This window comes from Streptomyces sp. NPDC041191, assembly GCF_055591945.1.
Genome location: NZ_JBVIZC010000013.1, coordinates 56,343 through 111,750, shown reverse-complemented (window position 1 = coordinate 111,750; position 55,408 = coordinate 56,343). Strand labels below are relative to the sequence as shown.

General features: G+C 72.9%; 54 protein-coding genes and 1 riboswitch (2 of these 55 only partly in view). Of the genes, 30 read left to right on the top strand and 24 right to left on the bottom strand.

Going from position 1 to position 55,408, the window contains the following annotated elements:
- Window positions 1-328, bottom strand: the start of a protein-coding gene (bioB, locus tag ACZ6AQ_RS25100; protein WP_468762495.1) for a biotin synthase BioB. The gene continues 1,025 nt to the left of window position 1, outside the view; only the first 328 of its 1,353 coding nucleotides appear in the window; its start codon is at window positions 326-328; the stop codon falls past the left edge of the window.
- A gap of 176 nt (window positions 329-504) precedes the next feature.
- Here bioB and ACZ6AQ_RS25095 point away from each other — a divergent pair, with 176 nt between their 5' ends.
- Together ACZ6AQ_RS25095 and ACZ6AQ_RS25090 are read left to right on the top strand one after the other, a co-directional pair.
- Complete coding sequence (locus ACZ6AQ_RS25095) at window positions 505-1,683, top strand: 8-amino-7-oxononanoate synthase (RefSeq protein WP_468762493.1); 1,179 nt, start codon at window positions 505-507, stop codon at window positions 1,681-1,683.
- A gap of 188 nt (window positions 1,684-1,871) precedes the next feature.
- Entirely contained in the window at window positions 1,872-2,312 is a 441-nt protein-coding gene (locus ACZ6AQ_RS25090) for an ATP-binding protein (RefSeq protein ID WP_388692204.1), read from the top strand.
- Window positions 2,313-2,506: 194 nt separating this feature from the next.
- On the opposite strand, the gene ACZ6AQ_RS25085 is transcribed toward ACZ6AQ_RS25090, so the two are convergent.
- The 3 genes from ACZ6AQ_RS25085 to ACZ6AQ_RS25075 form a co-directional block, all read right to left on the bottom strand.
- Entirely contained in the window at window positions 2,507-2,983 is a 477-nt protein-coding gene (locus ACZ6AQ_RS25085; protein WP_388692202.1) for a C40 family peptidase, read from the bottom strand.
- A gap of 3 nt (window positions 2,984-2,986) precedes the next feature.
- Window positions 2,987-3,108: riboswitch (cyclic di-AMP (ydaO/yuaA leader) on the bottom strand.
- Window positions 3,109-3,509: 401 nt separating this feature from the next.
- Window positions 3,510-3,815 (bottom strand): hypothetical protein, encoded by a 306-nt coding sequence (locus tag ACZ6AQ_RS25080; protein WP_468762491.1) that lies wholly within the window; start codon window positions 3,813-3,815, stop codon window positions 3,510-3,512.
- Window positions 3,816-3,822: 7 nt separating this feature from the next.
- Window positions 3,823-4,446 carry an ATP-dependent Clp protease proteolytic subunit gene (locus ACZ6AQ_RS25075; RefSeq protein WP_468762489.1) on the bottom strand — a complete coding sequence of 208 codons (624 nt, stop codon included), beginning with the start codon at window positions 4,444-4,446 and terminating at the stop codon, window positions 3,823-3,825.
- Window positions 4,447-4,504: 58 nt separating this feature from the next.
- Here ACZ6AQ_RS25075 and ACZ6AQ_RS25070 point away from each other — a divergent pair, with 58 nt between their 5' ends.
- The 8 genes from ACZ6AQ_RS25070 to ACZ6AQ_RS25035 all read left to right on the top strand — a co-directional run bounded on the left by ACZ6AQ_RS25070 (window position 4,505) and on the right by ACZ6AQ_RS25035 (window position 11,316).
- The gene (locus ACZ6AQ_RS25070) at window positions 4,505-4,783 is read left to right on the top strand and encodes a type II toxin-antitoxin system Phd/YefM family antitoxin (RefSeq protein ID WP_468762487.1); all 279 of its coding nucleotides are present in this window, start codon (window positions 4,505-4,507) and stop codon (window positions 4,781-4,783) included.
- A 206-nt stretch (window positions 4,784-4,989) separates the two neighbouring features.
- Complete coding sequence (locus tag ACZ6AQ_RS25065; protein WP_468762486.1) at window positions 4,990-5,307, top strand: urease subunit gamma; 318 nt, start codon at window positions 4,990-4,992, stop codon at window positions 5,305-5,307.
- Window positions 5,307-5,678: an urease subunit beta gene (locus ACZ6AQ_RS25060; RefSeq protein ID WP_468762484.1), complete on the top strand. Its 372-nt coding sequence runs from the start codon at window positions 5,307-5,309 to the stop codon at window positions 5,676-5,678. The genes ACZ6AQ_RS25065 and ACZ6AQ_RS25060 overlap by 1 nt, the downstream gene beginning before the upstream one ends.
- A complete protein-coding gene (locus tag ACZ6AQ_RS25055) occupies window positions 5,671-7,392 on the top strand; it encodes an urease subunit alpha (protein ID WP_468762482.1) in 1,722 nt (573 codons plus the stop codon). Before ACZ6AQ_RS25060 ends, ACZ6AQ_RS25055 begins: the two co-directional genes overlap by 8 nt.
- Entirely contained in the window at window positions 7,392-8,057 is a 666-nt protein-coding gene (locus tag ACZ6AQ_RS25050) for an urease accessory protein UreF (protein WP_468762480.1), read from the top strand. The genes ACZ6AQ_RS25055 and ACZ6AQ_RS25050 overlap by 1 nt, the downstream gene beginning before the upstream one ends.
- Before the next feature lie 87 nt (window positions 8,058-8,144).
- The gene (gene ureG / locus ACZ6AQ_RS25045; protein ID WP_468762478.1) at window positions 8,145-8,822 is read left to right on the top strand and encodes an urease accessory protein UreG; all 678 of its coding nucleotides are present in this window, start codon (window positions 8,145-8,147) and stop codon (window positions 8,820-8,822) included.
- A complete protein-coding gene (locus tag ACZ6AQ_RS25040; RefSeq protein ID WP_468762645.1) occupies window positions 8,819-9,562 on the top strand; it encodes an urease accessory protein UreD in 744 nt (247 codons plus the stop codon). The genes ureG and ACZ6AQ_RS25040 overlap by 4 nt, the downstream gene beginning before the upstream one ends.
- 167 nt (window positions 9,563-9,729) lie before the next feature.
- Window positions 9,730-11,316, top strand: coding sequence for an alpha/beta hydrolase (locus tag ACZ6AQ_RS25035; protein WP_468762476.1), 1,587 nt, complete (start codon window positions 9,730-9,732; stop codon window positions 11,314-11,316).
- A gap of 63 nt (window positions 11,317-11,379) precedes the next feature.
- Here ACZ6AQ_RS25035 and ACZ6AQ_RS25030 read toward each other — a convergent pair whose 3' ends face one another.
- Window positions 11,380-12,414, bottom strand: coding sequence for an NAD-dependent epimerase/dehydratase family protein (locus tag ACZ6AQ_RS25030; RefSeq protein WP_468762474.1), 1,035 nt, complete (start codon window positions 12,412-12,414; stop codon window positions 11,380-11,382).
- 64 nt (window positions 12,415-12,478) lie between these two features.
- Entirely contained in the window at window positions 12,479-13,219 is a 741-nt protein-coding gene (locus tag ACZ6AQ_RS25025) for a lysophospholipid acyltransferase family protein (RefSeq protein ID WP_468762472.1), read from the bottom strand.
- Between the two features lie 112 nt (window positions 13,220-13,331).
- Between ACZ6AQ_RS25025 and ACZ6AQ_RS25020 the strand changes: the two genes are divergently transcribed.
- Window positions 13,332-14,309: a DUF3048 domain-containing protein gene (locus ACZ6AQ_RS25020; protein ID WP_468762470.1), complete on the top strand. Its 978-nt coding sequence runs from the start codon at window positions 13,332-13,334 to the stop codon at window positions 14,307-14,309.
- Window positions 14,310-14,336: 27 nt separating this feature from the next.
- On the opposite strand, the gene ACZ6AQ_RS25015 is transcribed toward ACZ6AQ_RS25020, so the two are convergent.
- The 5 genes from ACZ6AQ_RS25015 to ACZ6AQ_RS24995 form a co-directional block, all read right to left on the bottom strand.
- Window positions 14,337-14,549 (bottom strand): hypothetical protein, encoded by a 213-nt coding sequence (locus ACZ6AQ_RS25015; RefSeq protein ID WP_468762662.1) that lies wholly within the window; start codon window positions 14,547-14,549, stop codon window positions 14,337-14,339.
- 192 nt (window positions 14,550-14,741) lie between these two features.
- Complete coding sequence (locus tag ACZ6AQ_RS25010; RefSeq protein ID WP_468762468.1) at window positions 14,742-15,692, bottom strand: cytochrome c oxidase assembly protein; 951 nt, start codon at window positions 15,690-15,692, stop codon at window positions 14,742-14,744.
- Window positions 15,693-15,794: 102 nt separating this feature from the next.
- Entirely contained in the window at window positions 15,795-16,820 is a 1,026-nt protein-coding gene (locus ACZ6AQ_RS25005; protein ID WP_468762467.1) for a 6-phosphofructokinase, read from the bottom strand.
- 144 nt (window positions 16,821-16,964) lie between these two features.
- Complete coding sequence (locus tag ACZ6AQ_RS25000) at window positions 16,965-17,693, bottom strand: type 1 glutamine amidotransferase (protein WP_388692168.1); 729 nt, start codon at window positions 17,691-17,693, stop codon at window positions 16,965-16,967.
- 19 nt (window positions 17,694-17,712) lie between these two features.
- Window positions 17,713-18,960, bottom strand: a complete 1,248-nt coding sequence (locus tag ACZ6AQ_RS24995) for a Mur ligase family protein (protein WP_388692165.1) — start codon at window positions 18,958-18,960, stop codon at window positions 17,713-17,715.
- A 126-nt stretch (window positions 18,961-19,086) separates the two neighbouring features.
- Between ACZ6AQ_RS24995 and def the strand changes: the two genes are divergently transcribed.
- Entirely contained in the window at window positions 19,087-19,650 is a 564-nt protein-coding gene (def, locus tag ACZ6AQ_RS24990) for a peptide deformylase (protein WP_468762465.1), read from the top strand.
- 60 nt (window positions 19,651-19,710) lie between these two features.
- On the opposite strand, the gene ACZ6AQ_RS24985 is transcribed toward def, so the two are convergent.
- Window positions 19,711-20,358: a TetR/AcrR family transcriptional regulator gene (locus tag ACZ6AQ_RS24985; protein ID WP_388692160.1), complete on the bottom strand. Its 648-nt coding sequence runs from the start codon at window positions 20,356-20,358 to the stop codon at window positions 19,711-19,713.
- Window positions 20,359-20,560: 202 nt separating this feature from the next.
- Here ACZ6AQ_RS24985 and ACZ6AQ_RS24980 point away from each other — a divergent pair, with 202 nt between their 5' ends.
- On the top strand, window positions 20,561-21,775 hold the full coding sequence (locus ACZ6AQ_RS24980; RefSeq protein WP_468762463.1) for an acyl-CoA dehydrogenase family protein: 1,215 nt from the start codon (window positions 20,561-20,563) through the stop codon (window positions 21,773-21,775).
- 126 nt (window positions 21,776-21,901) lie between these two features.
- On the opposite strand, the gene ACZ6AQ_RS24975 is transcribed toward ACZ6AQ_RS24980, so the two are convergent.
- The 5 genes from ACZ6AQ_RS24975 to ACZ6AQ_RS24955 form a co-directional block, all read right to left on the bottom strand.
- A complete protein-coding gene (locus ACZ6AQ_RS24975; protein ID WP_468762461.1) occupies window positions 21,902-23,113 on the bottom strand; it encodes a PucR-like N-terminal domain-containing protein in 1,212 nt (403 codons plus the stop codon).
- Between the two features lie 214 nt (window positions 23,114-23,327).
- A complete protein-coding gene (locus ACZ6AQ_RS24970; protein ID WP_468762460.1) occupies window positions 23,328-24,272 on the bottom strand; it encodes a hypothetical protein in 945 nt (314 codons plus the stop codon).
- Between the two features lie 42 nt (window positions 24,273-24,314).
- Window positions 24,315-25,877 carry a DUF6801 domain-containing protein gene (locus ACZ6AQ_RS24965; RefSeq protein WP_468762458.1) on the bottom strand — a complete coding sequence of 521 codons (1,563 nt, stop codon included), beginning with the start codon at window positions 25,875-25,877 and terminating at the stop codon, window positions 24,315-24,317.
- A gap of 155 nt (window positions 25,878-26,032) precedes the next feature.
- Complete coding sequence (locus ACZ6AQ_RS24960; RefSeq protein WP_468762456.1) at window positions 26,033-26,659, bottom strand: hypothetical protein; 627 nt, start codon at window positions 26,657-26,659, stop codon at window positions 26,033-26,035.
- A 179-nt stretch (window positions 26,660-26,838) separates the two neighbouring features.
- Window positions 26,839-27,471: a hypothetical protein gene (locus ACZ6AQ_RS24955; RefSeq protein ID WP_468762455.1), complete on the bottom strand. Its 633-nt coding sequence runs from the start codon at window positions 27,469-27,471 to the stop codon at window positions 26,839-26,841.
- Between the two features lie 727 nt (window positions 27,472-28,198).
- Here ACZ6AQ_RS24955 and ACZ6AQ_RS24950 point away from each other — a divergent pair.
- The 13 genes from ACZ6AQ_RS24950 to ACZ6AQ_RS24890 are packed head-to-tail and all read left to right on the top strand — an operon-like array spanning window position 28,199 to window position 40,523.
- Window positions 28,199-29,209, top strand: coding sequence for an ABC transporter ATP-binding protein (locus tag ACZ6AQ_RS24950; protein ID WP_468762453.1), 1,011 nt, complete (start codon window positions 28,199-28,201; stop codon window positions 29,207-29,209).
- A complete protein-coding gene (locus ACZ6AQ_RS24945; RefSeq protein ID WP_388692140.1) occupies window positions 29,206-29,970 on the top strand; it encodes an MlaE family ABC transporter permease in 765 nt (254 codons plus the stop codon). Before ACZ6AQ_RS24950 ends, ACZ6AQ_RS24945 begins: the two co-directional genes overlap by 4 nt.
- A 5-nt stretch (window positions 29,971-29,975) precedes the next feature.
- On the top strand, window positions 29,976-30,782 hold the full coding sequence (locus ACZ6AQ_RS24940) for an MlaE family ABC transporter permease (protein ID WP_388692137.1): 807 nt from the start codon (window positions 29,976-29,978) through the stop codon (window positions 30,780-30,782).
- 1 nt (window position 30,783) lies between these two features.
- On the top strand, window positions 30,784-32,040 hold the full coding sequence (locus ACZ6AQ_RS24935) for an MCE family protein (RefSeq protein WP_468762451.1): 1,257 nt from the start codon (window positions 30,784-30,786) through the stop codon (window positions 32,038-32,040).
- The gene (locus tag ACZ6AQ_RS24930; protein WP_468762449.1) at window positions 32,037-33,092 is read left to right on the top strand and encodes an MCE family protein; all 1,056 of its coding nucleotides are present in this window, start codon (window positions 32,037-32,039) and stop codon (window positions 33,090-33,092) included. Before ACZ6AQ_RS24935 ends, ACZ6AQ_RS24930 begins: the two co-directional genes overlap by 4 nt.
- Window positions 33,089-34,135, top strand: coding sequence for an MCE family protein (locus tag ACZ6AQ_RS24925; protein ID WP_468762447.1), 1,047 nt, complete (start codon window positions 33,089-33,091; stop codon window positions 34,133-34,135). The genes ACZ6AQ_RS24930 and ACZ6AQ_RS24925 overlap by 4 nt, the downstream gene beginning before the upstream one ends.
- Window positions 34,135-35,163, top strand: a complete 1,029-nt coding sequence (locus tag ACZ6AQ_RS24920; protein WP_468762445.1) for an MCE family protein — start codon at window positions 34,135-34,137, stop codon at window positions 35,161-35,163. The genes ACZ6AQ_RS24925 and ACZ6AQ_RS24920 overlap by 1 nt, the downstream gene beginning before the upstream one ends.
- On the top strand, window positions 35,160-36,410 hold the full coding sequence (locus ACZ6AQ_RS24915; protein ID WP_468762443.1) for an MCE family protein: 1,251 nt from the start codon (window positions 35,160-35,162) through the stop codon (window positions 36,408-36,410). Before ACZ6AQ_RS24920 ends, ACZ6AQ_RS24915 begins: the two co-directional genes overlap by 4 nt.
- Complete coding sequence (locus ACZ6AQ_RS24910; protein ID WP_388692119.1) at window positions 36,407-37,690, top strand: MCE family protein; 1,284 nt, start codon at window positions 36,407-36,409, stop codon at window positions 37,688-37,690. Before ACZ6AQ_RS24915 ends, ACZ6AQ_RS24910 begins: the two co-directional genes overlap by 4 nt.
- Window positions 37,687-38,202, top strand: coding sequence for a hypothetical protein (locus ACZ6AQ_RS24905; protein WP_468762442.1), 516 nt, complete (start codon window positions 37,687-37,689; stop codon window positions 38,200-38,202). Before ACZ6AQ_RS24910 ends, ACZ6AQ_RS24905 begins: the two co-directional genes overlap by 4 nt.
- Window positions 38,199-39,026: a hypothetical protein gene (locus ACZ6AQ_RS24900; protein ID WP_468762440.1), complete on the top strand. Its 828-nt coding sequence runs from the start codon at window positions 38,199-38,201 to the stop codon at window positions 39,024-39,026. The genes ACZ6AQ_RS24905 and ACZ6AQ_RS24900 overlap by 4 nt, the downstream gene beginning before the upstream one ends.
- Window positions 39,027-39,052: 26 nt before the next feature.
- Window positions 39,053-39,595, top strand: a complete 543-nt coding sequence (locus ACZ6AQ_RS24895; protein ID WP_388692113.1) for a hypothetical protein — start codon at window positions 39,053-39,055, stop codon at window positions 39,593-39,595.
- Window positions 39,596-39,641: 46 nt separating this feature from the next.
- Window positions 39,642-40,523, top strand: a complete 882-nt coding sequence (locus tag ACZ6AQ_RS24890) for a hypothetical protein (protein WP_468762438.1) — start codon at window positions 39,642-39,644, stop codon at window positions 40,521-40,523.
- A 155-nt stretch (window positions 40,524-40,678) separates the two neighbouring features.
- On the opposite strand, the gene ACZ6AQ_RS24885 is transcribed toward ACZ6AQ_RS24890, so the two are convergent.
- Both ACZ6AQ_RS24885 and ACZ6AQ_RS24880 read right to left on the bottom strand, forming a co-directional pair.
- A complete protein-coding gene (locus ACZ6AQ_RS24885) occupies window positions 40,679-41,449 on the bottom strand; it encodes a putative protein N(5)-glutamine methyltransferase (RefSeq protein WP_468762436.1) in 771 nt (256 codons plus the stop codon).
- The gene (locus ACZ6AQ_RS24880; RefSeq protein WP_388692104.1) at window positions 41,442-41,924 is read right to left on the bottom strand and encodes a glutathione peroxidase; all 483 of its coding nucleotides are present in this window, start codon (window positions 41,922-41,924) and stop codon (window positions 41,442-41,444) included. The genes ACZ6AQ_RS24885 and ACZ6AQ_RS24880 overlap by 8 nt, the downstream gene beginning before the upstream one ends.
- A 35-nt stretch (window positions 41,925-41,959) precedes the next feature.
- Between ACZ6AQ_RS24880 and ACZ6AQ_RS24875 the strand changes: the two genes are divergently transcribed.
- A complete protein-coding gene (locus tag ACZ6AQ_RS24875; protein WP_388692101.1) occupies window positions 41,960-42,202 on the top strand; it encodes a DUF6011 domain-containing protein in 243 nt (80 codons plus the stop codon).
- Between the two features lie 13 nt (window positions 42,203-42,215).
- Here ACZ6AQ_RS24875 and ACZ6AQ_RS24870 read toward each other — a convergent pair whose 3' ends face one another.
- Entirely contained in the window at window positions 42,216-43,079 is an 864-nt protein-coding gene (locus ACZ6AQ_RS24870; protein ID WP_468762434.1) for an acyl-CoA thioesterase, read from the bottom strand.
- Window positions 43,080-43,092: 13 nt separating this feature from the next.
- Window positions 43,093-45,606 carry a DEAD/DEAH box helicase gene (locus ACZ6AQ_RS24865; protein WP_468762432.1) on the bottom strand — a complete coding sequence of 838 codons (2,514 nt, stop codon included), beginning with the start codon at window positions 45,604-45,606 and terminating at the stop codon, window positions 43,093-43,095.
- 133 nt (window positions 45,607-45,739) lie between these two features.
- Here ACZ6AQ_RS24865 and ACZ6AQ_RS24860 point away from each other — a divergent pair, with 133 nt between their 5' ends.
- Window positions 45,740-46,531: a metal-dependent hydrolase gene (locus ACZ6AQ_RS24860; RefSeq protein WP_468762430.1), complete on the top strand. Its 792-nt coding sequence runs from the start codon at window positions 45,740-45,742 to the stop codon at window positions 46,529-46,531.
- A 134-nt stretch (window positions 46,532-46,665) separates the two neighbouring features.
- A complete protein-coding gene (locus ACZ6AQ_RS24855) occupies window positions 46,666-48,282 on the top strand; it encodes a peptide-N4-asparagine amidase (protein ID WP_468762428.1) in 1,617 nt (538 codons plus the stop codon).
- 49 nt (window positions 48,283-48,331) lie between these two features.
- On the opposite strand, the gene ACZ6AQ_RS24850 is transcribed toward ACZ6AQ_RS24855, so the two are convergent.
- The 3 genes from ACZ6AQ_RS24850 to ACZ6AQ_RS24840 form a co-directional block, all read right to left on the bottom strand.
- Entirely contained in the window at window positions 48,332-49,723 is a 1,392-nt protein-coding gene (locus ACZ6AQ_RS24850; protein WP_468762426.1) for a Gfo/Idh/MocA family protein, read from the bottom strand.
- Window positions 49,724-49,964: 241 nt separating this feature from the next.
- Window positions 49,965-52,889, bottom strand: a complete 2,925-nt coding sequence (locus ACZ6AQ_RS24845; RefSeq protein WP_468762424.1) for an FAD-binding and (Fe-S)-binding domain-containing protein — start codon at window positions 52,887-52,889, stop codon at window positions 49,965-49,967.
- 35 nt (window positions 52,890-52,924) lie between these two features.
- Window positions 52,925-53,485 (bottom strand): MarR family winged helix-turn-helix transcriptional regulator, encoded by a 561-nt coding sequence (locus tag ACZ6AQ_RS24840; protein WP_468762422.1) that lies wholly within the window; start codon window positions 53,483-53,485, stop codon window positions 52,925-52,927.
- 87 nt (window positions 53,486-53,572) lie between these two features.
- Here ACZ6AQ_RS24840 and ACZ6AQ_RS24835 point away from each other — a divergent pair, with 87 nt between their 5' ends.
- Window positions 53,573-55,408, top strand: the 5' portion of a protein-coding gene (locus ACZ6AQ_RS24835) for an ABC transporter ATP-binding protein (protein WP_468762420.1). It continues 24 nt past the right edge of the window; 1,836 of the gene's 1,860 nt are visible here — the first part of the coding sequence; its start codon is at window positions 53,573-53,575; its stop codon lies beyond the right edge, outside the window.

Sequence of the window (55,408 nt, the reverse complement as noted above, 5' to 3'; positions counted from 1 at the left end):
GGCACACCCGCTTGGCGCCGCCCGCGACGCCCGCCGCGGCGGCCCGGGACGCCTCGTCCGGCTTCAGCCAGGTGTACTTGAGGATCTCGGCCTTGGAGCCGAGCCGCTGCGAACAGTACGAGCAGTCCTCGGGGCACAGACCGGACTTCAGGTTGACCAGGTAGTTGAGCTTCACCCGCCGCCCGAACCACTGACGGCGCACCTTGCCGGCCGCCGCCACCACATCGAGCAGTTCGTCGTCGGAGGTCGCCAGGACGGCGAGCGCTTCTTCACGGGTCGGCGGCTCGCGCCGCAACCCCTTCTCCACCAGCGTGTTCAGCAGGTCCATAACCGCTGATCCTGGCCTACCGCCCGCCTCTGGGCCAAGGAGGAACCGAACAATCGCCCCCGATCGTGGTGTGTGGATGACCACACCACGACCGTGCCGCCCTGCGGCTAGGGTCTGTGCGCTGCCTACAAAAGGCGCCGGCCGGCCGACCGGGGGCGCCGCCGGAGGAACGCCCCATGCCACAGGCCGACGACGCGCGGACCGAGGTCCCGCGCCGCACCGCGTTCGACTGGACCGACACCGAGGCGCGCCGCCGGTCCGAGGCCGGTCTGGTCCGCACGCTGCGCCCCCGGGCCGCCGCGTCGGACCTCCTCGACCTGGCGGGCAACGACTACCTCGGTCTCACCCGCAGGCCCGAGGTCACCGGGGCGGCGGCCGACGCGGCCCGCCGCTGGGGCGCCGGCTCCACCGGCTCCCGGCTCGTCACCGGCACCACCCGGCTGCACACCCGCCTGGAGCGCGAACTGGCCGGCTTCTGCGGCTTCGAGGCGGCCCTCGTCTTCTCCTCCGGCTACACCGCCAACCTCGCCGCGCTCACCGCGCTCACCGGCCGGGACGCCCTGATCGTCTCGGACGCCTCCAACCACGCCTCGATCGTGGACGGCTGCCGTCTGGCGCGCGCCGAGACCGCCGTCGTCCCGCACGCCGACCCCGAGGCCGCGCGCAAGACCCTGGAGGCGCACCCGGGGCGCCGGGCCCTCGTCGTCAGCGACTCCGTCTTCTCCGTGGACGGCGACCGGGCCCCGCTGCCCGCACTCGCCGCCGCCTGCCGCGCGCACGGCGCCGGCCTGGTGGTGGACGACGCCCACGGCTTCGGGGTCCTCGGCGACGGCGGCCGGGGCGCCCTCCACGAGGCCGGGCTCGCGGGGGCGGAGGACGTGGTGGCCACCCTGACCCTCTCCAAGTCCCTGGGCAGCCAGGGCGGCGCCGTCCTCGGCCCGGCCCGGGTGATCGAGCACCTGGTGAACGCGGCCCGCACCTTCATCTTCGACACCGGTCTCGCCCCGGCCGCCACGGGCGCCGCGCTCGCGAGCCTGCGGCTGATCGAGGCCGAACCGGGGCTCGCCGGGCGGGTCCGTACCGTCGCCACCGCCCTGTACGAACTGCTCAGCGGTGCCGGCCTGTCCGTGACGCGGCCCGACGCGGCCGTGGTGTCGGTCCGCGCGCCCTCCCCGGAGGCGGCGCTGCGCTGGGCGGCGGACTGCCGGGAACAGGGGCTGGGGGTCGGCTGCTTCCGGCCCCCGTCCGTGCCCGACGGCGTCTCGCGCCTGCGCCTCACGGCGCGCGCCGACCTGACGGACGCGCAGATCGGGCGCGCGGTGGAGACGGTCCTGCGGACCGCGCCCGCCGTCTGACGCGCCGGGGAAGCGGCTTTCCGGCCGGGGGCGCCCAAGGGCGTTCGGGAAGGCCGGAGTTCACCGCTTCGGGCGACAGATGCGCCCTTGCCCCGGGGGAACGCCTCCCGGCGCGGCACCATCGGTGGGAATCTGGCGCGAAGCGCAATCCGGGGCACCGGCCCCGGCGGGAAAGGGACAGCGTCGTCATGGCAGACCATCAGGAAGCATCCGTCACGCTGCCGAGCGAACCCGCTTCGGTCTCCACGGCCCGGCGGTACGTCACGGAGGTGCTCGCGGGGTGGGGTCTGGACGACGCCGCCGACCGCGCGGACGCGGTCCGGCTGATCGTCTCGGAGCTGGCCACCAACGCCGTCGTGCACACCTTCGGCCAGTCGCCCACCTTCACGGTGGACCTCTGTCTGGAGCGTGAGGAACGGCTCCACATCGGCGTCACGGACAGCCATCCGCGCCTGCCCCGGCGGCTGCCCGCCGCGGTCCAGCAGGACAACGGCCGGGGCCTGGTCATCATCCGCTCCCTGGCCGCGGAGGCCGGGGGGCGCCTCACCGTGACCCCGACGGCGACGGGCGGCAAGACGGTCCGGATCACCCTGCCGTGGACGGTGGCCGCCCCGGTGGCGAGCCTGTGACGGAACGCCCCGCGCGGGCGGGCGCGGACCGGGTCCCGTACGGAGCGGGGCGCGGCGGGGGAGGGGGCGGTGGGAACGGGGGCGGTGGCGCCACCGTTCCTCCGGCGCCGTCTCCCGGGTCCGCCCGGCGCTCGGCGCCCGGGCCCGCGTCCGTCCGGCGCCCGGGCCCGCGTCCGCTCAGCGCCCGGGCGGGGTCACCGGACGCGTCCGTAGAGGACCTTCGACGACCAGATCTTGTCGAGCTTCACCCAGGAGCCGGTCTTGGGCGAGTGCCAGATCCGGCCGTTCCCGGCGTAGATGCCCACGTGGTAGACCCGTCCGCCGGAGTGGAAGAAGACGAGGTCGCCCTTCTGCCGGCCGGAGGCGGAGACGTGCCGGGTCTTGTTGTACTGCTGCTGCGCGGTGCGGGGCAGCGACTTGCCCGCCTTCTTGTAGGCGTAGAGCGTCAGACCGGAGCAGTCGAACCGGGAGGGGCCTGCGGCCCCGTACCGGTAGGGAGCCCCCTTCTTGGAGGCGGCGATGCTCAGCGCCTTGTTCGCGTACGAGGTCGTCGCCTGTGCCTCCGGCGTCGCTCCCGGTGCGAGCAGTGTGCCGCCGACGGCGGCGAGGGTGAGAGCCGAGACGGCTCCGGCCCGGGACAGCAGGGACGGGACGTGCATCTGCGCAGTCATGCGCAACCCTTCGTCAGCCGCCTGTGAAGGATGACCTGTCGGGTTCGGGCAGGCGAAGATGCCCGGCCGCGGTCGCGGCTTCACCCCGAGGGCCGGCTCCGCTGCGGAAACAGCGGGTACGGCCCGTACTGCTCGGGTCCTCCACTCCTGCCGGTCCAATCCTGTCGACCAGACGTCCGGGACGGCGGCAGGACTCGGCGTCCGCCCGGACCGCCCCGCCTCGGATGGCGGGGGCTTGTCGTCGGCAGGGATCTTGCCCCACTTCATGGTCGAAATCCGAGTGGAAGCGACTATTTGTGAGGCTCCTCACGACTGAACCATTCGGGTGGACAGGGCACTTTCGTGGTCCTCGGAGGTTTGGCCCACGGCCCCCGCATCAGGCAACGGAACGTCCGATTCCGCCAGATGTGTACCGTCGGCGCGCAACTCGCCCCCGCCGTGCGCCCGCTTGCCGTCTCCACCGAACGGAGGAGCGGTTCCGCGGTCGCCGTCGGCCGTCCGGCCCTCGACACGACATGCCGGAATGTCAATTCGTCCGTGTCCGGGGAAGCGTGACCCGGCCGGTCCGGCGCTCTCCGTCCAGCGCGCGGAGGGCGCGCGCCAGGGTCTCCGCGTGGACCTCGCTCTCGCCCCGCGTGTGCATGAGCGTCAGGGCCGCGCGCAGCGCCTCGGCCTGCCTCACCAGTGCCTGGGCCGCCCGCAGGGCCCCGTAGGTGTGCGCGCTCCGGGACGGATTGATCCTTCCCAGGAGATCGGCGGCCGCGAGGTAGGCGTCGACCAGGTCGCCCTCGGCCCGCGTCAGGGCCGGCAGCGGCGGCGGTTCGGGGGGCACGGGCTGCTCACCGCGCCGTGGCGCCGGTGGCGGCGCGCCGGGTCGTGATCACGTGGTCCACCAGCCCGTACTCGATCGCGGCCGGTGCGTCCAGGACCGTGAGGCGTTCGAGGTCGGCGTCGATCCGCTCCCTGCTCCGTCCGGTGTGCTCGGTGAGCATCCCGGCCATGAGGGCGCGCCGGCGGAGCAGTTCGCGGGCCTGGATGTCGAGGTCGCTCGGCTGTCCCCGCAGGGGCTCGTCCAGGGAGGGCTGCCGCAGCGTGACCCGGGCGCCGGGGAGCATCGCCCGCTTGCCCGGCGTGCCGGCGGCGAGCAGCACGGCGGCGGTGGAGGCGGCCTGGCCCAGGCAGGTCGTCGCCACGTCGCAGGCGAGCGTCCGGATCGTGTCGTGGATCGCGGTCATGGCGCTGACGGAGCCGCCGGGCGAGTTGATGTAGAGGGCGATGTCCTGGTCGGGCGCCGCGTACTCCAGGTGGAGGAGCTGGGAGATCACGTCGTTGGACGAGATCTCGTCCACCCGGGTGCCGAGGAAGACGATCCGGGACTCCAGCAGCTTCGTGTACGGATCGAGGGTCCGGGTCCCGAAGGCGGTCCGCTCCGTGAACTCCGGCAGGACATGACGAGCGTCCATGACGTGTGCCTCCATCGGTAAAAAATGTACAGGATGTACAGACCGTAAGATGGGGAGCATGACCTACGAGATCCCGGTGACGCAAGCGCGGGCTGAGCTCGCGGACCTCATCAACCGCGTCGTGTACGGCGGCGAACGCGTCGTCGTCACCCGTCACGGCAAGCCCCTCGTGGCCCTGGTCTCCGCCGCCGACCTGGACGTACTCGAAGCGGAGGCGCGGCCGGGCGAGGAGCCGGTGATCCGCTCCGTCTCCGGCTTCCACTCCGTCCAGTCCGCTCCCGGCGAACAGGGGCACTTCGGCCTCGCCGCCCGCCACCGCGAGCCCGGCACTCCCTGAGGGGCGCCGGAGGGAGGCCCCGGGGGCATCGCCGATCGGATGATCATGAGAACGCAAAGCCGGGGTTAACGAGCCGGAAAAACTTCCGCCCTAACGTGCAATGTCTCGCCGCCCGCCACGCCCGAGCAGTTCAACAGAGTGTTGACGGTCGGTAAGGTCCGCAGCTGTCCGGGTCCCGTCCCGGGCGACGACCGCGAGGGGGAAGAGTGCAGCTGAGCCCGCACGAGCAGGAGCGCCTGCTCATCCATGTGGCGGCCGACGTGGCCGAGAAGCGCCGGGCCCGGGGCGTACGGCTCAACCATCCGGAGGCCGTCGCCCTGCTGACCTCCCACATCCTGGAGGGCGCCCGCGACGGCCGGACCGTGGCCGAGCTGATGGCCTCCGGCCGCGAGGTGCTCACCCGGGAGGACGTCATGGAGGGCGTCCCCGAGATGATCCACGACGTCCAGGTCGAGGCCACCTTCCCGGACGGCACCAAGCTCGTCACCGTCCACGACCCCATCGCCCGGACGGGACGCCGCTGATGATTCCCGGAGAGATCCTGTACGCGGAGGACCCCGTCGTCCTCAACGAGGGGCGCCCGGTCACCCGCCTCACCGTGCTCAACGCCGCCGACCGGCCCGTCCAGGTCGGCTCCCACTACCACTTCGCCGAGGTCAACCCCGGCCTGAAGTTCGACCGTGCCGCCGCGCACGGGCTGCGGCTGCACATCGCCGCCGGGACCGCCGTCCGCTTCGAACCGGGCGTCCCCGTCGAGGTCGAACTCGTCCCGATCGCAGGCCGCCGCGTCGTGCCCGGCCTGCGCGGCGAGACCGCGGGGCCCCTCGACCCGGACCCCGGCACCCCCGCGGGCCCCGCCGCCCCCGCCGACGCGGACGGAGACCCCCGTGCCTGAGCTGCACCGCGCCGTCCACGCCGACCTGTTCGGCCCCACCACCGGCGACCGCGTCCGGCTCGCCGACACCGACCTCTTCGTGGAGGTCGAGGAGGACCGCTGCGGCGGCCCCGGCCGCGCGGGCGAGGAAGCCGTCTTCGGCGGCGGCAAGGTCGTCCGCGAGTCCATGGGCCAGTCCCGCACCACCCGCGCCGAGGGCGCCCCGGACACCGTGATCACCGGCGCCGTGGTCATCGACCACTGGGGGGTCGTCAAGGCGGACATCGGCATCCGGGACGGGCGGATCACCGCCCTCGGCAAGGCCGGCAACCCCGACACCATGGACGGCGTCCACCCCGACCTCGTCATCGGCCCCGAGACCGAGATCATCGTCGGCAACGGCCGCCTCGTCACCGCCGGAGCCGTCGACACCCACGTCCACTTCATCTCGCCGACCGTCGTCGAACAGGCCCTCGCCACCGGCGTCACCACCCTGGTGGGCGGCGGCACCGGCCCGGCCGAGGGCACCAAGGCGACCACGATCACGCCCGGCCCCTGGCACATGGCCCGGATGTTCGAGGCGCTGGACACCTTCCCCGTCAACATCGGCCTGCTCGGCAAGGGCAACACCATGTCCCGGGAGGCGATGCGCTCCCAGCTGCGCGGCGGCGCCCTGGGCTTCAAGATCCACGAGGACTGGGGCGCCACCCCCGCCGTCATCGACGCCTGCCTGGACGTGTGCGAGGAGACCGGCGCCCAGCTCGCCATCCACACCGACACCCTCAACGAGGCGGGCTTCGTCGGCGACACCCTCGCCGCCGTCGCCGGCCGCACGATCCACGCGTACCACACCGAGGGAGCCGGCGGCGGGCACGCCCCCGACATCATCACCGTCGTCTCCGAGCCGCACGTCCTGCCCAGCTCCACCAACCCGACCCGGCCGCACACCGTCAACACCGTCGAGGAACACCTCGACATGCTGATGGTCTGCCACCACCTCAACCCGGCCGTCCCCGAGGACCTCGCCTTCGCGGAGTCCCGCATCCGGCCCTCCACCATCGCGGCCGAGGACGTCCTGCACGACCTCGGCGCGATCTCGATCATCTCCTCCGACTCCCAGGCCATGGGCCGCGTCGGCGAGGTGATCATGCGGACCTGGCAGACCGCCCACGTCATGAAGAAGCGGCGCGGCGCCCTGCCCGGCGACGGGCGCGCCGACAACCACCGGGCCCGCCGGTACGTCGCCAAGTACACGATCAACCCGGCCGTCGCCCAGGGCATGGACCACCTCGTCGGCTCCGTCGAGCCCGGGAAGCTCGCGGACCTGGTGCTCTGGGAGCCCGCCTTCTTCGGCGTCAAGCCGCTCGTCGTCGTCAAGGGCGGTCAGATCGCGTACGCGCAGATGGGCGATGCCAACGCCTCCATCCCCACGCCCCAGCCGGTCCTGCCGCGCCCGATGTTCGGCGCGCTCGGCAGGGCGGCGGCGGCCGGATCGTTCAACTTCGTCGCGGAGGCGGCGATCGAGGACGGCCTGCCGCGACGCCTGGGCGTGGACAAGGAGTTCACCGCCATCGGGAACACCCGGCGGGTCACCAAGGCCGACATGCGCGAGAACGACGCGCTGCCCCGGGTCGAGGTCGACGCGGACACCTTCACGGTGACCATCGACGGCGAGGCGGTCGAACCCGCCCCCGCCGCCGAACTGCCCATGGCCCAGCGTTACTTCCTCTTCTGATGGCGACGCGATCGGCTCTCCTGGTGCTCGCCGACGGGCGGTTCCCCGCCGGCGGGCACGCCCACTCCGGCGGCGCCGAGGCCGCCGTCGGGGCCGGCCGGATCAAGGACGCCGACGACCTGGAGGCGTTCTGCCGGGGGCGCCTGCACACCACGGGCCTCACCTCCGCCGGACTCGCCGCCGGAGCCGCCTACGGACTCGACCCGTACGCGCTCGACGCGGCGGCCGACGCCCGCACCCCCTCGCCCGCCCTGCGCGCCGCCGCCCGCAGGCTCGGCCGGCAGATGATGCGGGCCGCCCGCGCCACCTGGCCGGACCCCGGGCTCGACGCGCTCGCGGCCGCCTTCCCGCGCGGCGCCCACCAGCCCGTCGTCCTCGGCGCCGCCGCCCGCGCCGCCGGACTCGACCCGCTGGACGCGGCCCACTGCGCCGCGTACGAGGCGATCGGCGGTCCCGCCACCGCCGTCGTGCGCCTCCTCGGCCTCGACCCCTACCGGGCCACCGCCGTCCTCGCCCGCCTCGCCCCCGAGACGGACCGGGTGGCCGAACGGGCGGCGGCCGCGGCCGGGGAAGGCGTGGACGCCCTGCCCGCCGCCTCCGCGCCCCTGCTCGACCTCACCGCCGAACAGCACGCGGCCCGGCCGGTCCGCCTCTTCGCCTCCTGAGGCCCCGGCGGCCCCCTTCCCCGCGCCCCGACGAACCGAACCGAACCGAACCGACCCGAAGCCCGCCCGCGACTCCCCGGAGCACCCGTGCACCTCGATCACGCCCACGCCCACCACGGCGCCGTCTCCGCCGACGCCCACCGCTCCGACGGCACCCGCCGCGCCCTGCGCGTCGGACTCGGCGGACCGGTCGGCTCCGGCAAGACCGCCACCGTCGCCGCCCTCTGCCGCGCCCTGCGCGACACCCTCTCCCTCGCCGTCGTCACCAACGACATCTACACCCGCGAGGACGCCGAGTTCCTGCTCCGGGAGGCCGTCCTGCCGCCCGAGCGCATCCGGGCCGTGGAGACCGGGGCCTGCCCCCACACCGCCATCCGCGACGACATCTCCGCCAACCTCGAAGCCGTCGAGGAACTGGAGGACGCGGTGGGCCCGCTCGACCTCATCCTCGTCGAGTCCGGCGGCGACAACCTCACCGCCACCTTCTCCAGGGGGCTCGTGGACGCCCAGGTCTTCGTCATCGACGTCGCCGGCGGCGACGACATCCCCCGCAAGGGCGGCCCCGGCGTCACCACCGCCGACCTCCTCGTCGTCAACAAGACCGACCTCGCCCCGTACGTCGGCTCCGACCTGGAGCGGATGGCCCGCGACGCCGAGGAGCAGCGCGGCGACCTGCCCGTCCTCTTCACCTCCCTGCGCGCCGAGAACGGCGTCGGTCCCGTCGCCGACTGGGTCCGGGCACGGCTCGCGGCGTGGACCGCGTGAGCCTGCGCGCCACCGCCCGGATCGCCGCCGAGGCCGGTGGCGGGCTGCCGCTCCTGGTGAGCGACGGCCCCCTCGCCCTGCGCCGCACCCGGGCGCCCGAGCCGTACGCCCGGGTCACCGTCGTCGGGGCGATGAGCGCCCCGCTCGGCGGCGACCGGCTCGCGATCGAGACCGCAGTACGGGCCGGGGCCCGGCTCCTGGTCGACTCGGCCGCCGCCACCCTCGCCCTGCCCGGCCGGGGCGCCGACGCCGCCACGTACGACGTCCGGATCGACGTCGCCGACGGCGGGGTGCTCCGCTGGCTGCCCGAACAGGTGGTCTCCGCCGCCGGCTCGCGCCTGCGGGCGCGCACCACCGTCGAGCTCGCCCCCACCGCCCGGCTCGTCCTGCGCGAGGAGCAGGTCCTCGGACGGCACGGCGAACCGCCCGGCACCCTCACCACCCGCCTCACCGTCCGCCGCGCCGGCCGCCCCCTGCTCGACCAGGAGCTGTCCTTCGGTCCCGGCGCGCCCGGCGGCTGGGACGGCGGCGCGGTCCTCGGCGGCCACCGGGCCACCGGACAACTCCTCGTGGTCGATCCCGCGTTCGAGGAGGAGCCGGTGGAGACCCGGCTGCTGGGGGAGAACGCCGTCGTCACCCCGCTCGCCGGCCCCGCCGCCCTGGTCACCGCCCTCGCCCCGGACGCCCTCGTGCTGCGCCGCCTCCTCGACACCGCCCTGGCCGCACTCGCCCCGTTCTGACCCGCTTGCGGAGGTCACCGCTCAGCGGTACGGCGTTCACCGGTTATTGGTTCGGCAAAGAAACACACGTTCGCCCTTTCACTCCGGTCACGGAGGACGAAAGGATTCCCCGGAAACCAACACCCGGCGTCACCACGGGGGGTGGCGCCCATTCTGGGGGAGGACACGTGAGACGCACGGCAGTGCTCGGCTCGCTCGGCACTCTGATAACCGGCGCGCTCGTCGCGGGCGCGCTCGCGGCTCCGGTGGCGAACGCCGACAGCGACCGGCGCCACCACCGGCCGGACGCCGAGGCGATCGGCGTCGCCGTCGCCGCCGCCAGGGCCGCCGCGACGGGCATCGACTGGCGGGACTGCCCGGCCGACTGGGGCCTGGAGAAGCCGATCCAGTGCGGCTGGGTCACCGTCCCCGTCGACTACGCGAAGCCCCACGGCAAGAAGATCCGGATCGCCGTGGACCGCATCGCCTCCACCGGCACCCCCGCCGAGCGCCAGGGCGCCCTGCTCTACAACCCGGGCGGTCCCGGCGGGTCGGGGCTGCGCTTCCCGCGCCGCGTCACCACCAAGAACGCCCTCTGGGCGAACGCCGCCAAGGCGTACGACTTCGTGGGCTTCGACCCGCGCGGCGTGGGCCACTCGGCCCCCATCTCCTGCGTCGACCCGACCGAGTACGTCAAGGGCCCCAAGGCCGACCCGGTCCCCGACAGCGAGGCCGACAAGCTCGCCCAGCGCAAGCTGGCCGCCGAGTACGCCGAGGGCTGCGCCGAGAAGAGCGGCGACATGCTGCCCTTCATGACGACCCCCGACACCGCCCGCGACCTCGACGTCATCCGTGCCGCCCTCGGCGAGAAGAAGCTCAACTTCGTCGGCGTCTCCTACGGCACCTACCTCGGCGCGGTGTACGGCACCCTCTTCCCCACGCACGTCCGCCGCATGGTCCTCGACAGCGTCGTCAACCCCTCCCGGGACAAGATCTGGTACGAGGTCAACCTCGACCAGGACGTGGCCTTCGAGGGCCGCCTGAAGGACTGGATGACCTGGGTCGCCCGCAACGACTCCGCGTACCACCTCGGCGACACCTACGCCGAGGTCCGCGGCCAGTGGGACACCCTGCGCGCCGCCGCCAAGAAGAACCCCCTCGGCGGCAAGGTCGGACCGGCCGAGCTGATCGGCTTCTTCCAGAACGCCCCCTACTACGACTCCATGTGGGCCCCGGTCGCGGAGGCGTGGAGCGCGTACGCCGCCGGCGACCCGCAGCCGCTGATCGACGCGGCCGCCGCCGACCTCACCGACACGGCCGGCAACATCGCCTCGGAGAACGGCAACGCCGTCTACACCGCCGTCGAGTGCGCCGACGCCCCCTGGCCGACCAGCTGGAAGAAGTGGGACCGGGACAACACCCGCCTCCACCGGAAGTACCCGTTCATGACCTGGGCCAACGCCTGGATGAACCTGCCCTGCGCCACCTGGTCCGCGCCGCGCCGCAGCCCGGTCGAGGTGAAGACCGGCAAGGGCCTGCCGCCGGTGCTCATCGCCCAGTCCGAGCGCGACGCCGCCACCCCGTACGCCGGCGCCGTCGAGCTGCACAAGCGCTTCGAGGGCTCGCGCCTGATCACGGAGAAGGACGCCGGATCGCACGGCATCACCAACCTGGTCAACCCCTGCCTCAACACCAAGGTCGAGGCGTACCTGCTGACCGGGAAGCTGGACGCGCGGGACCAGACCTGCGCCCCGCACGCCACCCCGCGGCCGTAACGGCACGGGCACGGCGGTGAGAGGGGGCGGACCGCCTGCGGTCCGCCCCCTCTCACCCCGTCGTCACCCGCGCGCCGCGAGCCACGCGTCCTCCGCCGCGTAGTCGAACCAGTCCACCCCGTACTTCGCGAGGTTCGGGAACGCCTCCCGCCACTCCCGCTCCGCCACCCGCCCGGCCAGCCACTCCACCGTGGCGGGCAGCGAATCGGCGTACGACACCACCGGCCGGTACCCCAACTCCCGCCCGGCCGCCGACATGTCGTAGACGATCGGGTGTTCCGAGGTCCACGGGGTGAGCCCCACCAGGCCCTCCGGCGGCCCTTCGATCGGCACCGTCTCGCTCTCCACGCCCAGGACCGCGTCGATCGCGGCCCCGATCTCCGCCACCGTCGGCGCCTGCGGGTCGGCGCCGTTGAGCACCCGGGTCCCCGGCTTCGCCGCCGCGAGCCGGATCAGCTCCGCGAGGTTGTCCACGTGCGCCGGATGGAACCGCGACCTCCCGCCGTACGCGAGGACGCGCACCGGCCGTCCGTCGAGCGCCCGCTTCACGAACCACAGCTCGCGCGGGCCGGGACAGTGCGGCCCGTGGATCGCGCCCGCCCGCAGCAGCGTCGTCGGCAGCGCGTCGCCCGCCGCGACCAGCTCCCGTTCCAGGGCCACCTTCCGCGTCCCGTACGTGCCGTCGCCCGGCGCGACCGTCCGCCACTCCTCCGGGATCGGCACCGGGAAGGCGGGGAAGCCGTCCGGTTCGTCCTGGGTGTCGAAGCTGCGCCCCCGGTCGTCCTCGTAGATCGCGCCGCTCGACACGACCACCGCCGACCCGATCCGGCCGGCCAGCCCGGTCAACTGCCGCGCGTGGACCCTGTCGTACGCGACGATGTCCACGAGCACGTCGCAGCCGTCGCCGAGGCCCGCCGCGAGCGCCCCCTTCTCGGTGCGGTCGAGCCGCACGGACCGGACCTCCTCCGGCCATCCGTCGTCCCGGCCGCCGCGCCGCGAGGCGGCCGTCACCTCCCAGCCGTCCGCGACGAGGGCGCGTACGGCCGCCCGTCCCACCTGTCCCGACGCTCCCAGTACGAACGCGTGTCCCTTGGTCATGCCCCGGACGCTACGGCCGACCGGTGCGCGGGCCCAGGGGATTGCGCCGTGCGCGGATCCGCCCTCAGCGTTCCCCGCCGGGGAACTTTCGCGACTCCCCGTCCGAGGACCCGCCGGGCTCCCCGCCCCCGGCCTCCGCGGCCTTCACCACCGCCGCGTACTCGTCCACGTACTCCTGTCCCGACAGGCGCAGGATCTCGTACATGATCTCGTCCGTGACCGCCCTGACCACTGCCTTCTCCTCCTCCTGTCCGGCGAACCGCGAGAAGTCCATCGGCTCCCCGAACCGGATGGCGACCCGGCGGATCCGCGGCACGACCCGCCCCGGCGGCTGGATCTCGAAGGTTCCCACCATGGCGCAGGGCACCACCGGCACCCCGGCCCGCAGCGCCATCACCGCCACGCCCACCTTGCCCTTGTAGAGCCGCCCGTCGTGCGAACGGGTCCCCTCGGGGTAGATGCCGAGCAACTCGCCCCGGTCGAGCACGCACAAGCCCTCGCGGATCGCCGCCCGCCCGGCCTCCTTGCCCGACCGGTCCACCGGGATCTGCCCGGCGGCCCGGAAGAAGGCGGCCGTGAGCCGTCCCTTGATCCCCGGCCCCGTGAAGTACTCCTGTTTCGCGAGGAAGGTGATCCGCCGGTCCAGGACGGCCGGCATCAGGAAGTGGTCGGAGAAGGAGAGGTGGTTGCCCGCGACGATCGCCGCCCCCTCCGCCGGGACGTGCGAGAGTCCCTCGATCCGGGGCCGGAACAGCAGTTTGAGGAGCGGCCCCAGCAGTACGTACTTCATCAGGTGGTAGAACACTCGTGACCCCGTTCGTCCGTCCGACTGCCCGACTGTCCAACCGTTCGTCTTCCCGTTCCGCCCGTTGTATCCGCACACGGGCCCGTGGTCCACTGGTGGGGGAGTGCCGATCATGACGAAAAAGCACGGAACCGGGCGCACCGGCCGGATCGTCGCCGCTCTGCTCTGCGCGCTGACGACGGCCGGGCTGTACGGCTGCTCCGGCACGGTCACGCCGGACCGGCCCCCCGGCACCGAGGGCCGCTCGCCCCTCACCGGCCTCCCGGCCCGGCCCGGCCCCGTCCTCGCCGTCAAGATCGACAACGTGGCGGCGGCCCGCCCGCACACCGGTCTCGGCGCGGCCGACCTCGTCTACGTCGAACAGGTCGAGGGCGGAGCCACCCGGCTCCTGGCCGTCTACTCCTCCCGGCTCCCCGCCCGCGTCGGACCCGTCCGCAGCGCCCGCGAGTCCGACATCGCCCTGCTCGGCGCCTTCGACCGGCCGGCCCTCGCCTACTCCGGGGCGCAGTCCGCCCTGAACCCCCTGCTGGCCGCCGCGCCGCTCCGGCGCGTCACGGAGGGCACCGCGCCCGGGGCCTTCTCGCGCTCCCCGGACCGGGCCGCCCCGCACAACCTCTACCTGCGCCCCGGCCGCGCCCTCGCCGCCGCCCCGGACACGGGGGACGTCCGGGACATCGGCTTCCGCTTCGGCCCCGCCCCGTCCGGAGGCACCCCGACCACGTCCTCGGCCGTCCGCTACCCGGCGGCCCGTTACGCCTTCACCTGGTCCGCCGCCGACCGCGCCTGGCGGATCGCCATGGACGGCCGGGAGGCCCGCGCCACCGACACCGGCCCGCTCGCCCCGGCGACGGTCGTCGTCCAGCGCGTCACCGTCCGCCCCTCCGCCTTCCACGACCGCAACGGCGCGGCCTCCCCCTACACCGAGACCGTCGGGAGCGGCACCGCGCTCGTCCTGCGCGACGGGCGCGCCCACGAGGCCCGCTGGTCCCGGCCCTCCGCCTCGTCGGGCACGGCCTTCACCACCCCGGACGGGGCGCCCCTGGCCTTCGCCCCGGGACAGGTCTGGATCGTCCTGGCCCCCCGCGCGTAGCCCGCGCGGTCCCGGGGAGGGCGGCGGTCAGGACACGGGGCCGGACCGCCGCGGCGGCCGGCCGCCCCGGCCGTCCGGAGCCGCCGCGCTCTCCGACGCGGCCACCCCGGCCGTCGCCACGAACAGCACCATCATGCCGAACCAGAGCCAGCCGCTGCTGCCGAGCGCCACCGTGTACGCCGTCGTCAGCACCAGCGCGGCGCAGGTGAGCGCCGTCATCGTCCTCACGGGACCGGACATCGGTCCGCCCTCCTCCCGACCGGGGCCGTGGAAGCCGTCCCGACCATCGTCACCCGGCGAGGGGCACGCGCGCCACCCCCGGACGCGCCGGCGCGCGCCGGGAAACCGGCCCCGCACGCGGAACGGGCCCGGCGCCGCACGCGGCACCGGGCCCGACCGGGGACCTCGGGAAATCCCAGGGGCTTCGGAGGATCAGCGCCCCCGCGCCTGGAGCGACGCCAGATACGCGTTGTACGCCTCCAGCTCCTTGTCCCCGTTCCGGTCGGCGGCCCGGTCCGTGCGGACCGCCTGCCGCTGCTCGGAGTGGTACCACTGGTAGACCAGCGCGATCAGGACGAGCACGGAGGGGATCTCGCTGAACGCCCAGGCGATGCCGCCCGCCGCGTTCTGGTCGGTGAGCACGTCGATCCCCAGCGAGGCCGGCGGGTTCTCGTACGCCTTGACCATCGGCTCGGTGGCCATCATCAGCGCGATGCCGAAGAACGCGTGGAACGGCATGCCCGCGAACAGCTCCAGCATCCGCATCACGTACCCCGGCCGGTGCGGTCCCGGGTCCACGCCCATGATCGGCCAGAAGAACACCACGCCGACCATCAGGAAGTGCACCATCATCCCGAGGTGACCGGGTTTCGACCCCATCAGGAAGTCGAAGAGCGGCGTGAAGTACAGGGCGTACAGGCTCGCGATGAACACCGGGATCGTGAAGCCGGGGTGCGTGACCACCTTCATGTACCGGCTGTGCAGCAGCTTCAGGAGCAGCTCGCGCGGCCCGGTGGAGCCGCGTCCCGCCACCGGCAGCGCCCGCAGCGCCAGCGTCACCGGCGCGCCGAGCAGCAGCAGGATCGGCGACAGCATGGAGATCACCATGTGCTGCACCATGTGCACGCTGAACATGACCATGCCGTAGTCGTTGAGCCGGGTGCACATCACCAGCGCGATGGTCAGCACGCCGATCGCGAAGAACACCGTCCGGCTCACCGGCCACGCGTCCCCGCGCCGCCGCAACCGCGCCACGCCCCACCCGTACAGGCCGAGCGCCGCCAGACAGCCGACCAGGAAGAAGAGGTCGGGAGAGAACTCCAGCCCCCGCCCCAGCGTGAACGGCGGCAGATCCGTGGTCGTGCCGTGCCCGCTGTGATCCATCCGTACGCTCCCGGGGCCCGATTCGTGCTTGTTGTCCGCACCAGACTAGAACCGCCCCCGGCCGCGATCACGACCGGGGGCGGGTGTCCCGCGCGGAAGCCGTCAGAGCACGCACTCCGCCTCGGCGTAACGGTCGGCCGGGACCGTCTTGAGGCTCTCCACTGCCTTGGCCAGCGGGACCATCGTGATCTCCGTGCCGCGCAGCGCGGTCAGCATGCCGAACTCGCCCCGGTGCGCCGCCTCCACCGCGTGCCAGCCGAAGCGGGTGGCGAGGACGCGGTCGTACGCGGTCGGGGTGCCGCCGCGCTGGACGTGGCCGAGGATCACCGGGCGGGCCTCCTTGCCGAGCCGCCGCTCCAGCTCCGCGGAGAGCTGGTTGGCGACGCCCGTGAAGCGCTCGTGCCCGTAGATGTCGGTTCCGGCGGTCCTGAACTCCATCGAGCCCTCGCGCGGCTTCGCGCCCTCCGCGACCACCACGATCGCGAAGCGCTTGCCGTCCGCGAAGCGGGCGCCGACCCGGGCGGTCAGTTCGTCCATGTCGAAGGGCCGCTCCGGGACGACGACCGCGTGCGCGCCGGCCGCCATGCCGGAGTGCAGCGCTATCCAGCCGGTGTGACGGCCCATGACCTCGACCACCAGGACCCGCTGGTGGGACTCGGCGGTGGTCTTCAGCCGGTCCAGGGCCTCGGTCGCCACGGTGACGGCCGTGTCGAAGCCGAAGGTGACGTCGGTGGAGGCGATGTCGTTGTCGATGGTCTTCGGGACGCCGACGATGGGCAGGCCCGCCTCGGAGAGGAGGTGCGCCGCCTTCAGCGTGCCCTCGCCGCCGATCGGGATGATGGCGTCCAGGCCCAGGTCCGCGACGTGGCCCCGGGCCCGCTCGACCCCGTCGACCAGGTGCGCGGGCTGGACCCGCGAGGAGCCGAGGACGGTGCCGCCGCGGGCGAGTATGCCGCCCACCGCGTCGAGGTCCAGCTTGCGGTAGTCGCACTCCAGGAGGCCCCGCCACCCGTCGTGGAAACCGATGACCTCGTCACCGTGGTCCACCACGGCGCGGTGCACGACGGAGCGGATGACCGCGTTCAGACCGGGGCAGTCTCCGCCGGAGGTGAGCACACCAATGCGCATAGCCCGAAAACCTTTGCAACGTGGGCCGACTCCCGGACCACGTCGTCCGGCTGGATCCCCGCCACCCTATCGTCGCCGGGTGGCGGGACCGAACCGGACGTCCGCACCGTGGACACCGTACGCGTGTACGGGGAGCGCGGAGGGTCAGGCGGGCTGCGTGGCCGTCGCGATGCGCTCGGCGCGCAGCGCCTCGTACCAGCGGTCGTCGGTCGGCGGCAGCGCGTTCACGTCGAGCGCCAGCTTCAGGAGCAGGTCCGCGATCTGCGGGTTGCGCGCCATGACGGGGCCGTGCATGTAGGTGCCGAAGACCGTGTCGTTGTACGCGCCCTCCGTGCCGTCGCCGGTTCCGTTGCCCTTGCCCAGGACGGTCCGGGCGAACGGCCGGGCCGACGGGCCGAGGTGGGTGATGCCCTGGTGGTTCTCGAACCCGGTCAGCTGGGGCAGGCCCAGGCGCGGGTCGATGTCCGCGAGGACGTCACCGACGCACCGCTCCCCCTCGCCGCGGGTCGAGACCACGTCGATCAGGCCGAGACCGGCCTCGCGCTCGCCGAGGTCGTTGATGAACTCGTGGCCCAGGATCTGGTACCCGGCGCAGACCGAGAAGATGATCGCGCCGTTGGAGGCGGCCCGGCTCAGCCCGCCGTCCCGCCGGAGGCGTTCGGCCGCGAGCCGCTGCGGGCGGTCCTCGCCGCCGCCGATCAGGTAGATGTCGCCCGAGGTCGGCACCGGCTGGTCGCTGCGGACGTCGACGCGCTCGACGCTGAGACCGCGCTGCAGGGCGCGGCGCTCGACGACGAGGACGTTGCCCTGGTCGCCGTAGGTGCTGAGCAGGTCCGGGTAGACCCAGACCAGGCGCAGGCTGCTGTCAGTCATGCTGCATGTCCTCTACGGGTCAGTTGCCGACGCGGCGGCGGACGTCCTGGAAGGCGGTGTAGTTGGCGATCAGCTCGATCTGGCCGGGCGGGGCCATCGTGACGGCCTCGTCCAGCGTCTCGCAGACGCGGAAGTCCACGTTCGCGACCTCCAGGCGGACCGCCAGGTCGAGCCGGCGGTCGCCGATCACCATGATCGGGTGGCCGGCGAGCCGGCCGTAGTCCACGTCCCACAGCCAGGAGGTGTCCGTGCCGTCGGCGCCGCGCGCGTTGACGGAGAGGATCACCGGCGCGGGCGGGCCGTCGATGAGGGAGAACGTCTCCAGCCAGCCGGCCGGGTTCTTGGCGAGCAGCAGCCGCAGCTCGCGGCCCTGGAAGGAGACCACGTCGTACCGGCCGGCCACGGCCTGCACCTGGTACATGCGCTCCAGGGCCACCTGCGGCGGCACCCCGAAGACGGCGGCGACGGCGGCCGAGGTGGTGGCGTTCGCCTTGTTGGCGCGGCCGGGGAGCTGGAGGCGGATCGGCCAGGCCGAACCGTGCGGGTCGAGCACGTGGTCACCGCTGAGCGCCCAGCTCGGCGCGGGGCGGCGGAAACCGCACTCGCCGCAGAACCAGTCGTCGCCGGGACGCTGCATCACGCCGCCGCAGGCGGGGCACGACCAGGCGTCGTCCTTCCACTCCTGGCCGGCGGCGACCCACACCACGTTGGGCGAGGAGGAGGCGGCCCACACGATCAGCGGGTCGTCGGCGTTGGCGACGACCACGGCCTTCGTGCCGTTGAGGCCCTCGCGCCACTTCTCGGCGAGCATCCGGGTCTCGGCGGCGCGGTCGAGCTGGTCGCGCGAGAGGTTGAGCAGCGCGATCACCTTGGGCGTGGTGTCGCGGGCGACGCCGGCCAGGTACTTCTCGTCGACCTCGATCACGCCGTACTTGGAGTCCGAACCGCCGGCGAGCGCCGAGGTGATGCCGGCGGGCATGTTGGCGCCGAGGGCGTTCGAGACGACGGGGCCCGCGGCCCGGAGCGCCTCCGCGATCAGCCGGGTCGTGGTCGTCTTGCCGTTGGTCGCGGACACCAGGACGACGTCCAGATGCTGGGCGAGCCGCCCGAGGAGGTCGGGGTCGAGCTTCAGCGCCACCCGGCCTCCGATCACCGATCCGCTGCCGCGCCCCGCCGCCCGCGACACCGCGGCCGCGGCCTTGCCCGCCGTCACGGCCAGCTTGGCGCGCGGCGACAGCGGCTCTGGATTACCGGGGTGTCCTGACATCGTTCTTGTTCCTCCTCGCGTCGGTCCGGGCTCAGCCTATCGAGATCCGGCCAGGAGCCCGAACAGCGGCACCGCCGACCGGCCGCACGAAACGCCGAGGTCACGGCGGACCGTACCCTTGCCGCCATGCGAAACCGCCCCATCCCCGGCAGTTCCGGCCTGGTCCGGACGATGACCCTGCTCGGCGACCCCGTCCTGCGCGCCCCCTGCGAACCCGTCACCGACTTCGGCCCCCGGCTGGCCCGGCTGGTCGAGGACATGTTCGCCACGATGTACGCGGCGAACGGGGTGGGCCTGGCGGCGAACCAGGTCGGCATGGGCCTGCGGGTCTTCGTGTACGACTGCCCCGACGACGAGGAGAACCGCCACCTGGGGCACGTGGTGAACCCGCGCCTGGTGGCGGCGGACGGCGACGTGGTCCGGGGGCCGGAGGGGTGCCTCTCCCTGCCGGGTCTGGAGGCCCCGACGCCCCGCTTCGACCGCGCGGTGGTGGAGGGCGTACGCCTCGACGGGTCCCCGGTGCGGATCGAGGGGACGGGTTTCTTCGCCCGCTGCCTCCAGCACGAGACCGACCACCTGGAGGGCGGGGTCTACGCGGACCGCGTCACGGGGTGGCGGAAGTCACGGCTGCGGCGCGCGGTCCGGAAGCGGGCGTGGGGCGACGGGGCGGCGGAGGCCCTGTGGGCGTGAGCCCGGGGGACCCGGCCCAGGGCGTGTGTCGGAAAGTCCCGTCTGCCCGGCACGCACGCCCTAGAAGCCCGGGCCGCCGGGACGGTCGTCGGCCTCGGCGAGCCGGCCCCAGAGGAGGTCCGCCAGGCTGCGCACCAGCTCGGCGCGGGAGCAGGGCCGCTCGCCGAGCCACCAGTCCCCGGCCGCGTGCATCATGCCGACGATGCCGTGCCCCCAGATCCGTGCCTGGTTCTGGGCGCCGGGTCCGGGATCGACGCGCTCGGCGATGACCTGGCCCAGCTCCTCGCCCATGCGGCGGAGCAGCGGGGCCGAGTGGCGGCCGACGTCGAAGCCCTGCTCGGTCTGGTGGGTCTCCTCCGCCGGGTGCATGAGGAAGCGGTAGACCTGGGGCATCGCCTCGATCGAGGCGAGATACGTGTCGAGGGTGGACTCGACCCGGCGGCGCCGGTCGGAGGGGGCGTCGAGCGCGGCCCGCAGGGCGGCGAGGAGGGCGTCGGTGTGCCGGGTGGCGAGGGCGCGGTAGAGGCCGCCCTTGTCGCCGAAGTGCCGGTAGAGGATCGGTTTGGTGATGCCGGCCTCGGCCGCGATCGCGTTCATGGAGGCCTGGGGGCCCTCCCGGAGCACCACCCGGTCCGCCGCCTCCAGCAGTTCGCGCCGCCGCTGCTCGGCGGGCGTCCGCTGGTCGGTGGTCCGGTGTGCGATGTCCATGTGTGTGTCTCCCCGGCCGTGCCGTTCCGCGGTGGCGCGGTCCTGCCGTTCCGCGCTCCTGCCCTGTGTGGGGCTCTCGCAACGTAACACCCGGCCGGGTTCCGGTGCCGGTCGGGCCGGATCGCGTCCCCGCAGGTTGACAGCCTCTACCCGCCGGTAACAGACTGTTGTTACCGCAAGTAACATACTGCTGGGAGGGAAAATGGGCGAGTTCACGTTCGAACTCAACGAGGACCAGAAGCAGGTGCGCGACTGGCTCCACGGCTTCGCCGCCGATGTGATGCGTCCCGCGGCCGCCGAGTGGGACGAGCGTGAGGAGACCCCCTGGCCGATCATCCAGGAGGCGGCCAAGCTCGGAATCTACTCCCTCGACTTCTACGCCCAGCAGTTCTTCGACCCGACCGGCCTCGGCGTCCCCCTGACGATGGAGGAGCTCTTCTGGGGCGACGCGGGCATCGCCCTCGCCATCGTCGGCACCGGCCTCGCCGCCGTCGGCGTCCTCGCCAACGGCACCGAGGAGCAGATCGGCACCTGGGTCCCGCAGATGTACGGCGACGCGAACGACGTCAAGGTCGCCGCCTTCTGCTCCTCCGAGCCCGACGCCGGCTCGGACGTCGCCTCCATGCGCACCCGGGCCGTGTACGACGCGGCCAAGGACGAGTGGGTCCTCAACGGCACCAAGACCTGGGCGACCAACGGCGGCATCGCCAACGTCCACGTCGTCGTCGCCGTCGTCGACCCGGAGCTCGGTTCCAAGGGCCACGCCTCCTTCATCGTGCCGCCGAACACCCCCGGCCTCTCGCAGGGACAGAAGTTCCGCAAGCACGGCATCCGCGCCTCCCACACCGCCGAGGTCGTCCTGGAGGACGTCCGGATCCCCGGCCACTGCCTCCTCGGCGGCAAGGAGAAGCTGGACGAGCGCCTCGCCCGCGCCCGGGAGAAGGCGAAGGCGGGCGGCGAGCGCGTGAAGAACGCCGCCATGGCCACCTTCGAGGCGTCCCGCCCCGCCGTCGGCGCCATGGCCGTCGGCACCGCCCGCGCCGCGTACGAGGTGGCCCTCGACTACGCGAAGACCCGCGTCCAGTTCGGCCGCCCGGTCATCGAGAACCAGGGCGTCGCCTTCCAGCTCGCCGACATGGCCACCCAGATCGACGCGGCCCGCCTCCTCGTCTGGCGCGCCTCCTGGATGGCGACCGCCGGCAAGCCCTTCACCTCCGCCGAGGGCTCCATGTCCAAGCTGTACGCCAGCGAGGTCGCCAAGAAGGTCACGGCCCAGGCCATCCAGATCCTCGGCGGCAACGGCTACACCCGCGAGTACCCGGTGGAGCGCATGCACAGGGACGCCGCCATCTACACGATCTTCGAGGGCACCAGCGAGATCCAGCGCCTGGTCATCAGCAGGACGATCGGCAAGTAGGGCCCGCCCGGCCCCTCCCGCCCCGCACCCCGTCCGGGGGTGCGGGGCTTCTTCGAAACCGCTTTCCGCGGGGGCCGGGGAGGGCCCCGGACTTCGGTCGGCCCACCCCCCGGCCACAGACACGGCTCAGTCCGCGCGCTTCCCGTCGTACAGGTGCAGGGAGCGCAGGGCCGCTTCGAGGGCGAAGCGGCGGTCGGGGTCCAGCAGGCGGTCGCCGAAGTGGCTGTCCAGGTTCCGCAGCCGGTACCGGACCGTCTGGGCGTGCACGCCCAGCATCTCGCCGACCTGCTCGGCGGGGGCCCGGGTGGAGACGTGGACGCGCAGGGTCTCGACCAGCCGCTCCCGGCGGGTGCCGGACAGCCCGTCGAGCGGGGCCAGTTCGCGCTTGGCGAGCTGGGCCACGAGGGCCGGGTCGGAGAGTAACCACAGCGTCGTCAGGTGGTCCTCGCAGTGGACGAGGGGGGCGTCCGCCACGATGCCGTCGTCGATGAGCCGCAGGACGCGCCGCGCCCAGCGGACGGAGTGTCCGGCCTCTCCCGGCGGCACGGTCAGACCGATGACGGCGGGGGTGCCGGCCAGGGCGGAACGGAGCATCGCGAGGCGTTCGGCGGTGAGCGGGCCGGGGACGAGCAGGTGCGGCTCGGGGAGGGTCAGGTCGGCGAGGACGTCCCGGTCGAGGCCCGTCTGGGCCGGTTCGGCGACCGGCGGGCGCAGGGCGACCATGGTGCACTCGGCCGGGAGCTGCCAGGACGCCTCCTGGCACAGTTCGGTGATGGCCGCGCGGGGCAGCGGCGGGCCGGCGACGACGAGGTGGAGCAGTTTCCTCCGCAGCGCCGCCACGTCGGACAGCGCGCGGGACTGGACCATCGCGTACCCCTCGCGGGAGAGGGCCGCCAGCTCCTCGACGTAGGCGAAGAGGGCGTCCGCGAAGGCCAGGATGAGGGTGGGGGAGAGGTTGTACGTGCGCCCGATGCTCTTGGCCCGGCGCAGCGCGATGCGCGCGCCGAGGCGGTAGGCGCCCTGCAGGGTGTCGAGGTCGCGCCCCTCGTACGCCTCCACCCGGCCGAACTTGCGCAGCAGTTCGTCCCGGAAGGGGGCGTTCACCCCCGGGTCGGCGACCCGTTCCACGAAGGCCGTCAGGGCCTGCTCCACCCCCTGGCGGATCGCGTCCGAGTGGGGCCCGCTGAAGAGGTGGGCGTACACCGGGTAGGTCCGCTGGACCTCCACCCCGATCTCCTTGATGAGTCCGGGGATCTCCGGCCTCATCAGGGCGGCGAACTCCCTGGGGAGCGGGTCGAGCGGTTCACCGATGTGCGGTGACTGTGCGATGGGGGGCATGGACCGATCCCTTTGTTCTTCTGCGCGACCGGTGGGGGAACGGCGGCGCGGCGCCCCGCTGTCGTGCGGGGCGCCGCCACGGCCGTCAGTGCGTACCGACAGGGCCTGTTGAAGCTAGATCAACTGCTGTGCGCTGTACACAACTTGCGCAGGAGTTGCCGTGCGGGGAGACCGTATGTCGCCGAGTAGGCCGGGAATCGCCCCTGGGTGGCTGTTATTTGACGGCCGAGTGCCAGTTCTGGGACAGCGTCTTTCCGGCGTCGGGGGCGACGAGGCCCGGCGCGTAGAGGCCGGTCAGGTACGTCTGGGTGTTGTTCAGGACGAGGCTGTTCTTCCCGGCGGCGGAGGGCAGCCCCGTCTTGAGGTTGACCGCGCCGTCGATCAGGCCGAGCAGGCCGAGGCCGCAGCCGCTGGCACCGGGGACGGCGAAGGTGTTGTCGTACTGGGTGGCGCCGAGGAGGTTGAGGCGGCTCATGTCGCCCTCCTCGTTCGCGGAGCCGTCGCCGTTGAACCGCTCGAAGCCGAACTCGGGCGCCGTGCGGTTGCGCGGACGCAGCAGGATCGGCTTCTCCTTCGTCCCGATGTAGCAGTTGTTGCCGAGGAACGGGTTCTGCAGGCGGATGCGGACCGGGATGGTCACGATCGGCTGGTCGGTGAGGACGCCGGCGATCTGGTCGAAGTCCGAGGGGGTGCCGACCGACTCCAGGGTCGCGGTGATCTTGTTGAGGCTGCCGTCGGAGAGCTGCTTGCAGATGCTGGTGATGAACGGGATGTCGCTCGGGCACATCAGGCCGAGCAGGCCGCCGGGGACGGTGGCGGAGTCGGCGATGATCGCGCCGGAGGCCGGGGCGACGACCGAGCTGGTGCCGTCGGAGTGCTGGATGGTGCCGATCTGGAGGTCGGTCTTCCCGGTGGTCACGGTGGTGTTGCCCAGCTTGATGGAACCGCTGAGGGAGAAGGAGGCGACGCACTGCGGCGCCTGGTCGAGACCGTCGGTGGCGAGCATCGCCGGCGCGTCCACGGGACAGCGGGTGGACGGCGCCCAGCCGCCGTTCAGCTGGGGGGCGGCCGCGGTCGCCATGCCCGTGGAGGCGAAGGCGCCGAGGGCGGTGAGGGCGGAGACGGTGGCCAGTTTCGTACGGGCGGAGACGAGGGGCACGGTGGAAGCCTTCCTGGGGAAAAGGGGAACTCGACGGGTGGGTCAGCGCTTGGGCCTGGGGACCACGTACGGCTGGAGGTCCGAGGTGCATTCCCGGTCCAGAGGGGAGGAGGCGACGAGGACGTTGCAGGTCTGGCCCTGGATCTGCTTGATGTAGTTCCCGGGGCCGGAGATCGAGGCCGTGAGGAGCCGGTCGAGGTTCTCGCCGTTGACGCCGCAGCCCCTGAAGGCCGGGATGGTCACTTCTCCGGTGAGCGTGCCACCGGAGGTGAGCTGGTATCCGAATGAACCGATGTTGAGGTCCTGCACGACCTTGCCCTCGAGCACCAGGTGGTTCCCGGGGTACTGGGCGGGGTCGGGTTCGGAGGAGGCGAGCGGTGTCACGGTGCGGCAGGAGGGGCCGACGTCCAGCTTGGTGCCGTTGACCTCGACATCGAGGACGCGCAGGACGAGCGGGGCCCGGATGTGGCTCTTCCCGAAGCTGAGGGGGAAACCCATCGCCATGTCCGATGTGATGATGATCCGACCGACCTGCTCCAGGGACATGGTCGCCGTGATCGGCGCGAAGCCGAAGCCGAGGAGGGTGGCCTTGAAGGGCTGGCTCCGTGTGAGTCCGTCGTGGGAGAGGGAAGCGAGCGACTTCTGGTAGAAGCGGCCGCCGCTCTCCGAGAAAGTGACCTCGACGGCGCCCTGCTGGACCAGGACGCAGACCGGCGGAATGAGGGCGGCGCCGTTCAGTTTCCGCGCGTTGGTGTAACCGGCGATGTACGCCGACAGCGAATTGCTGTCCGGCTTCTCGTGCAGGCAGGGTGGCGCCGGCGGCCGGTACTCCGGGGGTACGGGCTTCGGGTCCATGCCCGGTATGTTCGGGTCTATGCCCGTCGGGAGCCCGGCCGTGGGGGTGCCCGGGGCCGCGTCCGCCCCTTCCGGGGTCTCCCGCTCCGCCGGGAGCGACGGCTGCGCCGAGGAGGACGGAAGCGGGGCCGGGGGGGTGGCCGAGGACGGATCGGCCGAAGGCGCCGGAGCCGTGCCCGGCTCCCCGGTGGCGGCGGGGCGGACCGGGACCGTGGCGAGCGCCCGTCGGTCCTTCTCCTCCTGTTCCGGGACGCAGGCGACGGAGAGGGCCCCGGGCGTGGTGGCCGCGCCCTCGGCCGTGCTCAGGGCGAGGTCGATGTCCAGGTTCCCGGCGGTGAGGACCAGGTCGCCGGCGCTGCCCGTCGTCAGGATCGGGACGTCACCGGTCGTGGCGAGCGTGAGGGGTCCTTCGGCGGGAGTGCCGAAGGGCTGTGCCGTACCGCTCCACGTGGCTTCCGCGCGCTGCCCGTCCTGGGCCACGCCGACCGTGAGGCGCGTCTCCGGCCGTACGGTGGCGGCCTTGAGCGCGGTGAGGTCGGCCACCGCCGCCGCGGGGAGTTCCACCGTCGTGGTGACGTCGGTGAACCGGATGTCCTCGCCCGCGACCACCCGGTCGGGGAAGGCCGCGGCGATCCGCACCGTCGCGGGCTGCTGCCCGGAGGGCAGGGTGCAGACGTAGGGCAACGCGGCGTCGACCTTCAGCGTCCCCACGGCGACGGCCGCCGCCGGAAGCAGGGGGGCGAGCGCCACGAACGCGGCGATCGTCGCACCGCGCGCGCGGGAACGGGACGGTCGGGGGGTGGGCCCGGGGCCTCTCATCTGCTGCTCCGCTCGGGTCGTTCGTGTGCCGGCGGGAAACGCCGGCGGAGGGTGCGGTCGGCTCGTGGACGCGGGAGGACGCGTTCCTACGGGTTGGTGCCGACGATCGTCGGGACGGTGGTGGTCCCCGTCTTCCTGATGGAGCGTTCGAACTTCAGGGTCGGCTTGGAGCCGACCGGGACGACGGCACCGCAGTTGACCGCCGAGACGACGGTCAGCTCGCCGGCGACGCTGTTGGCGGCCAGCCCGCCGGTCGCGTTGGTGTAGGTGAGGGACGCCTTGCCCGTGACGCGGAAGGCACAGGCGCCGATGGTCGCCTTGAGGTCGACGTTGCCGAAGTGGCCCTTGGTGACACCGGTGGTGGCGGTGTGGTCCAGGGCGACGATGCTCCAGGGCAGGGTGGGGACGACGGACGCGTTGCCCAGGGGACTGGTGCAGGACGCGCCGAAGACGAGGGCGCTGACGCCGCCGATGACCGCCGGGTTCCCGGTGGCGCTCTCCAGGGTGCCCGAGATGCCCGGTTGACCGCAGACCACGGAGAAGCCGTTGAGGCCGAGGGTGAGGCTCGTGCCGCTCGTCGAGGAGAAGGCGACGGGGGAGGGCGTGACGGTCCAGGTCGTCGAGGGCGCCGCCGAGGCCGGCGGCACCGCGAGGACGAACGCGGACGCGGTCGCCGCGGCAGCGACGGCGAGCTTTCCGGTCGGCTTCTTCACGGTGCTGGTTTCCTCCGGGTCGTGGTCGGATGCCGGAACGGTCGTGCCGTCCGACGCGCTCGGAACGGTCCGCCCGCCTCCTCGCCCGGTCGCCGCGCACCGGCGCGCGGGGGGCGCGGACAGACCCGCGTCCGTCCGGCCGGGATCACCGGCCGGACGGACGCGGGTCGCCCTCTTCCTTACGGGTTGCTGCCGACGATCGTCGGGATGGTGCTGGTGCCGCTCACCTTGGCCAGGTAGTCGCCCTTGAAGGTGGGCTTGGCGCCGACCGGGATGGCGGTGCCGCAGTTGGTCGCCGAGACGACGGTGAGCTCGCCGGCCGTGCTGGCGATGGCCAGCTTGCCCGTCGAGTTGGTGTAGGTGCCGGACGCCTTGCCCGTGACGCGGAAGGTGCAGGCGCCGACGGTCACCTTGGCGTCGACGTTGCCGACGTAGCCCTTGGTGACGCCGGTCGAGGCGGTGTAGTCCTGCGCCACGATGGTCCAGGGGGTGGTCGCGACGGTGGTCACGTTGCCCAGGAGGCTGGTGCAGGGCGCACCGGCGGCGCCGAAGGCGATGGAGTTGATGGTGCCGACGGTCGCCGGGTTGCCCGTGGCGCTCTGCAGCGTGGCCGCGGCGGTGGACTGCGTACACGTCATGGCGAGGCCGTTGACGCTCAGTACGATGTTTCCGCTGTTCACCGCGGAGACGTTGGCCGGCGACGGGGTGACGGTCCAGACGGTCGAGGCGACGGCCGAGGCCGGCGAGACCGCGAGGGCGAACGCGGCCGAGGCTGCTCCGGCGACGACGGCGAGGTTTCTGATCGACTTCATGGCTCTGGGACTCTCCTTGGGGATTGACCGGCAGAGGGTGGCCGCCATGGGGGACGAACGAGCGGCCGGCACCCCGGTGACCCGGGCTGCGAAACCTGACGTTACTTGCGGGAAACTTGGCTGAACAATGCCGCAGTACAAGATTCTTTGAAGAGGCCGTATTGCCTGTCAGGCCGGTGAGCGGTAGCGGGGGGCCTCTTGGTTCCGGCGTGCGCAATGTCGACAATTCTGATCGATCGTCCGAGAGGTGCCGGCGCGGCGGTCGCATACGTGGCCACGCGGCCCGGCGGAGGGATTTTTTGCTCTCCCGGTGACAAGTCGCGCGGTGGAATTGTTTATCCGCTGACAAGTATTCCGATGTCCGGTGCCGTCTTGCGAAAACTCGGAACTTGGTATTGCCCCATGAGGTTACTCGGCCGTAGCGTTCCCCGGGTGGCGCTCAGTCGCAGGTCGGCGCGTTTTCACGGGCCGCTCCTGTGGCGGACGGTGTTCCGCCCGGCCTGGCGGCCAGGTGGGGCCCGGCCGACGGGGCCTTGCAGGACGGTCCTCCCGAGGCGCGGTGCCCGCCCTGTCCCGGCGGAGACAAAAACCGTTCCCGATCTTGTCTCCGCGGTGATAAAAGCGGAAGCGGATCAAGGTTTCTGGTGCCCGCCTATTGTCCAGGTGATCCGCACCGACTTACCGTGCGCCCGCGGCACACGCCCGGCGCGCGCTTGCTGGAGGTGAAATGGGAATCGAAGTTGTCGTTGAGGGTCTGACCATGTCCTTCGGCAAGCAGAACATCTGGCAGGACGTGACACTGACATTGCCGGCCGGAGAGGTGAGCGTGATGCTCGGCCCTTCCGGTACCGGTAAGACGGTCTTCCTCAAGTCGCTCATCGGGCTGTTGAAGCCGCAGCGCGGCCGTGTCCTCATCAACGGGGTCGACATGGTCAGCAGCCCGGAACGCGACATCTACGAGACCCGGAAACTCTTCGGCCTCATGTTCCAGGACGGAGCCCTCTTCGGCTCCATGACCCTGTTCGACAACATCGCCTTCCCGCTGCGCGAGCACACCCGCAAGCGGGAGTCGGAGATCCGGCGCATCGTGATGGAGCGGATCGACCTCGTCGGCCTGCTGGGCGCGGAGGGCAAACTGCCGGGCGAGATCAGCGGCGGCATGCGCAAGCGCGCCGGCCTCGCCCGCGCGCTCGTGCTCGACCCGCAGATCGTGCTGTGCGACGAACCGGACTCCGGTCTCGACCCCGTCCGCACCGCCTACCTCTCCCAGCTCCTGATCGACCTCAACGCCCGGATCGACGCGACGATGCTGATCGTCACCCACAACCTGGACATCGCCGCCACCGTCCCCGACAACATGGGGATGTTCTTCCGGCGCAACCTCGTCACCTTCGGCCCGCGCGAGGTCCTCCTCACCAGCGAGGAACCGGTCGTCACCCAGTTCCTCGCGGGTCGCCGCGAAGGTCCCATCGGCATGTCCGAGGAGAAGGACGCCGCGACCCTGGCCGCCGAGGCGGACGCCTCCGCCGGCCGGGTGACCGAACCCCGCGTCATCGTGCCCCAGCTGGAGCCGTCCCCCGGCCTGCCGCCGCGCGCCGCGGTCGCCCGGCGCCGGGAGCGCGTCCTCGGCATGCTCGACCAGCTGCCGCCCGCCGCCCGCGCCGCCATCCACGAGACGTACACGAAGGACGCCGCGGCGCCCACGCTGTCCATGCCCGCCCCCGGGAGCGGCTCGTGATCGCCGGCGCGCTGCGGCAGACCGGCCGTCTCTTCGCCCTCACCGCCGAGGTGAGCCGGGCCGTCTTCCGGCGGCCCTTCCAGTTCCGGGAGTTCGTCGAGCAGTTCTGGTTCGTCGCGAGCGTCACCATCCTGCCCGCCGCGCTCGTCTCCATCCCGTTCGGCGCCGTGATCGCCCTTCAGGTCGGCTCGCTCACCCAGCAGTTGGGCGCCCAGTCGTTCACCGGCGGCGCCAGCGTCCTGGCCGTCATCCAGCAGGCCAGCCCGCTCATCGTCGCCCTCCTGATCGCCGGCGCCGGCGGCTCCGCCATCTGCGCCGACCTCGGCTCCCGCAAGATCCGGGAGGAGCTCGACGCGATGGAGGTCATGGGCGTCTCGCCCGTGCAGCGCCTGGTCGTCCCCCGCGTCCTCGCCACCATGGCGGTCGCCGTGCTCCTCAACGGCATGGTCTCCGTCGTCGGCACCCTGGGCGGCTACTTCTTCAACATCGTCCTCCAGGACGGCACCCCGGGCGCCTACCTCGCCAGCTTCTCCGCCCTCGCCCAGCTCCCCGACCTCTACATCAGCGAGCTGAAGGCCCTGATCTTCGGGTTCATCGCGGGCATCGTCGCCGCCTACCGGGGGCTCAACCCCCGGGGCGGCCCCAAAGGGGTCGGCGACGCCGTCAACCAGTCCGTCGTCATCACCTTCCTGCTGCTGTTCTTCGTGAACATGGTGCTGACGGGCATCTACCTCCAGATCGTCCCGCCGAAGGGAGGCTGAGACCGATGGCCTCCCCGTTCGTCTGGCTCGACCGGTCCGGTGACCAGCTCCTGTTCTACGTCAGAGCCCTGCTCTGGATACCCCGGACCCTGCGCCGCTACCTCAAAGAGGTCCAGCGCCTGCTCGCCGAGGTCGCCTTCGGCTCCGGCGGCCTCGGCGTCATCGGCGGCACCATCGGCGTCATGATCGCGATGACGCTGGCCACCGGCACCGTCGTCGGCCTCCAGGGCTACGCGGCCCTCGAACAGATCGGCACCGCGGCCTTCACCGGCTTCGTCTCCGCCTACTTCAACACCCGCGAGATCGCCCCGCTCGTCGCCGGACTCGCCCTCTCCGCGACCGTCGGCGCGGGCTTCACCGCCCAGCTCGGCGCCATGCGCATCAACGAGGAAGTGGACGCCCTGGAGGGCATGGGCATCCGCTCCATGCCGTACCTGGTCACCACCCGCATCATCGCGGGCGTCGTCGCCATCATCCCCCTGTACGCGATCGGCCTGCTCTCCTCCTACCTGGCCTCCCGCTACGTCACGGTCCTCTTCAACGGCCAGTCCCAGGGGACCTACGACCACTACTTCAACCTCTTCCTGTCACCGACGGACGTCCTCCTGTCGGTGCTCAAAGTGCTGATCTTCAGCGTGATGGTGATCATCGCCCACTGCTACTACGGCTTCCGCGCCTCCGGCGGCCCCGCCGGCGTCGGCATCGCCGTCGGCCGCTCGGTGCGCAACGCCATCGTGCTGATCAGCGTCACCGACTTCTTCCTGTCGCTGGCCCTCTGGGGCGCGACCACGACCGTGAAGGTGGCGGGGTGAGATGAACGATCCACGAGGAGAGATCCTGCGCCGCCGGTTCGCCGGCGTCGTCTTCCTGCTGGTGCCCGCCCTGCTCGCCTGGCTGGCGGTCGCCGTCTACGACAAGAAGTTCACCGACTCCGACCCGGTCGTCGTCGAGACCGGCAGCGTCGGCAACGAGATGCACCTCGGCGCCGAGGTGAAGCTGCGCGGCGTCGTCGTCGGCGAGGTCCGCGCCATCGACGCCACCGGCGGCGGAGGCGCCCGGCTCACCCTCGCCATGCGGCCCGGCACCCTGGACCACGTCCCCTCCGACGTGCGCGCCCAGATGCTGCCGACGACGCTGTTCGGCGAACGGTTCGTCGCCCTCGTACCGCCCGGCGGCTCCTCGGCGCGTCCCCTGCGCCCCGGCTCCGTCATCCCGGAGGACCGCTCCAGCAACGCCGTCGAACTCCAGCAGGTCCTCGACAACGTCCTGCCCATGCTCACCGCCGTCCAGCCGCAGAAACTGTCGGCGACCCTGTCCGCCGTCTCCAGGGCCCTGGAGGGACGCGGCGACAAGCTCGGCGAAACCCTCGTCCAACTCGACGCCCACCTGCGCGAGTTCAACCCCCAGCTGCCCGCCCTCACCCGTGATCTGAAAGAACTCGTGAAGGTCAGCCACCTCTACGCGGACGCCGCCCCGGACATCGTCACCGCGCTCACCGACTTCACCACCACCAGCGGCACCCTCGCCGAGAAGGAGACCGCCTTGGCCGGCACCCTCGGCGCCACCACGCGGACGGCCGAGGACCTGACGACCTTCCTGCGGCAGAACAAGGACAACATCATCCGGCTCAGCGCCACCAGCAGGCCCACCCTGGAACGGATCGCGGAGTACTCCCCGTCCTTCCCCTGCACCCTGCGCACCCTCGCCCAGTTCGTGCCCGCCATGGACAAGGCGCTCGGCAAGGGCACCAACCAGCCCGGCATCCACGTGGACGTCACCACCGTGCCCTCGCGCGGCGCCTACGTCCCCGGCCGCGACGCCCCCTCCTACGGCTCCGGCGGCGGTCCGCGCTGCTACCCCGTGCCCTACCTCGGCGTCCCGGCCGCGCCCGCCGCGCGGGCGTCCTCCGCGACCGCGCAGGACCTCGGCCCCGCCAACTCCCCGCAGGAGAACGACCTCGTCAACGAACTCCTCGCCCCCGCGGCGAAGAAGAGCCCCGGCGACCTGCCGGACTGGAGCAGCCTGCTGGCCGGTCCCGCGTTCCGCGGCGCGGAGGTGACCCTCCGATGACGACGCCACCCGCCCACACCCGCCGCCGGGGCCTGACCGGGACCATCCTGAAGTCCCTCGTCTTCGTCCTCGTCACGGCCCTCGCCACCACCGTGCTCGGCTTCAGCATCGCCAACACCGGCGTCGGCTCCGACACCCGCTCGTACCGGGCCCTCTTCACCGACGTCACCGGACTCGCCGAGGGCGACTCCGTGCGCATCGCCGGGGTGAAGGTGGGCGAGGTGACCGACGTGCGCGTCGTCCAGCGGCGCACCGCCCAGGTCACCTTCACGGTCAGCGAGGATCGCACCCTGCCCCGGTCGGCCACCGCCGCCGTGAAGTACCTCAACATGGTCGGACAGCGGTACGTCTCCCTCGACCGGGGCAGCGGGGACCTGGAGGGCACCCTCCGGGCCGGGGACACCATCCCGCTGGAGCGCACCACGCCCGCGCTCGACCTGACGCTGCTGTTCAACGGGTTCAAGCCGCTGTTCGAGGGCCTTTCGCCCAACGACGTCAACGACCTCGCCGGATCGCTCGTCCAGGTCCTCCAGGGCGAGAGCGGAACCGTCGACAGCCTGCTGCGCCACATCGGCTCCCTCACCCGGACCGTCGCCGCCAAGGACAAGGTCATCGGTGAGGTCGTCACCCACCTCAACACCGTCCTGGGCACCCTCAACGACCGCGAGGCCGGCTTCAACGACCTCGTCGTCACCCTCCAGAAGCTCGTCACCGGCTTCAACGCCGACCGCAAGCCCCTCGGCGAGGCGGTCAAGGCCATCGGCGACCTCAGCACCACGACCGCCGGGCTCTTCCAGGAGAGCCGCGCCCCCCTCAAGAAGGACATCGCCGAGCTGGGCCGGCTCTCCGGAACCCTCGGCGACCACGCTCCCCGCCTCGAACAGTTCCTCGCCAACACCCCCGCGAAGATGACGGCGCTGGCCCGGCTGACCTCGTACGGATCGTGGTTCAACCTCTACCTCTGCGAGGCGCGCGTGAGCGGCGTGGGAACCTCCGACGGCTCCAAGCCGCCGACCGGCATCGCCGTGACCGAAGCGAGGTGCCGCGGATGAGCCCCCGCCCCCTGCTCAAGCCCGTCAAGGAACGCAGCCCCGTCGGCGTCGCCCTCGTCGGCCTGGTCCTCCTCGCCCTGCTGGGAGCCCTGGCGTACAACGTGGAACGGCTTCCCCTGGTGGGCGGCGGCACCTCCTACAGCGCCGACTTCACCGAGGCCGCCGGACTCGACTCCGGCGACGAGGTGCGCATCGCCGGCGTCAAGGTCGGCAAGGTCACCGGGGTCGCCCTCGACGGCCCCAAGGTCAAGGTCACGTTCGAGGTCGGCGACGCCTGGGTCGGCGACCGGTCGACCGCCGCCATCGCCATCAAGACCCTGCTGGGCGAGAAGTACCTGGCGCTCGACCCGCTGGGTGCCGCCCCGCAGGACCCCGGCACCCGCATCCCGCAGACCCGCACCACCTCTCCGTACGACGTCACCCAGGCGTTCCAGGACCTCAGCGGAACCGTCGACGCCATCGACACCAAGAAGCTGGCGAAGAGCTTCGAGACCATCTCCGACACGTTCAAGAACTCGCCGCCGCACGTGCGCAGCGCCGCCGACGGCCTGTCCGAACTGTCGAGGACCGTCTCCAAGCGCGACGCCGAACTCGCCAGGCTCCTGGAGAACAGCAAGAAGTTCACCAAGACCCTGGAGAACAAGAAGTCCAGCTTCGAGACGCTCATCGAGGACGGCGGTTCCCTGCTCGGAGAGCTCCAGAAGCGCCGCGACGCCATCCGCGCCCTGCTCAGGGGCAGCAGGGAACTCGGCACCGAACTCAGCGGTCTCGTCAGCGACAACGACCGGCAGCTCGGACCCACCCTCAAGGCCCTCAGCCGCGTCACCGGCGTCCTGGAGAAGAACAGCGGCCAGCTCGACAAGACGCTCGCGCTCGTCGGCCCGTACTACCGGCTCGTCGGCAACACCCTCGGCAGCGGCCGCTGGTTCGACAGCTACCTGTGCGGCGTGGTGCCGCGCGCCTACCTGCCCGAGACCTCGCAGCCCAAGACCGGGTGCCTGCCGCCGAAACAGACGGCGACGGCCAAGGGGAGCGGTGAATGATGACCAGACCCAGAGCGCCCCTCGCGGCCGGACTCGCCCTCGTGGTGCTCGCCGCCGGCGGAGTCGCCGTCGCGCAGCACGTCCTCGACCCCGCCGGGACCCGCGTCACCGCCTGGTTCGACCGGGCGGTCGGCATCTACGCCGGATCCGACCTGCGCGTCCTCGGCGTGCGGGTCGGCGAGGTGGAGTCCGTGGAGCCGGAGGGCACCCGGGTGCGCGTCGAACTCCGCCTCGACGAGGGCGTACGCGTCCCCGCCGACGCGCGGGCCCTCGTCGTCGCCCCGAGCATCGTCGCCGACCGCTACGTACAGCTCACCCCCGCCTACAGCTCCGGCCCCGCCCTCACCGACGGAGCCGAACTGCCCGCCGACCGCAACCGCGTCCCCGTCGAGATCGACCAGCTCTACGCCTCGATCACCGAACTGGGCGACGCGCTCGGCCCGAACGGCGCCAACTCCGAGGGGGCCCTGTCCGAGCTGCTGAACACCGGCGCGAAGAACCTCAAGGGCAACGGCGCGGCCATCGGCACCTCCATCGAACAGTTCGGCAAGGCCGCCAAGACCCTCGACGGCAGCAGCGACGACCTGTTCACCACCCTCGGCCAGCTCCAGACCTTCACCACCATGCTCAAGAAGAAGGACGGCGACGTCCGCACCGCGCAGGAGCGCCTGGACGAGGTCGTCGGCTACTTCGCCGAGAACAAGAACGACCTCGCCGGCGCCCTCAGGGAACTCGGCAAGGCCCTCGCCCAGGTCAAGACGTTCATCAAGGACAACCGCGGCGAGCTGAAGAAGAACGTCGACCGGCTCGTGCCCCTCACCCAGACCCTCGTCGACCAGCGCGCCTCCCTCGCCGAGGCGCTCGACACCGCCCCGCTCGCCGCCGGGAACGTCGTCAACGCGTACAACCCGAAGACCCGCACCCTCGACGGTCGCGCCAACCTCAACGAGATCAGCATGGGCGGGCCGCTGCTCCCGCTGCCCGTGACCGGCGCCTCCTCGGCGAGCACCGGAGAGGAGAAGCGATGAAGCGCGGCACCCTCCCCTCCCGGAAGGCGGCCGGAGCCGGAGCCGTCGGCGTGATCGCGGTCGGCCTGGGCCTGGCCGTCGTCCTCGGCGGGGTCCCCGCCGTCCCGGTCCGGTTCGACGGCATCCAGGACCTGCCGCTGCCCGGCGGCGCCGACCTCGGCTCCCACCCGTACACGGTCACCGCCGAACTCGACGACGTCCTGAGCCTCGTGCCGCAGTCCGCGGTCAAGGTCAACGACGTCGCCGTCGGCCGGGTCACCGCCATCGAGCTGGTGCCCGGCACCTGGACCGCCCGCGTCACCCTCAGGATCAACGGTGACGTCGAGCTGCCCGCCGACGCCGGCGCCCGCCTCGAACAGTCCAGCCTCCTGGGCGAGAAGTACATCCAGCTCGTCGCCCCGCAGGGGAACGGCAAGGGCCGGGGAGGCGTCCAGCAGGCCGCCGCCCGCACGGACGGCGGCGGACGGCTCACCGACGGCAGCGTCATCCCGCTGGCGCGCACCAGCCGCAACACGGAGGTCGAGGAGGTCTTCGGCGCCCTGTCCCTGCTGCTCAACGGCGGCGGGGTCAACCAGCTCAAGACCATCACCAAGGAGCTGAACACGGCACTCGGCGGACGCGAGCCCGAAGTCCGCTCGATGCTGAGGCGGGTGGACACGCTGGTGACGAACCTGGACGCCCACCGCGGCGACATCACCCGCGCCCTCGACGGGGTCAACCGGCTCTCCGCCACCCTGGCCGGCCGCAAGGACGACGTCGGCACGGTCCTCACCGGCCTCTCGCCCGGCCTGAAGACGCTGGAGAACCAGCGGGGCTCCCTGCTGACCATGCTGCGCGCCCTGGACACGCTGTCCGGCGTCGCCGTCACCACCGTCGACGCGAGCAAGAAGGACATGGTCGCCGACCTCAAGGCCCTCGCGCCGACCCTGACGGCCCTCGCGGACGCCGGTGCCGACCTGCCCGAATCGCTCCAGGTGATGCTGACGTACCCCTTCACCGACGAGGTGATGCGGGGCATCAAGGGCGACTACCTCAACGCCTATCTGCACCTCGCCTCCGCCTCCGGCACGAAGGTGATCCCGCCGCTGGTCCCCAGGGACGAGACCCCGACCATCCCGCCCCAGCCCCCGACCCCGGGCGCGCCCGGCCTCCGGAAGCAGGGGGGGAACGGCCCCACCGCCCCGGGCACGGGAACGGCCCTGCCGCTGCCGGTCACCACACCGACGAACGGAGGCGGGAACCGGTGATCACCCGTACCGTACTGCTGAAGAACCTCGCGTTCCTGGTCATCGCCGTCCTCGTGCTCGGCTTCCTGGGCATCCGCTACGCGGACCTCGGCCGCTACGCGGGCGTCACCGACCACTACGTCGTCAAGGTCCACCTCGCCCGCACCGGAGGACTGTTCACCCACTCCGACGTCACCTACCGGGGCGTCTCCGTGGGGCGCGTCGGCAACATCGACCTCACCGCCGACGGGGTCGTGGCCGAGCTGCGCATCAAGAAGTCCGCCCCCCGTATACCCGCCGACGCGCGGGCCGTGGTCGCCGGGCTCTCCGCCGTCGGCGAGCAGTACATCGACCTGCGCCCCGAGAGCGACGGCGGTCCCTTCCTCGCCGACGGCGCCCGCATCGAACAGACCGACACGCAGGTGCCCGCACCGGTCACCGACGTGCTCGCCAGCATGAACGACCTCACCAACTCCGTACCGCTGGAGTCCCTGCGCACGGTCGTCGACGAGTTCGGCAAGACGTTCGAGGGGCACGGGGACGACCTCCAGGTCCTCCTCGACAACGGCAGCAGGTTCGTCCAGGCCGCCGACCGGGCGCTGCCGTCCACCACCCGGCTCATCCAGGACGGCGAGGTCGTCCTGCGCACCCAGGCCGACGAGAGCCGCGCCATCCGCGGCTTCGCCACCGGCGCGCGCGACCTCGCCGCCACCCTCAAGGGCTCCGACGCCGACCTGCGCCGCCTCCTGACCGTCACGCCCGACGCGGCGGGCCAGGTCAGCGGGCTCCTGCGCGACCTCGACCCGAGCCTCGGCGTCGTCCTCGCCAACCTCCTGACCACCTCGGAGGTCGCCGTCACCCGGCAGCGCGGCATCGAGGAACTGCTCGTGAAGCTCCCGGCGGCCGTCTCGGCCGGAGCCACCGCCGTCGACGGAGGAAAGGTCAACTTCGGGATGGCCGTCACCTTCTTCAAGCCGCTGCCCTGCACCAGCGGGTACGGCGGCACGCGCTACCGCAACGGGCTCGACCTGGGGACGGCGCCCGCCCTCAACACCGGCGCCTCCTGCACGGCCCCCGCCTCCTCCGGGGTCAACGTGCGCGGCTCGGCCCACGCTCCGAAGGGCGGGGGCGTGCCCGTCCCGGCCCGGGCCGGCTCCCTGCCCTCGGGCAGCGCGGGGGGCCCGGCCGGCACGGCGGACGAGCGGCAGTCGCTGCCCGGCGCGCTCGCCCTGCCCGGCCAGAACGCCGGAGCGACCGACATGGCCGGACTGCTCGGCCTCGGCACCGGGAGCACGCGGTGAAGCGGGCGAGGGCGCTCGGCGCCGGAGTCCTCGTCGTCGCCCTGGGGTTCTGCGGGACCGGCGCGTGGACCTACGCGCAGGCCCGCGCCGACGACGGCCTCGCCTTCGGCCGGGAGCGGGACACCGCGCTCGCCGAGGGCCGGGACCGGGTCACCGTACTGAACACGCTCGACGCCTCGACCCGCGAGCACGCCGAAGCGGGCGTCCGGGCCTGGCGCGACGCGTCCACCGGGCCGCTCCACACCGAACTGGGGCGCACCCAGCCCGCGGTGGGAGCCTCGGCGCGCGCCACGGTCACCGAAGCGGCCCTGACCGCCCTGGACGCGAGGGCCGGCACGGCGAAGCTCGTCGCGACCGTCCGCGTCGACGTCACCCCCCGGGGAGGCGGCGCCCCGACCACCGACCGCAAGCGTCTGGAGGCCGTCCTGACGCGCACCGGCGAGGACACCTGGAAGGTCGCCGCGCTGAGCGCGGTGCCCGTCGCCGGAGCCGAGGGGAGCGAGGACGAGTGACACGACTGCTGCGCGGGGCGGCCCGGGGAACCGGAACCGAGGAGAAGGCGGAGAAGGCGGAGAAGGCGGAGTCGGCGGAGACGGTGCGTCGGACGGAGCCGGTCCCGGACACGGCCGGGGCGGCGCCCGGGGCCGAAGCCGTCACCGACCCGGACGAGCGGCCCGGGGACCGGACGGAGAAGGCCGAGAAGGCCGAGAAGGCGCCGGAGACGAAGAAGGCGCTGGAGACGAAGAAGCCCGAGAAGCCCGAGAAGCCCGAGAAGGCGGAGGAGGCGGAGGAGGCGGAGGAGGAGCCGCCGGGGGACGGGGGCGGACGCCGCTCCACCTCCCCGTGGCGGAGGATCGCCCTGCCCGCGGCCGTCGTCGCCCTGCTCCTCGGCGGAAGCGCGTTCTTCTACGGCGCCCACCAGCTCCGCTCCACCCCGTCCGCGCGCAACCACGCGCTCACCGACGTCGCCGCCACCACCCGCGTCGGCGGCGACGTCGGCGAGGGCCTCGCCCGGGTCTTCTCCTACGCCCCCTCCAGCGCCGACGCGGCCGAGCGCTCCGCCCGGACCGTGCTGACCGGACGCGCCGCCCGCCAGTACGCCGACCTGTTCGCCCAGGTCCGCGCGAACCTGGTCAAGCAGCGCGTCACCCTGACCACCCAGGCCGTCCGCGTCGGAGTGATCGAGCTCGACGGGGACGACGCGCGCCTCCTCGTCTTCCTCGACCAGACCTCACGGCGGGACAAGGCCCCCGCCACGACCGCCGCGGCCCAGCTCACCGTCACCGCGAAGTTCCAGGGAGACCGGTGGCTGATCGCCGACATCAAGGCCCGCTGACGATGAGCGGGAGACGGGAGCACCCCATGAAACGCCCGGTCCGCACTCCGGCGGGCATCCGGCCGGTCCTGGCCGCGGCCCTCGGGCTCACCCTCGTCGCGGGCGGCTTCGCGGCCTGGACCGGCCACGACTGGTACGCCGCGGCCCACGACGACTCCGCCGCGTACGCCGTGCAGCGCGACCGGGCGCTCGCGGCGGGGGAGCAGGCCGTGCAGAACCTCAACACGCTCGACCACCGGCGCGTGGAGCAGGGGCTCGACCTCTGGGAATCCTCCACGACCGGGGAGCTGCACAAGCAGCTCGTGGGCGGACGCCAGGAGTTCACCAGCCAGGTGAAGAGCGCGAAGACGGTGACCACGGCCCGGGTGCTGTCCGGCGCCGTCACGGAACTCGACGACCGGGCGGGCCGCGCCCGGCTGCTCGTCGCCCTGCGCGTCACGGTCACGACGCCCGACAACAAGAGCACGGACAAGGACAGCCGCATGCTGGGCGAACTCACCCGCGCCGACGGGCAGTGGAAGCTCAGCGGCCTGGGGCAGGCCCCCGTGGGCGGCACGGCGTCCGGTTGACCGGGCCGTACCACGTGAACCGCCCGCACCCGAAAGGACACGCACGATGCCGACGCCCCGTCACCACCTCAACCGCCAGCGCCGCCGCCAGGCCCTAGCCGCCCCGTCGGCGCCCGCTCCCGCCCCCGGGGAGACCGCCTCCCGGCCGTCCGGTGACGACCGGTCCCGTACGCCGGTGGGCCTCCTGACCGAGACCGCCCCGCGGAACCGGCGGGGAACGGCGGCGAAGCCCGCGCGGGGGACGGCGGCGGACGGGACGCCGGAACGGGACGCCGGCGGGAGCACCGCCGACGGGGACACCGCCCGTCCCGGACGCGGCGGGCCCCGGGACCGGGCGGCGTCCGCCGGGGAGGCCGGGGGCGGGGCACGGCCGCGCCCCCTCGTCCCCCTTGTCCCCCTTGTGGTTCTGTGCGTCCTGACGCTCCTCCTCGGCGGCTTCTCCGGCTGGGCTCACCACAGGGCGTCGGAGCTCCGCGACGACCCGGCGCGCTCCAACACGGCCCTCACCGACCTCGCCCGCACCAGCGAGATCAAGGGCCAGACCTCCGCGGCCGTCGCCGCCCTCTTCTCCTACGACCACGCCGACACGACCCCCTTCGAGCAGGCCGGGAAGACGCTCCTCACGGGCAAGGCCGTCGCCCAGCACCGGACGCTGCTCGGCGGGGTCCTCGCCCAGGCCGCCCAGCAGAAGACGGTGATCACCACGACGGTCACCGACAGCGCGGTCGAGCGGATCGACGGCGACCGGGCCCGGGTCCTGGTCTACGCCGACCAGAGCAGCGTGAGCACGGCCGGGACCGGCGGGGCCGGCAAGCGGCAGCCGAAGGCCCAGGACCAGGGCGTCTACGCGGGTGCCATGTTCGCCGTGGACGTCGTGCGGCGGGACGGACGCTGGCTCGTGGAGAACATCGACACCTTCGGCCGCTGAGCCGCCCGACCGCCGCGGCGCCCGCGGCCCCGTACGGGACGGCCGTACGGGGCGCGGGAAAGCGCCCCGCACGACCGGCCGCCGCGACCGCCCCGCCCCGCGCACGGCGGCCGCGACCGCCCCGTACACGTCACGCGGCGGCCGCGGCCGTCCCGCTACGCCCTCCGCGTGGCGACGAGCACCGTCGCGTACCGCTCCTCGCACGTGACGATCCGCGCCTCCAGGCCGCACGCGGAGACCGCCTCCACCGCCCGGTCCGCCTGGCCCTCGCTCGTCTCGGCCAGCAGGTGGCCGCCGGGCGCCAGCCACTCCGGGGCCCCGGCGGCGACCCGCCGCAGCACGTCGAGCCCGTCCGGGCCGCCGTCCAGCGTGACGAGCGGTTCGTGGTCGCGCGCCTCGGCCGGCAGCAGCCCGATCTCCCCGGTCGGCACGTACGGCACGTTGGCGACCAGGATCTCGACCCGGCCCCGCAGCCCCGGCGGCAGCGGGGCGAACAGGTCCCCCTCGTACACCCGGCCGCCGCGCGGTTCGAGGTTCCGCCGGGCGCAGGCCACCGCCGCCGGCTCGATGTCCGAGGCGTGCACCTCCGCGCCCCCGACCCGTTCGAGCAGCACCGCGCCCGCCGCTCCGGAACCGCAGCACAGATCGACGCAGAGCGCGCCGGGCGCGGCCAGCGCCACGGCCCGCTCGACCAGGAACTCGGTCCGCCGCCGGGGCACGAACACCCCCGTCTCCACGGCGATCCGCAGTCCGGCGAACCCGGCCCAGCCCACGACGTGCTCCAACGGCAGGCCCGACGCCCGCCGCTCGACCATCAGGTCCAGCTCGGCGGGCCCGCCGGCCGTCGCGAGCAGCATCGCGGCCTCCTCCTCGGCGAAGACGCAGCCGGCGGCCCGCAGACGTCCGGCGACCTCCGTGTCAGGCAAGTCGCGCCTCGATGGCCGCCACGAGTTCCGGGGCGTCCGGCTCGGTGCGCGGACGGAAGCGGGTGACCTCGCCGTCGCGGCCGATCAGGAACTTCTCGAAGTTCCACTGCACGTCACCGGCCTCGCCCTCGGAGTCCGCGACCTTCACCAGCTCCGCGTAGAGGGGGTGGCGGTCCTCGCCGTTGACGTCGGTCTTCTCCAGGAGCGGGAAGGTCACCCCGTACGTGGTCGAGCAGAAGGTCCGGATCTCCTCCGCGCTGCCCGGCTCCTGGCCCGCGAACTGGTTGCAGGGCACGCCGAGCACGGTGAGGCCGCGCTCCCCGTACTCCTTCTGCAGCCGCTCCAGGCCCGCGTACTGCGGGGTCAGGCCGCACTTGGAGGCGACGTTCACCACCAGGACCGCGCGGTCCCGGTAGTCGGCCAGGGTGACCGGCTCGCCGGTCAGGGTCTTCAGCGGGATGTCGTACAGGCTCATGGCTGCTCCTCGTCCGAATGGGGTTTGATCTCAGCATGCGCGACGAACCACTGGCAATGACGATCGGCCCCCTCGCGGAGGAAGGACCGGAAAGAGTCCGCTGCCGGCTCTGCGGACGCCCCCTGACGGGCGCGGGCTCGCGCCGCACCGGACTCGGCCCGGCCTGCGACGCCAAGCTCCACCCGCCGGGCCCGGACATCCGCGCCCGCCGCCACGAGGTCGAGCAGGACGCCCTGCCGGGCCTGGACCCGCCGGGGGCGGCCACCGGGTCCGAGTAGAGCCCCCGGGTCCTCAGAGCCTGCGGAACAGGCCCTCCTGGACCACGGACACCAGGAGCCGGCCCTCCCGGTCGTAGATCCGGCCCCGCGCGAGGCCCCGCCCGCCCGTGGCGATCGGGGACTCCTGGTCGTACAGGAACCACTCGTCCGCCCGGAACGGCCGGTGGAACCACATGGCGTGGTCGAGCGACGCCATGTCGAACCCGCGCGGACCCCACAGGGGCTCAACGGGGATCCGCACCGCGTCCAGCAGGGTCATGTCCGAGGCGTACGTCAGGGCGCAGGTGTGGATCAGCGGGTCGTCGCCCAGCGGCCCCACGGCCCGCATCCACACCGCGCTGCGCGGGTCCGCGCCCTCGACCTCCTCCCGGGTCCACCGCAGCCGGTCCACGTACCGGATGTCGAAGGGCTGCCGGCGGGCCATCCGCTCCAGGGCCTCCGGCAGCGCCCCCAGGTGGTCGCGGATCTCGTCCGCGAGGTTCGGCAGGCTCTCCGGGTCCGTCATGTGCCGCGGCGGCAGCTGGTGCTCGAACCCGGCCTCCTCCGGCAGGTGGAACGAGGCCGTCAGATTGAAGATCGTCCGCCCCTCCTGCACCGCCGTCACCCGGCGGGTCGTGAACGAGCGCCCGTCGCGCACCCGCTCCACCTGGTACACGATCGGCACCCCGGGCCGGCCCGGCCGCAGGAAGTAGGCGTGCAGCGAGTGCACCGGCCGCTCCTTCTCCACGGTGCGGCCCGCCGCCACCAGGGCCTGGCCGGCGACCTGCCCGCCGAAGACCCGCTGCAACGACTCGTGCGGGCTGAGCCCGCGGAAGATGTCGACCTCGATCCGCTCCAGGTCGAGCAGGTCGACCAGCCTCTCGGCGGGATTGGTCACCACGGAACTCCTCCTACAGCTGTCCGACGGACGTCACGCGGACGACCGCGCGGCCCTCCTCGTCGGAGGCCGCGAGATCCACCTCCGCGCCGATGCCCCAGTCATGGTCGCCGTTGGGGTCGGCGAAGGTCTGCCGGACGCGCCACAGGCCGTGCGCCGCGTCCTCCTTGATGGCGAGCAGCTTCGGGCCGCGCGCGTCCGGGCCCGTGCCGAGGTCGTCGTACTCGTCCCAGTACGCGTCCATCGCCTCGCCCCACGCGTCCGCGTCCCAGCCGGACTCCGCGTCCAGCTCGCCCAGCGCGTCCACGTTGTCCAGGGCGGCCAGCTCCACCCGGCGGAACATGGCGTTGCGCACCAGGACCCGGAAGGCGCGGGCGTTCGCCGTGACCGGCTTGACCTGGTCGGCCTTCTCCTGGGCCTCCTCGGCGGTCTGGACCTCGGGGTTCGCCAGCTGCTCCCACTCGTCGAGCAGCGAGGAGTCCACCTGGCGCACCATCTCGCCCAGCCAGGCGATCAGGTCCTCCAGGTCCTCGGTCTTCAGGTCGTCCGGGACGGTGTGGTCCAGCGCCTTGTACGCGCTCGCCAGGTACCGCAGGACGATCCCCTCGGTCCGCGCCAGCTCGTACCAGGAGGTGAACTCGGTGAAGGACATGGCGCGTTCGTACATGTCGCGGACGATCGACTTCGGCGACACCGGGTGGTCGCCCACCCACGGGTGCGACGTCCGGTAGACGCCGTACGCGTGCCAGAGCAGCTCCTCCAGCGGCTTCGGGTACGAGATCTCCTGGAGCCGCTCCATCCGCTCCTCGTACTCGACGCCGTCCGCCTTCATCCGCCCCACGGCCTCCCCGCGCGCCTTGTTCTGCATGGCGGCGAGGATCTGGCGCGGGTCGTCGAGCGTCGACTCGACGACGGACACCATGTCCAGGGCGTACGAGGGGGACTCCAGGTCGAGCAGGTCGAACGCGGCGAGGGCGAACGTGGACAGCGGCTGGTTGAGCGCGAAGTCCTGCTGGAGGTCGACGGTGAGCCGGATCGTGCGGCCCTCGGCGTCCGGCTCGTCCAGCTGCTCCACCACACCGCCGTCGAGCAGCGAGCGGTAGATCGCGATGGCCCGGCGGATGTGCCGCAGCTGCGCCTTGCGCGGCTCGTGGTTGTCCTCCAGGAGCTTGCGCATCGCCTCGAAGGCGTTGCCCGGACGGGCGATCACCGAGAGGAGCATGATGTTGGTGACCTTGAAGCGGGAGGTCAGCGGTTCCGGATCGGCGGCGATCAGCTTCTCGAACGTCGTGTCGCTCCAGGCGACGAAGCCCTCCGGGGCCTTCTTGCGGACCACCTTGCGGCGCTTCTTCGGGTCGTCGCCGGCCTTCGCGAGCGCCTTCTCGTTCTCGATGACGTGCTCGGGCGCCTGCGCGACGACCAGGCCCGCCGTGTCGAAACCGGCCCGGCCCGCCCGGCCCGCGATCTGGTGGAACTCACGGGCGCGCAGCGTGCGCACCCGGTTGCCGTCGTACTTGGTGAGGGCCGTGAAGAGCACCGTGCGGATCGGCACGTTCACACCCACGCCGAGCGTGTCCGTCCCGCAGATCACCTTCAGCAGACCGGCCTGCGCCAGCTTCTCCACGAGCCGCCGGTACTTCGGCAGCATGCCCGCGTGGTGCACGCCGATGCCGTGGCGCACGAACCGCGAGAGGTTCTGGCCGAACTTGGTGGTGAAGCGGAAGCTGCCGATCAGCTCGGCGATCCTGTCCTTCTCCTCGCGCGTGCACATGTTGATGCTCATCAGCGACTGCGCGCGCTCGACGGCCTGCGCCTGCGTGAAGTGCACGATGTAGACGGGCGCCTGCCTGGTCTCCAGGAGCTCCGTCAGGGTGTCCGTGATGGGGGTGAGCCGGTACTCGTACGAGAGCGGCACCGGCCGGGTCGCGGAGCGGACCACCGAGGTCGGCCGGCCCGTGCGCCGGGTCAGGTCCTTCTCGAACATCGACACGTCGCCGAGCGTCGCCGACATCAGGACGAACTGCGCCTGGGGGAGTTCGAGCAGCGGGATCTGCCAGGCCCAGCCGCGGTCCTGCTCGGCGTAGAAGTGGAACTCGTCCATGACGACCTGGCCGATGTCGGCGTACCTGCCGTCCCGCAGCGCGATCGAGGCGAGGACCTCCGCCGTGCAGCAGATCACCGGCGCGTCCGCGTTCACGGAGGCGTCGCCGGTCAGCATGCCGACGTTCTCGGTGCCGAAGAGCTTGCACAGGTCGAAGAACTTCTCCGACACCAGCGCCTTGATCGGCGCGGTGTAGAAGGTCACCTGGTCGTTCGCGAGCGCGGTGAAGTGCGCACCCGCCGCGACCAGCGACTTTCCCGATCCGGTGGGGGTGGACAGGATGACGTTGGCCCCGGAGACGACCTCGATCAGCGCCTCTTCCTGGGCCGGGTAGAGCGTGATGCCCCGCTCCTCGGCCCAGGAGGAGAAGGCTTCGAAGAGGGCGTCGGGGTCGGCGGTCGGCGGAAGCTGATCGATGAGGGTCACGCTCCCATCTTGCCTGGATTCCGTCCGGATCAGGGAACCGGCCGTCGTCGGCGGTGATCACCGGCGGTAGGCTCGTCCGTCGACCGGGCGTCGAACGAACGATCCGGCAGGGGAGAAACGGGGCGGGCCACTCATGATGGGACCGGCGCACTCACTGTCCGGAGCGGCGGCCTGGCTGGGGGCCGGGGCCCTCGCGGCGGCCTACGACCGCCCGATGCCCTGGCCGGTGCTCGTCGTCGGCGCGCTCATCTGCGCGGGGGCGGCCCTCGCCCCCGACCTCGACCACAAGTCCGCGACCATATCGCGCTCCTTCGGGCCCCTCTCCAAGATCCTCTGCGGGATCATCGACAAGGTGTCGTACGCCGTCTACAAGGCCACCCGTTCCAAGGCCGACCCCCGGCGGACCGGGGGACACCGGACCCTCACCCACACCTGGCTCTGGGCGGTCCTGATGGGCGTCGGGGCCTCCGCGGCGGCGGTCAGCGGCGGCCGGTGGGCGGTCCTCGCCCTCCTCTTCGTCCATACGGTCCTGGCCGTGGAGGGTCTCCTCTGGCGGGCCGCCCGGGCGTCCAGCGACGTCCTGGTCTGGCTGCTCGGCGCGGCCGGCGCCTGGATCATGGCGGACGTCCTGGAGGACCCCGGCAACGGCGCGAACTGGTTCTTCACCGGTCCCGGCCAGGAGTACCTGTGGCTCGGGCTGCCGATCGTCCTCGGCGCCCTCGTCCACGACATCGGCGACGCCCTGACGGTGTCGGGCTGTCCGGTCCTCTGGCCCATACCCGTCGGCCGCAAGTTCTGGTACCCGGTCGGCCCGCCCAAGTTCATGCGGTTCCGGGCCGGCAGCCGGGTCGAGCTGAAGGTCCTCACGCCCGCCTTCATGGTGCTCGGCGGGATCGGCGCGGTCTTCGCGCTCGGTCTGGTGTGATCCGTGCCGTACGCGCGGGGGTCGCTCCCCCCACCGGAGGGAGCGACCGTTTTTCCCCATGAGGGACAGATCGCGCCATGTCCGTTCTTCGTCCTCTGGACCGGCCGCGCCCCCTCGCGCTTCACTTCCGCCCCATGAGACCACTCAGGATCACGAGCGTGATCGGGGCGCTGCTGCTGGCCGCCGGCGCGCTGTTCACCGCCCAGCCGGCGACCGCCGGGGTGCCGGACGGCCCGACGCCCCCGGCCGAGTTCACCACCGACTGGCACGACCCGGTCACCGCCGCCCCGCCCGTCGCCGTCCCCGGGACCCCCAGCTGCGAAGTCACCCTCGCGGCGGCGCGGTTCCGTGACTTCACCCCCTACCGGGGGAGCTACGTCCCGCCGGCGGAGTGCGGCACCCGCTGGAACAAGGTCGTCCTGCGTCTCGAGGGCAGGGTGAAGGGCCGCCAGTACGACCGGCTCGGCCACGTCACCGTCGGCGGCGTCGAGATCCTCCGCACCTCCACGCCCCAGCCCTCGCCGGACGGCATCACCTGGTCGGTCGAGAAGGACGTCACCCGGTACCGCGACACCCTCAGCCGCCCGCAGCCCGTCGAGATGCTCATCGGCAACGTCGTGAACGAGACGTACACCGGCGTCCTCGACGTCCGCGTCACCCTCACCTTCCACACCGCCCGGGGCCGGGTGAAGCCCGCCGCCGACACCCCCGACCGGGTGCTCCCGCTCACCGGCCCCACCCTCACCACCCCGCGCAACACCGAACGCGTCCTCGCCGAGGTGTACGCCACCGGGTCGGGCGGGGGCTGCGAGGAGTACTGGTACCTCTCCGTCCCCGACACCGCCCCCTACTCCTGCCGGGCGGCCGGCGGACCCCACCGCGAGGTCCGCGTCTCCGTGGACGGGCGCCTCGCCGGCATCGCCGCCCCCTTCCCCACGGTCTGGACCGGCGGCTGGTCCAATCCCTTCCTCTGGTACGTCACCCCCGCCCCCCGCGCCTTCGACGTCCAGCCGGTCGTCTACGACCTGACCCCCTTCGCCGCCGTCCTCAACGACGGGCGCCCCCACCGCGTGGAGGTCGCCGTCGCCGGCGTCCCGGCCGGTCTGCCGGGCTGGTCCGCGCCCACCAACGTCCTCCTCTGGCAGGACGAGGGCAGCCGGGTCGTCACCGGCGGCCTCGACCGGCACGAGGAGAGCGATCCGGCCAACTCCTCGGTGTACACGGCCGGTACCGCCGGCTCCCTCCACCGGGTCGACACCGGGGCCGGTCACCGCCTCACCGTCGGCGGCCACCTGAACACCTCGCACGGCCGGGTCGTCACCACCGTCACCCGGACCGTCGGGCACACCTCCGCGCACCGCTGGGGCGAGGGGGAGAACCCGGACGCGTTCACCGGCCGCTGGACCGACCGGGAGACCGTGACCAGCGGCCGCACGGTCACCCGCACCGACCGCGCGTACACGATGGACGGCGAGACCACGGTCGGCGCCGGCGACCGGCTGCGGACCGTCCTCACCCTCGGGGACCGCGCCGACACCCTCGTCCTGCGCGACGGACGGCGCCTGTCCTGGTCCCGCCTGGACCACACGTACACCGGCGACGCGACGTACACCACCGGCGTGCCGCGCGAGGAGCGGCACGCCGTCGGCACCACGACCGAGCGCTACCGGCTGTACGGCTCCGGGGGCTGTCACGACCGGACCCTGACGACGGTCCAGGGCACCGTGACCCGGGACCTGCGCCGCTGCTGAACGGGGCCGTGCCCGGCCCCCCTTCCGCGCGGGGGCCGGGCACGGTGCCTCAGCGGGGCTTCGCCGAGTCCACGCCCGGACGGGCCGCGCGCCACTCGCCCCGGGTGAAGTCGGGGATCTCCTGCGGCACCCCGCCGGCCTTGATCGAGGCGTGGCTCAGCGGCACCGGGGCCGACCAGGTGGCGGCGTCGTACACGTCGAAGTCCGGCACCAGCCCCTTCTGGAGGCACTGCACCAGGCGGTAGACCATGAGGTAGTCCATTCCGCCGTGCCCGCCCGGCGGGTTGGCGTGCTCCTTCCACAGCCAGTGGTCGAACTCGGCCGCGTACGCCGAGAAGTCGCCCCACTGGTCGTCCTTGTGGTCCGGCTCCAGGTAGATCCGGGCCGGATAGTCCTCGAAGACGCCCCGGGTGCCGCCCAGGCTGTTGATCCTGCTGTACGGGTGCGGGGTGGAGACGTCGTGCTCCAGGCGGATCACCCGGCCCCTGGCCGTCTGCACCAGGCTGATCGTCCGGTCGCTCCCGACGTACGTCTCCTTCCGGCTCGGGTCGCCGGCCGGCACGTGCTCCGCGCGGTACTCGGCGAGTCCGAGCGCCGGGGTGCCGAAACTGCTGATGCGCACCGCCCGGTCGCCCCGGTTGAGGTCCATGTAGTTCGCGACCGGGCCGAAGCCGTGGTTGGGGTAGAGGTCGCCGCGCAGCCGCGTGTGCCACAGCCGGCGCCAGGGCCCCTCGTAGTACGTCGGCGAGAACATCAGGGCGCGCAGGTCGTGGTTGTACGCCCCCGCCCCGTGCAGGAGGTCGCCGAACTTCCCCGCGTGCGCCATCCGCAGGACCCGCATCTCGTTCCGGCCGTAGCAGCAGTTCTCCAGCTGCAGGCAGTGCCGACGGGTCTGCTCCGACAGGTCGACCAGCTCCCACAGCTGGTCCAGCTCCATCGCGAGCGGACACTCCACGCCCACGTGCTTGCCGTTCAGGAGCGCGGCCCGGGCGACGGCGAAGTGGCTGTCCCAGGGGGTCGCCACGTACACGAAGTCGAGGTCGGTCCGGGCGCACAGGTTCGCGTAGTCCTCCTCGCCGTTGGCGTACAGCGCGGGGGCCGGCCGTCCGGCGGCGACGACCTGGGCGGCGGCCCGCTCGGCCTTCTCGCGCACCGGGTCGCAGACGGCGACCACCCGCACCCAGGAGTGGGCGAGGAAGTGACCGATCATGGAGGCGCCCCGGTTGCCGAAGCCGACGATGCCCACCCGGACCGTGGAGCGGGCCTCGAAGGGGACCCCGGCCATGGTGGCGCCCCGCCGCCGCGGCACGGCGGTGGGGGCGGTAGGAGCGGCGTGGGCGGTTCCGGTACCGGCGGCGAGACCGAGCCCCGCTCCGGCGGCCCCCGCCGTGGTCCTGAGGACCGTACGCCGGCTCGGAGTGCGCGGTGTCTGCTCGTTCATGGAACCTCCCGGAGCTGTGTGGGCACGGCCGTTTCATGAATCCCGCACAGGACCCTGGCCCCGGCGCCCGGCGGCCCGCAAGGGTGCCGGCGGGACACGGGAGACGGATGACCGGACTGTACTGTTCCGGACCCCGGGCGGAACCGCACCGCCCCCGTGCCTCACCCGAACGTACGAAGGGCCCCTCGCCGCCCGGGGCGAGGGGCCCGCCGACCGGGGACGCGGGGCGCCCGACGGAGGGTCAGGGGCGGGTGGCGCGCTCCAGGCCGAGCAGCACCGATCCGTAGGTCCGGCCCGTCGCCCGGTCCATCCCGATCTCGCACGTCCGATTGGCCGAGAAGTGCGCGTCGAACGGCCGGGCGGTGACCTCGGCCGCCTCGCGGGCCGTCGCCGAGGCCGTCAGCTCCGGGTGCAGCATGCCCCGGTCGCCCGCGAAGGCGCAGCACCCCGCGTCGGCCGGGACCACGACCTCCTCCGCGCACGCCCGGGCCACCTCGGTCAGCTTCTCCCCGCCGCCCAGGCGCAGCGCCGAACACGTCGGATGGACCACGGCGGACCCGACCCGGCGGCGCACCCGGAGGCGGGGGAGGAGCTCGTCCGCCGCCCACACCGGCGAGTCCACCACCGTCAGCTCCGCGTGCAGCGCCCGGTTCTCCTCCGTCAGGTACGGCACCACCTCGCGCGCGATGCCGAGCGCGCACGAGGAGGCGTCCACCACGAGCGGCAGCCGCCCGCCCGCCGTCCACCCCCAGGCCGCCTCGACGATCCGGTTCGCCATCACCTCGTTGCCCCGCTCGTACCCCTTGGAGTGCCAGATCGTCGCGCAGCAGGTGCCGGCCACGTCGTCCGGGATCCACACCGGCCGCCCGGCCCGCGCCGACACCGCGACGACGGCCTCCGGGAGCGAGGGGCCGGGCTCTCCGTCCGGGTTCCCGAAGACGCGGTTCACGCAGGCCGGGTAGTAGACGGCGACCGCCGCCGGACGGTGGGCCCGGGGCAGCCGCCGCGCCGCCGCGCCCGGGATCTCCGGCAGCCACCCCGGGACGAGGTCGGGGCGGACCGCCCTGCGGGCGAGCCCCGTCACCGGGGTCAGGACCCGGTCGCCGACCCGGTCCGCGGCGGCGACTGCGAGCCGCGCCGAGGCTTCCACGAGACGGAAGTGCCGCGCGGCCAGGGCGGCGATCCGCTCCTCGCGCGGGGAGTGCCGCTCGTGCCGGAATCCCTTCATCAGCGCGCCCGTGTCGATGCCGACCGGGCAGGCCGACGCGCACAGGGAGTCCCCGGCGCAGGTGTCGACGGCGTCGTACCCGTACGCCTCCAGGAGTCGGGTCTCGACCCGCGAGCCGTCGTTCTGCCGCAGCATCTCCCGGCGCAGCACGATCCGCTGGCGCGGAGTGGTCGTCAGGTCGCGGCTGGGGCACACCGGTTCGCAGAACCCGCACTCGATGCAGGGGTCGGCGGTCCGTTCCACCGTCGGGATCGTCTTCAGGCCGCGCAGGTGGGCCTGCGGGTCGCGGTCCAGGACGATCCGGGGCGCGAGGACCCCGGCCGGGTCGATGGCCTCCTTGGTCCGCCACATCAGCTCGGTCGCCTTCGGCCCCCACTCCAGCTCCAGGAAGGGCGCGATGTTGCGGCCGGTGGCGTGCTCGGCCTTCAGCGAACCGTCGAACCGCTCCACGACGAGCGCGCAGAACTCGTCCATGAAGGCCGCGTACCGCTCGACGTCGGAGGGGTCGCCCGCGTCGAAGGCGAGCAGGAAGTGCAGGTTCCCGTGGGCGGCGTGCCCGGCCACGGCCGCGTCGAAGCCGTGCCGGGCCTGGAGGTCGAGCAGCGTGGCGCACGCCTCCGCGAGCCGGTGCGGCGGCACCGCGAAGTCCTCGGTGATCAGGGTCGTGCCCGAGGGGCGGGCACCGCCGACCGCCGCCACGAACGCCCTGCGGGCCTTCCAGTACCCGGCGATCCGCTCCGGGTCGCGGGTGAACGCGTTCTCCGCGGACGCGACGGGGGCGACCAGGTCGAGCCCGGCCAGGACCTCCTCCGCCGCCCGCTCGTACGCCTCCCGGGCCGCCGCGTCCGGCGCCCGGAACTCGACCAGGAGCGCCGCCGTCGGCCCCGGCAGCTCCGCCCAGTCCGCCGGGGCGCCCGCCACGCCCGCCGAGGCCCGCAGGGTGTTGCCGTCCATCAGCTCGACGGCGAGCGCCCCCGCCCCGTTGAACAGGGGCACGGCGGCGGCGGCGGCCGGGAGCGACGGGAAGAGGAGCAGGGCCGTGGAGACCTCGCGGTCCAGCGGCAGGGTGTCGAGGACGACCTCGGAGATGAAGCCGAAGGTGCCCTCGGAGCCGACCATGAGGCCCCGCAGGATCCCGGCGGGCGTCTCCCCGTCGAGGAAGGCGTCGAGCCGGTATCCGTTGGTGTTCTTGAGCGCGTACTTGGCCCGGATCCGCGCGGTCAGTCCGGCGTCCGCCTCGATCTCCGCCTTCAGCGCGAGCAGTTCCGCGCAGAGCTTCGGCTCGGCCCGCGCCAGCTCCTCGTCGGCGCGCGGGTCCCCGGTGTCGACCACCGTGCCGCCCGGCAGGACGACGGTGAGCGAGGCGACGGTCCGGTACGCGTCGCGGGTCGTGCCCGCCGTCATGCCCGAGGCGTTGTTGGCGACCACCCCGCCGACGGTGCAGGCGATCGCGCTGGCGGGATCGGGTCCGAGGGCGCGGCCGTACGGGGCGAGCGCCGCGTTGGTCCGCGCCACGGTGGTGCCGGGGCGGACCCGGACGCGGGCGCCGCCGTCCAGGACCTCCACCCCCGCCCAGTGGCGGCGCACGTCCACGAGGACGTCCTCGCCCTGCGCCTGCCCGTTGAGGCTGGTGCCGGCGGCCCGGAAGACCACCGCACGGCCCTTGCCGCGCGCGTACGACAGGACGGCGGAGACGTCGTCGATGTCCTCGGCGACCACGACGACCTGCGGGACGAAGCGGTAGGGGCTCGCGTCGGAGGCGTAGCGGACCAGGTCGGAGACCTTCGACAGGACCTTCCCGGGGCCGAGCAGCTCGGTCAGCTCCTCGCGCAGCCGCCGGGGCGTCCCCCCGGCCCTGAGGTCCGGTACGCGGTCCGGGGCCGGGGTCCGCTTCACGCCGGGGCGCAGGGTCCGGGGGTTCGGTTCCAGCAGCGGCATGTCGGGCTCCCCTTCGGCGCGGCGTGCCCGAGGGGTCAGCAGCCGCCCTCCGGGCCGGGGGCGACCAGGGCGGACAGCAGTCCTCCGAGGACCTCGCGCTGGTCGACGGTCAGGGGATCAAGGATGTCCTCCGCGGCCGCCCGGCGCGCGTTGCGCAGCTCTCCCAGCGTGGCGCGGCCCGCGTCGGTCAGCTCGATCCGGATCGCGCGGCGGTTGTCCGGGTCGGGCGCCCGGCGCACCCGGCCGGCCGCCTCCAGGCCGTCGACGAGGCTGGTCACCGCCCTGGGGACGACCTCCAGACGGGCCGCGAGGTCGGCCATCCGGGGCGGCTCCCCGAAGGACGCGACCGTGCGGAGGAGCCGGGACTGCGCGGGGGTGATGCCGACCGGCTCCAGGTGGCGCTTCTGGACGCGGTGCAGACGGCGGGTGAGCCGCAGCAGCTGTTCGGCGAGGAGCCCGTCGGCGTCGGTCCCGTCCGTCCTGCCCGCCCCGTCCGTGCGGCTCGCGCGGCCGGGACCGTCCGCGGGTCCGGGACCGTCCGACGGTCCGGTGTCGTTCGTACGGTCGGCGCCGCTCGTACGGTCGGGGGTGTCCATACGGGAACAATATCAGGACGCAGTTCATTGTGAGCATAGGTAACAGTGATCTAAACTCTGTTCGACAGCGAACCCCCGAAGGAGCCCATGCGCCCCCACGACCGGTCCGAATGGACCCCTCCGCCCCGTGACCCGGGGGAGCCGAAGGAGCCCGCCCAGGTGCGGCGCATCCTGCGGCTCTTCCGCCCCTACCGCGCGCGCCTCGCGCTCGTCGGCCTCCTGGTCGGCGCCGCCTCGCTCGTCTCGGTCGCCTCGCCGTTCCTGCTCAGGGAGATCCTGGACGTCGCCATCCCCCAGGGCCGCACCGGGCTGCTCAGCCTGCTCGCCCTCGGCATGATCGTCACCGCCGTCCTGACCAGCGTCTTCGGCGTGCTCCAGACCCTCATCTCGACCACCGTCGGCCAGCGCGTCATGCACGACCTGCGCACCGCCGTCTACGAGCGGCTCCAGCGCATGTCGCTGGCCTTCTTCACGCGCACCCGCACCGGCGAGGTCCAGTCCCGCATCGCCAACGACATCGGCGGCATGCAGGCGACCGTGACCTCCACGGCCACCTCCCTCGTCTCCAACCTGACCGCCGTCGTCGCGACCGTCGTCGCCATGCTCGCCCTCGACTGGCGCCTCACCCTCGTCTCCCTGCTCCTGCTGCCCGTCTTCGTCTGGATCAGCCGCCGCGTCGGCCGCGAACGGAAGAGGATCACCACCCAGCGGCAGAAGCAGATGGCCGCCATGGCCGCGACCGTCACCGAGTCCCTCTCGGTCAGCGGCATCCTGCTCGGCCGCACGATGGGCCGTGCCGACTCCCTGACCAGGACCTTCGCCGAGGAGTCCGAGCGCCTGGTCGACCTGGAGGTGCGCTCCTCCATGGCCGGGCGCTGGCGGATGTCCACCATCGGCATCGTCATGGCCGCCATGCCCGCCCTGATCTACTGGGCCGCCGGCCTGGCGGTCGGCTCGGCCGGCACCGCGATCTCCCTCGGCACGCTCGTCGCCTTCGTCTCGCTCCAGCAGGGCCTCTTCCGGCCCGCCGTCAGCCTGCTCTCCACCGGTGTGCAGATGCAGACCTCCCTCGCGCTGTTCCAGCGCATCTTCGAATACCTCGACCTGCCGGTGGACGTCACCGAACCCGCCGAGCCCGTCCGGCTGCCCGTGGTCCGCGGCGAGGTCTCCTTCGAGAAGGTCGAGTTCCGGTACGACCCCGAGGCCCCCGGCCGCGCGACCCTGGACGCCGTCGACCTGACCGTCCCCGCCGGCGGCAGCCTGGCCGTCGTCGGCCCCACCGGCTCCGGCAAGTCCACCCTCGGCCTCCTCGTGCCCCGGCTGTACGACGTCACCGACGGACGCGTCACCCTCGACGGCGTCGACGTGCGCGACCTGGACTTCGACACCCTCGCCCGCGCGATCGGCGTCGTCTCCCAGGAGACGTACCTCTTCCACGCCTCCGTCGCCGACAACCTCCGCTTCGCCAAACCGGACGCCACCGACGAGGAGATCGAGGCCGCCGCCCGCGCCGCCCACATCCACGACCACGTCGCCGCGCTCCCCGACGGCTACGACACCCTGGTCGGCGAGCGCGGCCACCGCTTCTCGGGCGGGGAGAAGCAGCGCCTCGCCATCGCCCGCACCATCCTGCGCGACCCGCCCGTGCTGATCCTCGACGAGGCCACCAGCGCCCTCGACACCCGTACCGAACACGCCGTGCAGCAGGCCGTCGACGCCCTCTCGGCCGACCGCACCACCATCACCATCGCCCACCGCCTCTCCACCGTCCGCGACGCCGACCAGATCGTCGTCCTGGAGGAGGGCCGGATCGTGGAGCGCGGGACGCACGAGGAACTGCTCGCCCGGGACGGACGGTACGCCGCCCTGGTCCGCAGGGACGCCCGTACGGCGCCGGAGGAGGGAGCACCGGCGGACGCGACG

Excerpts from the sequence above, each read along its gene's own strand:
- ACZ6AQ_RS25010 (WP_468762468.1), bottom strand. The coding sequence starts at position 15,692 with ATGGATCACAGCGGGCACGGCACGACCACGGATCTGCCGCCGTTCACG.
- ACZ6AQ_RS25070 (WP_468762487.1), top strand. The coding sequence starts at position 4,505 with ATGACCTACGAGATCCCGGTGACGCAAGCGCGGGCTGAGCTCGCGGAC.
- ACZ6AQ_RS25095 (WP_468762493.1), top strand. The coding sequence starts at position 505 with ATGCCACAGGCCGACGACGCGCGGACCGAGGTCCCGCGCCGCACCGCG.
- ACZ6AQ_RS25085 (WP_388692202.1), bottom strand. The coding sequence starts at position 2,983 with ATGACTGCGCAGATGCACGTCCCGTCCCTGCTGTCCCGGGCCGGAGCC.
- ACZ6AQ_RS24890 (WP_468762438.1), top strand. The coding sequence starts at position 39,642 with ATGCCGACGCCCCGTCACCACCTCAACCGCCAGCGCCGCCGCCAGGCC.
- ACZ6AQ_RS24935 (WP_468762451.1), top strand. The coding sequence starts at position 30,784 with ATGAACGATCCACGAGGAGAGATCCTGCGCCGCCGGTTCGCCGGCGTC.
- ACZ6AQ_RS24920 (WP_468762445.1), top strand. The coding sequence starts at position 34,135 with ATGACCAGACCCAGAGCGCCCCTCGCGGCCGGACTCGCCCTCGTGGTG.
- ACZ6AQ_RS24855 (WP_468762428.1), top strand. The coding sequence starts at position 46,666 with ATGAGACCACTCAGGATCACGAGCGTGATCGGGGCGCTGCTGCTGGCC.
- ACZ6AQ_RS25060 (WP_468762484.1), top strand. The coding sequence starts at position 5,307 with ATGATTCCCGGAGAGATCCTGTACGCGGAGGACCCCGTCGTCCTCAAC.
- ACZ6AQ_RS24930 (WP_468762449.1), top strand. The coding sequence starts at position 32,037 with ATGACGACGCCACCCGCCCACACCCGCCGCCGGGGCCTGACCGGGACC.
- ACZ6AQ_RS24940 (WP_388692137.1), top strand. The coding sequence starts at position 29,976 with ATGGCCTCCCCGTTCGTCTGGCTCGACCGGTCCGGTGACCAGCTCCTG.
- ACZ6AQ_RS24975 (WP_468762461.1), bottom strand. The coding sequence starts at position 23,113 with ATGCCCCCCATCGCACAGTCACCGCACATCGGTGAACCGCTCGACCCG.
- ACZ6AQ_RS24850 (WP_468762426.1), bottom strand. The coding sequence starts at position 49,723 with ATGAACGAGCAGACACCGCGCACTCCGAGCCGGCGTACGGTCCTCAGG.
- ACZ6AQ_RS24985 (WP_388692160.1), bottom strand. The coding sequence starts at position 20,358 with ATGGACATCGCACACCGGACCACCGACCAGCGGACGCCCGCCGAGCAG.
- def (WP_468762465.1), top strand. The coding sequence starts at position 19,087 with ATGCGAAACCGCCCCATCCCCGGCAGTTCCGGCCTGGTCCGGACGATG.
- ACZ6AQ_RS24980 (WP_468762463.1), top strand. The coding sequence starts at position 20,561 with ATGGGCGAGTTCACGTTCGAACTCAACGAGGACCAGAAGCAGGTGCGC.
- ACZ6AQ_RS25020 (WP_468762470.1), top strand. The coding sequence starts at position 13,332 with ATGACGAAAAAGCACGGAACCGGGCGCACCGGCCGGATCGTCGCCGCT.
- ACZ6AQ_RS25075 (WP_468762489.1), bottom strand. The coding sequence starts at position 4,446 with ATGGACGCTCGTCATGTCCTGCCGGAGTTCACGGAGCGGACCGCCTTC.
- ACZ6AQ_RS25000 (WP_388692168.1), bottom strand. The coding sequence starts at position 17,693 with ATGACTGACAGCAGCCTGCGCCTGGTCTGGGTCTACCCGGACCTGCTC.
- ACZ6AQ_RS24995 (WP_388692165.1), bottom strand. The coding sequence starts at position 18,960 with ATGTCAGGACACCCCGGTAATCCAGAGCCGCTGTCGCCGCGCGCCAAG.
- ACZ6AQ_RS25050 (WP_468762480.1), top strand. The coding sequence starts at position 7,392 with ATGGCGACGCGATCGGCTCTCCTGGTGCTCGCCGACGGGCGGTTCCCC.
- ACZ6AQ_RS24925 (WP_468762447.1), top strand. The coding sequence starts at position 33,089 with ATGAGCCCCCGCCCCCTGCTCAAGCCCGTCAAGGAACGCAGCCCCGTC.
- ACZ6AQ_RS25030 (WP_468762474.1), bottom strand. The coding sequence starts at position 12,414 with ATGACCAAGGGACACGCGTTCGTACTGGGAGCGTCGGGACAGGTGGGA.
- ACZ6AQ_RS24880 (WP_388692104.1), bottom strand. The coding sequence starts at position 41,924 with ATGAGCCTGTACGACATCCCGCTGAAGACCCTGACCGGCGAGCCGGTC.
- ACZ6AQ_RS24860 (WP_468762430.1), top strand. The coding sequence starts at position 45,740 with ATGATGGGACCGGCGCACTCACTGTCCGGAGCGGCGGCCTGGCTGGGG.
- ACZ6AQ_RS24950 (WP_468762453.1), top strand. The coding sequence starts at position 28,199 with ATGGGAATCGAAGTTGTCGTTGAGGGTCTGACCATGTCCTTCGGCAAG.
- ACZ6AQ_RS24915 (WP_468762443.1), top strand. The coding sequence starts at position 35,160 with ATGAAGCGCGGCACCCTCCCCTCCCGGAAGGCGGCCGGAGCCGGAGCC.
- ACZ6AQ_RS24845 (WP_468762424.1), bottom strand. The coding sequence starts at position 52,889 with ATGCCGCTGCTGGAACCGAACCCCCGGACCCTGCGCCCCGGCGTGAAG.
- ACZ6AQ_RS25015 (WP_468762662.1), bottom strand. The coding sequence starts at position 14,549 with ATGTCCGGTCCCGTGAGGACGATGACGGCGCTCACCTGCGCCGCGCTG.
- ACZ6AQ_RS24875 (WP_388692101.1), top strand. The coding sequence starts at position 41,960 with ATGCGCGACGAACCACTGGCAATGACGATCGGCCCCCTCGCGGAGGAA.
- ACZ6AQ_RS24895 (WP_388692113.1), top strand. The coding sequence starts at position 39,053 with ATGAAACGCCCGGTCCGCACTCCGGCGGGCATCCGGCCGGTCCTGGCC.
- ACZ6AQ_RS25005 (WP_468762467.1), bottom strand. The coding sequence starts at position 16,820 with ATGCGCATTGGTGTGCTCACCTCCGGCGGAGACTGCCCCGGTCTGAAC.
- ACZ6AQ_RS24840 (WP_468762422.1), bottom strand. The coding sequence starts at position 53,485 with ATGGACACCCCCGACCGTACGAGCGGCGCCGACCGTACGAACGACACC.
- ACZ6AQ_RS24955 (WP_468762455.1), bottom strand. The coding sequence starts at position 27,471 with ATGAAGTCGATCAGAAACCTCGCCGTCGTCGCCGGAGCAGCCTCGGCC.
- ACZ6AQ_RS25090 (WP_388692204.1), top strand. The coding sequence starts at position 1,872 with ATGGCAGACCATCAGGAAGCATCCGTCACGCTGCCGAGCGAACCCGCT.